The organism is Celeribacter baekdonensis (assembly GCF_900102315.1).
Lineage (GTDB): Bacteria > Pseudomonadota > Alphaproteobacteria > Rhodobacterales > Rhodobacteraceae > Celeribacter > Celeribacter baekdonensis.
Window position 1 is genome coordinate 224,895 of sequence record NZ_FNBL01000003.1, and the last position, 56,704, is coordinate 281,598.

The 56,704-nt window shown below is 58.8% G+C and carries 57 protein-coding genes and 1 pseudogene (2 of these 58 only partly in view); 26 read left to right on the forward strand and 32 right to left on the reverse strand.

From position 1 onward, the window contains the following. A protein-coding gene (locus tag BLT54_RS07605) for an ABC transporter ATP-binding protein (RefSeq protein ID WP_074643065.1) crosses the window boundary here: on the forward strand, positions 1-937 show its 3' portion. 95 nt of this gene lie to the left of the window's left edge; the window shows 937 of its 1,032 coding nt (coding positions 96-1,032); its start codon lies off the left edge, out of view; the stop codon is at positions 935-937. Between the two features lie 62 nt (positions 938-999). Here the strand turns inward: BLT54_RS07605 and BLT54_RS07610 are convergent, their stop codons facing one another. Continuing rightward, entirely contained in the window at positions 1,000-2,466 is a 1,467-nt protein-coding gene (locus BLT54_RS07610; protein WP_074643067.1) for a gamma-glutamyltransferase family protein, read from the reverse strand. A gap of 290 nt (positions 2,467-2,756) precedes the next feature. Between BLT54_RS07610 and BLT54_RS07615 the strand changes: the two genes are divergently transcribed. From BLT54_RS07615 to BLT54_RS07640, 6 genes are all read left to right on the forward strand, one after another. After that, the gene (locus BLT54_RS07615; protein ID WP_009572114.1) at positions 2,757-3,488 is read left to right on the forward strand and encodes an iron-containing redox enzyme family protein; all 732 of its coding nucleotides are present in this window, start codon (positions 2,757-2,759) and stop codon (positions 3,486-3,488) included. 52 nt (positions 3,489-3,540) lie between these two features. Further along, positions 3,541-3,834 carry a 2Fe-2S iron-sulfur cluster-binding protein gene (locus BLT54_RS07620; protein ID WP_074643073.1) on the forward strand — a complete coding sequence of 98 codons (294 nt, stop codon included), beginning with the start codon at positions 3,541-3,543 and terminating at the stop codon, positions 3,832-3,834. Between the two features lie 56 nt (positions 3,835-3,890). Next, positions 3,891-4,184: a ferredoxin gene (locus tag BLT54_RS07625; protein WP_074643076.1), complete on the forward strand. Its 294-nt coding sequence runs from the start codon at positions 3,891-3,893 to the stop codon at positions 4,182-4,184. A 61-nt stretch (positions 4,185-4,245) separates the two neighbouring features. Continuing rightward, positions 4,246-4,566, forward strand: coding sequence for a 2Fe-2S iron-sulfur cluster-binding protein (locus tag BLT54_RS07630; protein ID WP_074643078.1), 321 nt, complete (start codon positions 4,246-4,248; stop codon positions 4,564-4,566). Positions 4,567-4,593: 27 nt separating this feature from the next. Further along, positions 4,594-6,039, forward strand: a complete 1,446-nt coding sequence (locus BLT54_RS07635) for an aldehyde dehydrogenase family protein (RefSeq protein WP_074643079.1) — start codon at positions 4,594-4,596, stop codon at positions 6,037-6,039. Then, positions 6,040-6,789 (forward strand): sulfite exporter TauE/SafE family protein, encoded by a 750-nt coding sequence (locus tag BLT54_RS07640; RefSeq protein WP_083351742.1) that lies wholly within the window; start codon positions 6,040-6,042, stop codon positions 6,787-6,789. Between the two features lie 17 nt (positions 6,790-6,806). Here BLT54_RS07640 and BLT54_RS07645 read toward each other — a convergent pair whose 3' ends face one another. Continuing rightward, positions 6,807-7,460 carry a GntR family transcriptional regulator gene (locus tag BLT54_RS07645; RefSeq protein ID WP_074643080.1) on the reverse strand — a complete coding sequence of 218 codons (654 nt, stop codon included), beginning with the start codon at positions 7,458-7,460 and terminating at the stop codon, positions 6,807-6,809. A gap of 360 nt (positions 7,461-7,820) precedes the next feature. Here BLT54_RS07645 and BLT54_RS07650 point away from each other — a divergent pair, with 360 nt between their 5' ends. The 3 genes from BLT54_RS07650 to BLT54_RS07660 are packed head-to-tail and all read left to right on the forward strand — an operon-like array spanning position 7,821 to position 10,451. Further along, positions 7,821-8,300, forward strand: coding sequence for a GlcG/HbpS family heme-binding protein (locus tag BLT54_RS07650; protein ID WP_074643081.1), 480 nt, complete (start codon positions 7,821-7,823; stop codon positions 8,298-8,300). Positions 8,301-8,307: 7 nt separating this feature from the next. Further along, positions 8,308-9,357: a 2Fe-2S iron-sulfur cluster-binding protein gene (locus BLT54_RS07655; protein ID WP_083351743.1), complete on the forward strand. Its 1,050-nt coding sequence runs from the start codon at positions 8,308-8,310 to the stop codon at positions 9,355-9,357. Positions 9,358-9,407: 50 nt separating this feature from the next. Continuing rightward, positions 9,408-10,451: a DUF475 domain-containing protein gene (locus tag BLT54_RS07660; RefSeq protein ID WP_074643082.1), complete on the forward strand. Its 1,044-nt coding sequence runs from the start codon at positions 9,408-9,410 to the stop codon at positions 10,449-10,451. Positions 10,452-10,512: 61 nt separating this feature from the next. Here the strand turns inward: BLT54_RS07660 and BLT54_RS07665 are convergent, their stop codons facing one another. Then, positions 10,513-11,280 carry a carbon-nitrogen hydrolase family protein gene (locus BLT54_RS07665; RefSeq protein WP_074643083.1) on the reverse strand — a complete coding sequence of 256 codons (768 nt, stop codon included), beginning with the start codon at positions 11,278-11,280 and terminating at the stop codon, positions 10,513-10,515. 50 nt (positions 11,281-11,330) lie between these two features. Continuing rightward, the gene (locus tag BLT54_RS07670) at positions 11,331-12,017 is read right to left on the reverse strand and encodes a cysteine hydrolase family protein (RefSeq protein ID WP_074643084.1); all 687 of its coding nucleotides are present in this window, start codon (positions 12,015-12,017) and stop codon (positions 11,331-11,333) included. Between the two features lie 160 nt (positions 12,018-12,177). Here BLT54_RS07670 and BLT54_RS07675 point away from each other — a divergent pair, with 160 nt between their 5' ends. Genes BLT54_RS07675 through BLT54_RS07685 form a run of 3 tightly spaced genes read left to right on the forward strand, consistent with a single transcriptional unit; the run spans position 12,178 to position 14,790 of the window. Then, a complete protein-coding gene (locus tag BLT54_RS07675; RefSeq protein WP_074643085.1) occupies positions 12,178-13,182 on the forward strand; it encodes an ABC transporter substrate-binding protein in 1,005 nt (334 codons plus the stop codon). Next, positions 13,182-13,991, forward strand: coding sequence for an ABC transporter ATP-binding protein (locus BLT54_RS07680; RefSeq protein ID WP_074643086.1), 810 nt, complete (start codon positions 13,182-13,184; stop codon positions 13,989-13,991). Before BLT54_RS07675 ends, BLT54_RS07680 begins: the two co-directional genes overlap by 1 nt. Then, positions 13,984-14,790 (forward strand): ABC transporter permease, encoded by an 807-nt coding sequence (locus BLT54_RS07685; RefSeq protein ID WP_074643087.1) that lies wholly within the window; start codon positions 13,984-13,986, stop codon positions 14,788-14,790. The genes BLT54_RS07680 and BLT54_RS07685 overlap by 8 nt, the downstream gene beginning before the upstream one ends. Before the next feature lie 83 nt (positions 14,791-14,873). On the opposite strand, the gene BLT54_RS07690 is transcribed toward BLT54_RS07685, so the two are convergent. The 12 genes from BLT54_RS07690 to BLT54_RS07745 form a co-directional block, all read right to left on the reverse strand. Then, a complete protein-coding gene (locus tag BLT54_RS07690) occupies positions 14,874-15,710 on the reverse strand; it encodes an XdhC family protein (RefSeq protein ID WP_176832842.1) in 837 nt (278 codons plus the stop codon). 126 nt (positions 15,711-15,836) lie between these two features. Next, the gene (locus BLT54_RS07695; protein WP_074643088.1) at positions 15,837-18,203 is read right to left on the reverse strand and encodes a xanthine dehydrogenase family protein molybdopterin-binding subunit; all 2,367 of its coding nucleotides are present in this window, start codon (positions 18,201-18,203) and stop codon (positions 15,837-15,839) included. Beyond that, on the reverse strand, positions 18,200-18,685 hold the full coding sequence (locus BLT54_RS07700; RefSeq protein WP_074643094.1) for a (2Fe-2S)-binding protein: 486 nt from the start codon (positions 18,683-18,685) through the stop codon (positions 18,200-18,202). The genes BLT54_RS07695 and BLT54_RS07700 overlap by 4 nt, the downstream gene beginning before the upstream one ends. Then, the gene (locus BLT54_RS07705; protein ID WP_074643095.1) at positions 18,682-19,539 is read right to left on the reverse strand and encodes an FAD binding domain-containing protein; all 858 of its coding nucleotides are present in this window, start codon (positions 19,537-19,539) and stop codon (positions 18,682-18,684) included. The genes BLT54_RS07700 and BLT54_RS07705 overlap by 4 nt, the downstream gene beginning before the upstream one ends. A 68-nt stretch (positions 19,540-19,607) precedes the next feature. Beyond that, positions 19,608-20,618: an ABC transporter permease gene (locus tag BLT54_RS07710; protein WP_074643096.1), complete on the reverse strand. Its 1,011-nt coding sequence runs from the start codon at positions 20,616-20,618 to the stop codon at positions 19,608-19,610. Next, positions 20,615-22,111 carry a sugar ABC transporter ATP-binding protein gene (locus tag BLT54_RS07715; RefSeq protein ID WP_074643097.1) on the reverse strand — a complete coding sequence of 499 codons (1,497 nt, stop codon included), beginning with the start codon at positions 22,109-22,111 and terminating at the stop codon, positions 20,615-20,617. Before BLT54_RS07715 ends, BLT54_RS07710 begins: the two co-directional genes overlap by 4 nt. Before the next feature lie 67 nt (positions 22,112-22,178). Beyond that, complete coding sequence (torT, locus tag BLT54_RS07720) at positions 22,179-23,243, reverse strand: TMAO reductase system periplasmic protein TorT (protein ID WP_074643098.1); 1,065 nt, start codon at positions 23,241-23,243, stop codon at positions 22,179-22,181. A gap of 100 nt (positions 23,244-23,343) precedes the next feature. Beyond that, positions 23,344-24,327, reverse strand: coding sequence for a 5-oxoprolinase subunit C family protein (locus BLT54_RS07725; protein ID WP_074643099.1), 984 nt, complete (start codon positions 24,325-24,327; stop codon positions 23,344-23,346). Further along, entirely contained in the window at positions 24,317-25,192 is an 876-nt protein-coding gene (locus tag BLT54_RS07730) for a 5-oxoprolinase subunit B family protein (RefSeq protein ID WP_074643112.1), read from the reverse strand. Before BLT54_RS07730 ends, BLT54_RS07725 begins: the two co-directional genes overlap by 11 nt. Beyond that, entirely contained in the window at positions 25,189-26,565 is a 1,377-nt protein-coding gene (locus BLT54_RS07735) for an acetyl-CoA carboxylase biotin carboxylase subunit (protein ID WP_074643115.1), read from the reverse strand. Before BLT54_RS07735 ends, BLT54_RS07730 begins: the two co-directional genes overlap by 4 nt. A 4-nt stretch (positions 26,566-26,569) precedes the next feature. After that, positions 26,570-26,803 (reverse strand): acetyl-CoA carboxylase, encoded by a 234-nt coding sequence (locus tag BLT54_RS07740; protein ID WP_074643117.1) that lies wholly within the window; start codon positions 26,801-26,803, stop codon positions 26,570-26,572. Positions 26,804-26,835: 32 nt separating this feature from the next. Next, positions 26,836-27,615 (reverse strand): 5-oxoprolinase subunit PxpA, encoded by a 780-nt coding sequence (locus BLT54_RS07745; protein WP_074643122.1) that lies wholly within the window; start codon positions 27,613-27,615, stop codon positions 26,836-26,838. A gap of 295 nt (positions 27,616-27,910) precedes the next feature. Here BLT54_RS07745 and BLT54_RS07750 point away from each other — a divergent pair, with 295 nt between their 5' ends. Continuing rightward, complete coding sequence (locus BLT54_RS07750) at positions 27,911-28,828, forward strand: LysR family transcriptional regulator (RefSeq protein ID WP_074643123.1); 918 nt, start codon at positions 27,911-27,913, stop codon at positions 28,826-28,828. 55 nt (positions 28,829-28,883) lie between these two features. Here BLT54_RS07750 and BLT54_RS07755 read toward each other — a convergent pair whose 3' ends face one another. Genes BLT54_RS07755 through BLT54_RS07765 form a run of 3 tightly spaced genes read right to left on the reverse strand, consistent with a single transcriptional unit; the run spans position 28,884 to position 31,863 of the window. Next, complete coding sequence (locus BLT54_RS07755) at positions 28,884-30,050, reverse strand: M20 aminoacylase family protein (protein WP_074643126.1); 1,167 nt, start codon at positions 30,048-30,050, stop codon at positions 28,884-28,886. Positions 30,051-30,053: 3 nt separating this feature from the next. Then, a complete protein-coding gene (locus BLT54_RS07760) occupies positions 30,054-30,521 on the reverse strand; it encodes an L-2-amino-thiazoline-4-carboxylic acid hydrolase (RefSeq protein WP_074643129.1) in 468 nt (155 codons plus the stop codon). Positions 30,522-30,534: 13 nt separating this feature from the next. Continuing rightward, positions 30,535-31,863 (reverse strand): NAD(P)/FAD-dependent oxidoreductase, encoded by a 1,329-nt coding sequence (locus tag BLT54_RS07765; RefSeq protein ID WP_074643133.1) that lies wholly within the window; start codon positions 31,861-31,863, stop codon positions 30,535-30,537. Positions 31,864-31,980: 117 nt separating this feature from the next. Between BLT54_RS07765 and BLT54_RS07770 the strand changes: the two genes are divergently transcribed. Next, a complete protein-coding gene (locus BLT54_RS07770) occupies positions 31,981-32,454 on the forward strand; it encodes an Lrp/AsnC family transcriptional regulator (protein ID WP_074643135.1) in 474 nt (157 codons plus the stop codon). Positions 32,455-32,542: 88 nt separating this feature from the next. Here BLT54_RS07770 and BLT54_RS07775 read toward each other — a convergent pair whose 3' ends face one another. The 12 genes from BLT54_RS07775 to BLT54_RS07830 form a co-directional block, all read right to left on the reverse strand. Next, entirely contained in the window at positions 32,543-33,259 is a 717-nt protein-coding gene (locus tag BLT54_RS07775) for an ABC transporter ATP-binding protein (protein WP_083351746.1), read from the reverse strand. Beyond that, positions 33,256-34,014: an ABC transporter ATP-binding protein gene (locus BLT54_RS07780; protein ID WP_074643137.1), complete on the reverse strand. Its 759-nt coding sequence runs from the start codon at positions 34,012-34,014 to the stop codon at positions 33,256-33,258. Before BLT54_RS07780 ends, BLT54_RS07775 begins: the two co-directional genes overlap by 4 nt. Further along, positions 34,011-35,009 (reverse strand): branched-chain amino acid ABC transporter permease, encoded by a 999-nt coding sequence (locus BLT54_RS07785; protein WP_083351747.1) that lies wholly within the window; start codon positions 35,007-35,009, stop codon positions 34,011-34,013. Before BLT54_RS07785 ends, BLT54_RS07780 begins: the two co-directional genes overlap by 4 nt. Continuing rightward, on the reverse strand, positions 35,002-35,916 hold the full coding sequence (locus BLT54_RS07790; RefSeq protein ID WP_074643140.1) for a branched-chain amino acid ABC transporter permease: 915 nt from the start codon (positions 35,914-35,916) through the stop codon (positions 35,002-35,004). The genes BLT54_RS07785 and BLT54_RS07790 overlap by 8 nt, the downstream gene beginning before the upstream one ends. Before the next feature lie 66 nt (positions 35,917-35,982). Then, positions 35,983-37,095, reverse strand: coding sequence for an ABC transporter substrate-binding protein (locus BLT54_RS07795; protein WP_074643157.1), 1,113 nt, complete (start codon positions 37,093-37,095; stop codon positions 35,983-35,985). An 85-nt stretch (positions 37,096-37,180) separates the two neighbouring features. Further along, the gene (locus tag BLT54_RS07800; protein WP_009572151.1) at positions 37,181-37,681 is read right to left on the reverse strand and encodes an L-2-amino-thiazoline-4-carboxylic acid hydrolase; all 501 of its coding nucleotides are present in this window, start codon (positions 37,679-37,681) and stop codon (positions 37,181-37,183) included. Positions 37,682-37,735: 54 nt separating this feature from the next. Then, complete coding sequence (locus BLT54_RS07805; RefSeq protein WP_074643160.1) at positions 37,736-39,427, reverse strand: aminotransferase class V-fold PLP-dependent enzyme; 1,692 nt, start codon at positions 39,425-39,427, stop codon at positions 37,736-37,738. A 338-nt stretch (positions 39,428-39,765) separates the two neighbouring features. Beyond that, positions 39,766-40,761, reverse strand: a complete 996-nt coding sequence (locus BLT54_RS07810; RefSeq protein ID WP_074643163.1) for an endonuclease/exonuclease/phosphatase family protein — start codon at positions 40,759-40,761, stop codon at positions 39,766-39,768. Next, the gene (locus tag BLT54_RS07815; RefSeq protein ID WP_074643166.1) at positions 40,758-41,858 is read right to left on the reverse strand and encodes an ABC transporter ATP-binding protein; all 1,101 of its coding nucleotides are present in this window, start codon (positions 41,856-41,858) and stop codon (positions 40,758-40,760) included. Before BLT54_RS07815 ends, BLT54_RS07810 begins: the two co-directional genes overlap by 4 nt. 11 nt (positions 41,859-41,869) lie before the next feature. After that, positions 41,870-42,769 (reverse strand): ABC transporter permease subunit, encoded by a 900-nt coding sequence (locus BLT54_RS07820; protein WP_074643168.1) that lies wholly within the window; start codon positions 42,767-42,769, stop codon positions 41,870-41,872. 9 nt (positions 42,770-42,778) lie between these two features. After that, the gene (locus BLT54_RS07825) at positions 42,779-43,660 is read right to left on the reverse strand and encodes an ABC transporter permease subunit (RefSeq protein WP_074643172.1); all 882 of its coding nucleotides are present in this window, start codon (positions 43,658-43,660) and stop codon (positions 42,779-42,781) included. A gap of 73 nt (positions 43,661-43,733) precedes the next feature. Then, a complete protein-coding gene (locus BLT54_RS07830; RefSeq protein ID WP_074643175.1) occupies positions 43,734-45,050 on the reverse strand; it encodes an extracellular solute-binding protein in 1,317 nt (438 codons plus the stop codon). Between the two features lie 244 nt (positions 45,051-45,294). On the opposite strand from BLT54_RS07830, the gene BLT54_RS07835 reads away from it, so the two are divergent. From BLT54_RS07835 to BLT54_RS07845, 3 genes are all read left to right on the forward strand, one after another. Next, positions 45,295-46,311: a LacI family DNA-binding transcriptional regulator gene (locus BLT54_RS07835; protein WP_074643177.1), complete on the forward strand. Its 1,017-nt coding sequence runs from the start codon at positions 45,295-45,297 to the stop codon at positions 46,309-46,311. 228 nt (positions 46,312-46,539) lie between these two features. Further along, on the forward strand, positions 46,540-47,478 hold the full coding sequence (locus tag BLT54_RS07840; protein WP_074643180.1) for an isopenicillin N synthase family dioxygenase: 939 nt from the start codon (positions 46,540-46,542) through the stop codon (positions 47,476-47,478). 53 nt (positions 47,479-47,531) lie between these two features. Further along, positions 47,532-47,780, forward strand: a complete 249-nt coding sequence (locus BLT54_RS07845) for a sulfurtransferase TusA family protein (RefSeq protein ID WP_074643183.1) — start codon at positions 47,532-47,534, stop codon at positions 47,778-47,780. Here the strand turns inward: BLT54_RS07845 and mobA are convergent. After that, the gene (gene mobA / locus BLT54_RS07850; RefSeq protein ID WP_074643186.1) at positions 47,772-48,383 is read right to left on the reverse strand and encodes a molybdenum cofactor guanylyltransferase MobA; all 612 of its coding nucleotides are present in this window, start codon (positions 48,381-48,383) and stop codon (positions 47,772-47,774) included. The two genes, BLT54_RS07845 and mobA, sit on opposite strands and share 9 nt — an antisense overlap. A gap of 108 nt (positions 48,384-48,491) precedes the next feature. On the opposite strand from mobA, the gene BLT54_RS07855 reads away from it, so the two are divergent. From BLT54_RS07855 to BLT54_RS07890, 8 genes and pseudogenes are all read left to right on the forward strand, one after another. Then, positions 48,492-48,998 (forward strand): DUF2478 domain-containing protein, encoded by a 507-nt coding sequence (locus BLT54_RS07855; protein WP_074643188.1) that lies wholly within the window; start codon positions 48,492-48,494, stop codon positions 48,996-48,998. 103 nt (positions 48,999-49,101) lie between these two features. Continuing rightward, the gene (locus BLT54_RS07860) at positions 49,102-49,686 is read left to right on the forward strand and encodes an ANTAR domain-containing response regulator (RefSeq protein ID WP_009572163.1); all 585 of its coding nucleotides are present in this window, start codon (positions 49,102-49,104) and stop codon (positions 49,684-49,686) included. Next, a complete protein-coding gene (locus BLT54_RS07865) occupies positions 49,683-50,858 on the forward strand; it encodes a CmpA/NrtA family ABC transporter substrate-binding protein (protein ID WP_074643190.1) in 1,176 nt (391 codons plus the stop codon). The genes BLT54_RS07860 and BLT54_RS07865 overlap by 4 nt, the downstream gene beginning before the upstream one ends. 260 nt (positions 50,859-51,118) lie before the next feature. After that, positions 51,119-52,486, forward strand: coding sequence for a CmpA/NrtA family ABC transporter substrate-binding protein (locus BLT54_RS07870; protein ID WP_074643191.1), 1,368 nt, complete (start codon positions 51,119-51,121; stop codon positions 52,484-52,486). Positions 52,487-52,560: 74 nt separating this feature from the next. Further along, complete coding sequence (locus BLT54_RS07875; RefSeq protein WP_074643193.1) at positions 52,561-53,643, forward strand: ABC transporter permease; 1,083 nt, start codon at positions 52,561-52,563, stop codon at positions 53,641-53,643. Positions 53,644-53,648: 5 nt separating this feature from the next. After that, on the forward strand, positions 53,649-55,331 hold the full coding sequence (locus tag BLT54_RS07880) for an ABC transporter ATP-binding protein (protein WP_176832843.1): 1,683 nt from the start codon (positions 53,649-53,651) through the stop codon (positions 55,329-55,331). 46 nt (positions 55,332-55,377) lie between these two features. After that, positions 55,378-56,601 (forward strand): annotated as a pseudogene (locus tag BLT54_RS07885) (NAD(P)/FAD-dependent oxidoreductase); the annotation flags it as partial. Positions 56,602-56,654: 53 nt separating this feature from the next. Then, a protein-coding gene (locus tag BLT54_RS07890) for a nitrate reductase (protein ID WP_074643201.1) crosses the window boundary here: on the forward strand, positions 56,655-56,704 show its beginning. The gene runs 2,587 nt beyond the window's last position; only the first 50 of its 2,637 coding nucleotides appear in the window; its start codon is at positions 56,655-56,657; its stop codon lies off the right edge, out of view.

Below are 56,704 nucleotides of genomic sequence, written 5' to 3' on the forward strand. Positions count from 1 at the left end.
CCCGGGTGAAGGGCTTTGGGGGCCGCCGAAAAAGGTCCAGGCGCTCGACAATATCACCTTTGATCTGGCGCGCGGAAAGACGCTTGGCCTTGTGGGCGAGTCCGGTTCCGGCAAATCCACGCTGGGCCGTGCGATTTTGCGCCGCTTGCCTCTGTCGAACGGGCGGGTGTTTTTTGAGGGTAAGGATATCACGGCAGTCAAAGGCGAGGCGCTGCGGCGTCTGACCCGCAACATTCAACTGATTTTCCAAGACCCATACACCAGTCTCAATCCCCGGATGAAGGTGCTCGAACTCATTGCCGAGCCTTTGCTGGTGCATGGCCTTGTGTCCTCTATTGATGAGGCGCGCGATCAGGTGGTCGAACTGTTGCGCTTGGTGAACCTGCCCGTGGAGACCATCGACCGGTTTCCGCACAGCTTTTCCGGTGGTCAACGGCAACGTATCGGCATCGCGCGGGCACTGGCGCTCAAGCCACAACTCATCATCGCCGACGAACCTGTCTCGGCGCTTGATGTGTCGGTGCGCGCGCAGGTGGTGAACCTGATGCAGGATTTGCAACAGGAATTGGGACTGACCTATGTCTTCATCGCCCATGACCTGTCCGTGGTGCGCCATATTTCCCATGATATCGCGATCCTGCATCGCGGGCATATGGTGGAAATGGCTGGCCGAGACGCGATCTATGAGACGCCGGAACATCCCTATACCAAGGTGTTGTTGTCCGCTGTGCCGGAGCCTGACCCAAGCCATCGTCGCAACGGCGGGGTGAATGCACCCAAGACCGTGCCGACGCAGACTTTGTCCTTTGATGGGGTGGGGTGCCGGTATCGGACATGCTGTGACAAGGCCGGTGGGCATTGCCAACGCGAAGCGCCGCCTTTTGCCAAACATGAGGGGGGACATTGGGCCGCTTGTTGGCATGTCGGGATGACGTAAGATTGGTCTGATGGATCGTAAAAGGGGCGCCCATTGGAGCGCCCCTTTTGGTTTCTTGTGGTTTATCGCCCCAATTTGGTGCCGTCCTTACGTGGGTCCGACCCAGCGATCAGCCCGCCATCTGGCGCGCGCATGACGCATTGTGCCCCGCCAAAGTCACTGCGCCCGCCCAATTCGCCCGCGCCCGTCGCATCCTCAAACCCGGCCGCTTTGAGCGCTGCGGCAAAGGCTGGATCACTGCCCGGCTCAAGCGCGATGCGCGTGTCGCTTTCAAGTCGCCAGCGCGGCGCATTGATCGCCTCTTGCACGTCTTGCCCCCATGCCGCCAACCGCAGCATCAGCTGGATATGGCCCTGCGGCTGCATCAACCCGCCGACCACGCCAAAGACCGCATGAAACGCGCCATCCTTGAGCGCCGCCGCCGGGATGACGGTATGGTAGGGCCGCTTGCCGCCCGCCACGCCATTGACATGCCCCGGCGCGGAAAACCCATGGCCGCGGTTTTGCAGGCAAATGCCCAATTCCGGCACGCCGATACCCGAGCCAAACCGTTTGAACACGCTGCTCATCAAAGTGACGGCAAAGCCCTCGCGATCGACAATGGCGGTACACACGGTATTGCCGGACGGATCGGCGACGGTGTTTCGGGCGTATTTCATGCCGTCGCGGGCGGCTTTGACCACCTCGATCATGCTCATCGGGTCGTCCATCGGCAGGTCCAATGCGTCGAGCGCCTCAAGCGCCTTGAGCACGCCGATGCCATGGGTGTTGGGCGGGCATTCGAGCACGTCGATGCCTTTGAACATGCGCCGCACCGGAACATCAAAAAAGCCCTCATGCGTGGCGAGATCTTCGGCGGTCAAAAGCGCGCCGCGCGCCCGTGCGGCCCGTTCGATCGCCTTGGCAGCCGCACCTTTGTAAAACGCATCCGGGCCGTGGGTGGCGATGGCGTCTAAAATATCCGCAAGTGCCGTGTTGGCAAAACGGTCTCCGGCCTTTGGGATGTTCGCGCCGCGATATATCTGGTTCGACGCCGGGTCGTTTTGAATGACATGCGCGAAAATCGCCCATTCACGCGCGCAAATCGGTGCCACGTCAAAACCATCGCGCGCAAGCTCAATCGCGGGGGCGAGCAGATCGGCAAAGGGCAGGCGGCCAAAACGGGCGTGCAAATCGGCCCAGCCGCGCGCCAGACCGGGCGTGGTGACCGAATAGGGGTGGCGTTCGGGGATTTTTTGATTGGGAAATGCGGCGACGTGATCGGGTGTGAGCGCCATAGGGGCGCGCCCGGTGCCATTATAAGTCAGCGGTGCCTCATTGGGGGGCAACAGCATGGCAAGGCTGTCACCGCCCAGCCCGGTCGCCATCGGTTCCACCACACCAAGCACCGCATCCGCCGCAATCGCGGCATCTACGGCGGTGCCGCCGCGTGCGAGCATCTCCATGGCGGCAGCGGCAGCACGCGGATGTCCGGTGGCGACGGCTTCGGTCGCGCTTTTGAGGGCGGTCGGGGCGATGGCAATGGTCATGGTTGGGCGATGTCCTTGGTTTGGAGATTCTCTCTGACGCAATCTGACATATAAATTCAAAAAAGTATGTAATTTGTATTTTTAACGGTGAGTGTTATTTTTGCATAAAATTAAAAAACATATTAAAAACATGGTGATGATTGAATTTCAACTTTTTGGATCACCGTGAAATAAGCTGTAGACCTTAATTTTGGTATACAGTATGGTGACTGCAGGAGCCCAAAGACTCTTGCAATCTGCTGGTGTCGGCAGGGTCCCGCACAGATAAAAACCAACACGGAGAGACGGAAATGGGCCAGGTCCTGAATCCCGATGAACTACGCACAGCCCTCGAAACAGCCATCAAGGGCAACACCGCCAACGCATCCCCGTTCAGCCTTGCATGGGCGAGCGGAAAACTGTCGCGCGACCATCTCGCGCGCTGGTGTGAAAACCATTATCACTATGTCGGCCCCTTCGCCGAATACCTCGCTTATGTCTACGCGCGCCTGCCCGCAGAGTTCGAAGAAGCCAAAGATTTCATGCTTCAGAACATGTATGAGGAAGAGCTGGCGGCGGATCGTCACACCGATCTTTTGATCCGTTTTGGCGAAGCCTGTGGCACAAACCGCGCGCGCATTCTCAACCCTGACAACATGACCGCAACCACCCGCGCGCTTCAGGCGTGGTGCTACACCGTGGCGATGCGCGAGGATCCGATCGTTGCCATCGCGGGCCTTGTGGTGGGTCTCGAAAGCCAGGTGCCGTCGATCTACCGCAAGCAAACCCCGACATTGCGCGACACATACGGCTTCACTGACGAAGAGGTCGAATTCTTTGACCTGCACATCGTCTCTGACGAAATCCACGGCGAGCGCGGCTATCAGATCGTTCTGGAACATGCCCGCACCTATGAGCTTCAGCAGAAATGCCTAAAAATCTGTGAAATCGGGGCGCAGATGCGTCTGCTCTACACCACAGCGCTCTACAATGAGTATGTGGGCGCAGAAATCCCGCTCTCCGACCTGGGCCTCGCCGCCTGATCTGACCCTAGAGGGGTGGGTTTCAGCCCGCCTTTCCCAGCCGGAAAATCTCATGCCAAAAGTTATCTTGCACAAAGGCGGCGAGGTGTTTGAGGGCGACGTTGCCGCCAACACCAATCTCGTGGTCAGCGCCGGGATCCGTAAGTTTCCGTTTCCCAATCTGGCCTATAAATGCGGCATGGGCAAATGCTCGACCTGTACCTGTCGCATTCTGGCCGGGGCGGACCATTTGGAGCCGCCAAACTGGAAAGAGAAACGCCAACTTGGCGAGCGATTGGACGAGGGCTACCGCCTCGCATGTCAGCTCTGGGTCACCGAAGATATCGAACTCGCACAAGACGTCTAAGTCTTTGTATCGCCCCAAGGGGCGGTGCTTCCTTCATCCTTGCCGAGGGCTGTCTCATGTATGTCATTCTGACCACCAAACCCGATGAATTCCGCACTGTCATGGGCGATGGCGTCGTCTCCATCGAATCCTATGATTACATTTTTTATGGCCGCAAACGCGCCAATTTCACCATTGCCGAGATCGTCGATGCCGACCGCATCACCATCGTCGAAGACGAGCCGCCGCACATCGTCAACAAGGTGCCGTGCAAAATGTTCGAGTCCTTTGACACGATTGAAGAGGCGCGGGCGGAGCTGAATGTTCTGACCCATTTCGGCAGCATGGACATCGAGTTGCGCGCTGTGTGAGACCCGCCAAATCGTCTCCCCCGGTCGCCTGACCACATCATAAAATGCACAAAGACAGGCCATGGATAAGATCAACATCACCTTTATTCCCAACGACAACAAAACCATTTCTGTCGATGCGGGGAGCAATCTTTTGCGCGCCTCGCTGCGCGAAAAGGGCGGTATTCCGTTCAAATGCGGCGGCGGATTTTGCGGCACCTGTCGCTGCAAAGTGGTCGAGGGGTTGGAGCATACCGACGACGTGAAAGCCAAAGAGCGCAAACATCTCACCGACGAAGATGTGGCCAATGGGTTTCGCATGGCCTGCCAGACCTTCGTGCGTGGCGATGTGAAAGTGTCTTGGGGTGAAACCGCTTCAAAAGAAACGCAAAAGCGCGTCTGAACGGGTCGCGCGACAAAAGGGGCAAACATGTCTTATCTCAATTTTATTGGCGGGGACTGGGTTCCGGCCCTCTCTGGCGAGACGTTTGAAAACCGCAATCCCGCCGACCAAACCGACCTCATCGGCCTGTTCCCGAATGGCGGGATGGAGGATGTGGCCGCCGCCGTCGAAACCGTGTCTGCCGTGTGGCCGGCATGGGCCGCCAAAGGCCCGGAGGCGCGGGCGGATGTGCTGTATAAAGCCGCCGATATTATCTCATCGCGCATTGACGCCATCGCCGCGGAACTGACCCGCGAGGAGGGCAAGACCCTCACCGAGGCGCGCAATGAAACCAGCCGGATCGCCGCCAATTTTCGGTTTTATGCGGGGGAGGCGTTGCGTCTGAAGGGCGAAAGTTTCCCGATGCCTGAGGGGCAAATCGCATTGACGCTGCGCCAGCCTGTGGGGGTTGTCGCGGTGATCACGCCCTGGAATTTCCCGCTGTCGATGGCGGCGCGTAAAATCGCGCCTGCGCTCGCGGCGGGCAATGGGGTGATTTTCAAGCCCTCCGAAATGACCCCCTTGATGGGCCAGCGCCTTGTTGAGGTGTTGCTGGATGCGGGGCTGCCGAAAGGCCTGATTGCCCTCATTCATGGCCGTGGGGCCACCGTGGGCCAAGCGATCACATCGACGCCGGGGATCGACGCGCTGACCTTCACCGGGTCCTACGGGGTGGGGATGCAAATCGCCTCGGCTTTGACCACAGACACCCGCTGTCAGTTGGAGATGGGCGGCAAAAACGCCACTGTGGTGTTGGAAGATGCCGATCTTGATCGCGCGGTGGACATCATTCGGCGCGGCGCATTTGGCCTGACGGGTCAGGCCTGTACCGGCACGAGCCGCGTGCTTGTGGCGCGCAACCATTATGACGCGCTGGTCGAAAAACTGTCGGCGGCCGCCGCCGGGATCACCATCGGTGCGGGCACTCGCGAAGGCGTAAATATGGGGCCGCTGGCCACCAGTGCGCAGCTTGATAAGGTCAAAACCTATCTTGGCATTGCCACGCAAGAAGGCGGACGGATCACCACCGGCGGCTTGCCCGAGGCCTCTGCCGATCTGGCCAATGGCTTCTTTATCCGTCCAACCGTGATTGCCGACGTGCCTGCGGACAGCCGCCTGTTGCGCGACGAAATTTTCGCGCCTGTTGTGGCTGTGCATGCCGTGGATGGTGTTGATGAGGCGATCGAAATCGCTGATGATACCGAATATGGTCTGGCGATTTCCCTTGTCTCCAATGACATGGCGGCCATTCTCAAAATCGCCCAGAAAACTCAGCACGGTGTCGTCAAGGTCAACAGCCCGACCACGGGTGTGGCGCTCAACGCCCCTTTCGGCGGGTTCAAACATTCCTCCAACCAAAGCGCGAAAGAGCAAGGCGGGGCCAATGTGATGGATTTCTACAGCCGGATCAAAAGCGTCTATCTGGGGGGCTGAATGGAATTTGTCCACGATCTGATCGGCGGAAATCTTTTGACTCTGCATGTCTTGGGCATGGTGGCGATGGTCTTTGTCGCCGCCATTCTCCAAGGCGTGGGGGGCTTGGGCTTTGCCATGTTCTCGGCCCCGCTGTCGGCGCTGTTTTTCCCGGAATTGGCCCCCGGCCCGCTGCTGGTTTTGGGCGGATGCCTGTCGGTCATGGTGGTCCTGCGCGAACGCTCCGCGATTGATTACAAATCCGCCGGCATGATGATCACGGGCCGGGTGATTGGCAATTTCATCGCCGTGGCCGTGATGACACTATTGAGTGCGACAAGCTTTTACATTCTCTTCGCGGTGCTGATCTTATTGGGGGTGGCGTTGAGTTATAGTGGCCTGAGGATCGTTGCCAACTGGCGCACGTTGGGGGCGGCTGGGGTCATGTCGGGCATTATGGGCACGATCACCTCCTCGGGCGCGCCGCCCTATGCGATCGTCATGCAAAACGCGGCCCCCGCCACTTTGCGGGCGACGCTGAATTTCACCTTCTTTTTTGGGGCAACAACTTCGCTGTTGTTGCTGGCGTCCGTTGGACGCTTTGGCCTGCATCAACTGCTGTTGGGCCTGTTTTTGCTGCCTGCGCTGCTTTTGGGCTTCACTGTCTCAACACGCCTTGCGCGGCATGTGCCAAAAGGCGCGATCCGCCATGTGCTTTTGGGGCTGTCCGCCCTCAGCGCGGTCGGGCTTTTGCTGCGGGCGGCCTTTTGAGGTGGATCAGAGAGGGTTTAGGCCTCGTCTGTCGCCTCCGGCGTGTCGACCGAATTATACACATGGCGCGCCGCCAAAAGGGCTGCAAGTTCTTCGTCCCCGGCAATCACAGCGCGCAGAATGTCGGCATGTTCCTGCCAGCTCTTTGACACTTTCACCGGGTCATCTTGCTTAAACAGCATCGCGGTTTGGTCGCGCAGAGTGCGGATCAGGTCCTGAAGGGTCGCATTGCCCGACACCTGACCAAGTGCGGTGTGAAACGCGTCGTTATGGGCGCTGATCTGGCTAAAATCACCCTCTTCGATGGCGCTTTCACCCGCTGCAAGGACGCGTTGCAATTCGGCGATCCGCTCCGGGTCTTTGCGCTTGGCCGCGAGTTTGGCATTGAGCGATTCAAGCGTCGCGCGCACTTCGATCAATTCCATTTTTTGATCGGGTGCGGGCATCGAGACGGTCGCCCCGCGCCGGGGGATGATCTTGACCAGACCTTCGGCGGCCAGTTCCCGCAATGCCTCGCGCACGGGCATGCGCGACACGCCCATTTCCTCGGAAATCCGACCTTCCACAAGGCGGGCGCCGGTTTCGAATTCGGCGTTCAAAATCCGTTGGCGTAGCGCATCCTTGACCATTTTCGTCAATGGTGTGTGCGCGTCTCCCAAAGCCACTGTCATCTGTTGTCCTGCCGTTTCTTTTGTGGCGCGCGGTCGGGGTGGGCCGCGCGCGTTTCATAAAGTTGTATACCAGATAGCAAAGCGGCTTGCCAAGTCGTGAGGCGGCATGATCGGATCTTGGGTCTGTGCTTGGGATGATCGGCGAGAATCGCGATTTTCATCCGCAGGACAGAGGGGGTCCTGTCAGATCGCGCACTTGGTTTTGAAATTTATATTGTTTGGTATACTAAAATTGAAACGTGAGGGGCCATTTGAGGAATTTTTGGCTTATTGCGCTAGAAATAAGTTGCATAGAGGGGATATTTTTGAAAACAGTATACAAAATAAAAGTTACAATCGCACAACTCAAGAGATGATCCATTGAAAACTGTCCTCAGACTTCAGTCCGAAGAGGCGCGCGTGATGATCGCGGCTGCTGTTGAAAAATCCAAAGAAATCGGGGTGCTCGAAACAATTTGCATCGCGGATGACGGAGGATTCCCGATCCTGATCGAACGTATGGACGGCGCGCGCGTCACAGGCCCGCAAATCAGTTGGAATAAGGCCTTTACGGCGGCCACGCACAAACGCTCGACCCATCTGTTCAACAAGGCTCCCAACGGTCCGGCGCTGCCGGGGAATGAGGCCTTTGGTATCCAATTGTCTTTTGAGGGCAAGTTCGCGGTTTTCGTCGGCGGCTTTCCGATTGTTGTCGATGATGAGGTCGTTGGCGGTGTTGGCCTGTCGGGCGGCAATGGCGAACAGGACACAGCCGCTGGCGTTGCCGCGCTACAGGCCTTGTCTGATCTGCTGACCCCACAGGGCCATAAGGTGCTTGTCGCCGCCGACATCAAAAAGTGAGGCCACCATGACCATCATTCGCGCAGTTCACAAAGTCGAAGGGGGCACATCGGAAACCGAGGCCTTGCATGTGACCTTGGCCGAAACCGGCAAAACCTTTCCGGTCCAGCCGCATGAATCCGTTCTGGCGGCGGCATTGAACGCCGGGATTGAGTTGGCACATGAGTGCAAGACAGGGTTTTGTGGCTCTTGTCGGGTACGGGTTTTGGAAGGCGGTGTCGCCTATGCGGATGATCCCATTGGATTGAGCGATCAAGAGCGCGGCTGTGGTTTTGCGCTGGCCTGTCAGGCGCGGGCGCAAACCAACCTTGTGATCGAAGCGCCGTTGATGCCAACAGATCGCCCGGAACCGTCCCCCTTCATGGCTCAGGTTTTGGCCGTCGATCAGGTCTGCGGTGACATCACCCGGCTGCGCCTGTCCCCGGTTGGCGGCATGCCGGCGTTTCTTCCGGGTCAATATGTTGATGTGGTCACACAGAGCGGTGCGACACGGTCGTTTTCGATCGCTTCGGCTCCAGATGAAACCATGATCGAGTTGCATATCCGTACCATCCCCGGCGGGATGTTCACCGCTGGCATCGTCCCGGCGCTCAAATGCGGGGAGACGGTGGCTCTGCATGGACCGCACGGGCTGTTCCGCCTGCGTCTCGATGATTTTCGTCCCCTCGTTTTGGTTGCGACCGGCACGGGCATCGCGCCGCTGCGCGCCATGCTTGCGGCGATTAAGGACGATCCAGACTGTCCACCCGTCGCGCTCTATTGGGGGATGCGCGAGGAAAGCGAGCTGTATCTCGCCGATGAGATCGCCACGTTGGGCGCGGCGTTGGAGGATTTCACCTTTGTTCCGGTCCTGTCGCGGGCCACAGAAGGCTGGTCAGGGCGGCGGGGCTATGTTCAGGATGCGGTGATCGAAGATCTCCCCGATCTGTCAGAGCATGCGCTCTATCTGTGCGGCTCCCCGGCAATGATCGCCGCGGCGCGTGTGCGCGCTCTTGAAGCTGAGGCGAGCGTCAACCATATCTATGTGGACAGCTTTCACTTCGCACATAATCTGTAACCAGAGCCGCCTTTGCGCGCGCTCGCAAGACAGAGGGGGATCGAGGCACCATGTCCTCGTCCATATTCAAGTATTTTCGCTGGAGTTTTGCGGTCACCTTGATCGGTCTTGGGCTCTGTATCTGGCTCGGTTGGGCCTACACCGGGCAGCTCTCTGGCATGATCGCCTTTGTCACGATTGGGATTATCCTTTCGGTGCTCGAAATCTCGTTGAGCTTCGATAATGCCATCGTGAATGCCAATAAACTCAGAGATATGAGCGATGTCTGGCGGCGGCGCTTTCTCACATGGGGCATCCTGATTGCCGTCTTTGGCATGCGGATCATCTTTCCGCTGGCTGTTGTCTCTATCGCCGCCAAAATAGGCCCGATCGAGGCCATTCGCTTGGCCGCCACCGAGCCTTCCGAATATGCGCGTCTCATTGGGGCCGCGCATCTGTCGATCTCGGCCTTTGGCGGGACGTTTTTGATGATGGTGGCGTTGAACTATTTTATCGACCCTGACAAGGAGGTCGATTGGCTGCGCCCGCTCGAAAATCTTTTGCGGACATGGGCCTCCGTGCGCGGAGTGGCGATTGGTTTGGTGTTGCTCATTGTGTTGCTGATCTCAGGGTTTCTTGATCAGGCGGAACGCGGCTCATTTCTGGTCGCTGCGATTGCGGGACTGGTGGCCTTTATCGCGGTCGAAACGCTCGGGCATATTCTTGACCGCGGAGCGATGGCGGCGGCAGGCGGGTTTGGCGCGTTCATGTATCTCGAAGTGCTGGATGCCTCCTTTAGCTTTGACGGGGTGATCGGGGCCTTTGCCCTGACACAAAACCTGTTTCTCATTGCCATCGGTCTGGGCATCGGCGCGATGTATGTGCGCTCGATGACGATCATGTTGGTGGAAAAGGAAACGCTGACCGCGTTTCGCTATCTCGAACACGGGGCGTTTTACTCGGTGTTTGTGTTGTCTTGCGTGATGTTCGTGCAAAGCCTCGTGCATATCCCTGAGGTGATCACCGGGTTGGTCGGCGCGGGCTTTATCCTGCTCTCGCTTGTCTCTTCGCTGCGCTACAACAAGCGCCGTTCTCATCCGGCGGCGGCGGAATAGGTCGTATCTTTGGCGGTCTCTGTAAGGCGCTTATCGGCTTTCCCTGGCCCAAAGAAGTGCCTTACTTTATCGGGGCGGGGCGAAACTCAGTCCCCTGTATCGACAGGGCTTCTGGCGGATAGTCTGTGAGTTTCGGCAGATCAACGATCAAAAGCGTCTCGTCCATGCCCGCCCGCGCCAGCGCGCGCCCATCGGGTCCGGCAATCACCGATCCGCCGCCAAATTGTATCCCGTTTTCGGCACCGCAAGAGTTGGCATAGGCGACAAAGGCGCGGTTTTCATGGGCGCGGGTCGGGACCAGCACCTCCTGAACATGCTCATAGCCTGCGGGATTGGCGGTGGGGACAAAAAGGACCTCCGCCCCGGCGCGCGCGAGTGTTGCGGCATGGCCGGGGAATTCGATGTCATAACAGATCAATATCCCGCAGGTACGTCCCGCAAGTTGGAAGGTCGGGGACAGGTGATCTCCCGCCGTAAAACTCGCGCGCTCCATGTCCCCGAAAAGCTGAACTTTGCGGTAATGCGATAAAATCGCGCCATCTGCACCGATGCAGCTTGCGGCGTTATAGACTGTTGATCCTGACCGTTCGGCCCACCCAAACACCAACGCACATCCCGTGTCCGCCACCCGTGTCCGCAGATCATCCATCCAAGCGCCCGCGATCGGCTGGGCCTCGGCGTGATGTAAATCGGGCCGATTGTATCCGGGGAAAAACAATTCGGGCAGCACAAGCACATCCGCACCTTGGCGTGCCGCCGTGTGCAAAAGCGCCTCTGTCCGCTCAAATGAGTGGTCGGCTGGCGCGGATTGAAACAGCGCCAGTTTCATGTTGGACCATTTGTGCAAGGTGTCGTGGTCAAAATGCCCCTCTCTTTCGTTCAGCTATAGCGTTCAATCAATGTAGTCGTATCCGTCACATCGCCAAAGAACAGCGCGAAATTGATCAAGGCAAAGGCGTGTTCGTCATCGCGCAGGGACGCACAGGCATCATGCACCATGGTGGTCCGAAAGTTGAGCATCATTGCGTCCCGCGCGGTGGAATCACAACAGGCATTGGTCATGGTTCCTCCCACCAAAATGGCCTCAATACCCGCCGCGCGCAGCCTATGTTCCAAATCTCCGGCACCTTGGATCACCCCACTATAGCGGGTCTTTTCGACGATCATATCCTCGTCGCGCACATCGAGATTGGGCCAGATCTGCGAGCCTTTGGCCTCGCGATCCAACGCGGCACAGCGGGTTTCGAACCGCGCGGGAGTCAGCAAGGTTTGATGAAAATGCGGGATCTCGGCCAGCGCTTGTTCGGTGTAAAGCGTTCTGATCCAGATCACTGTCCCACCCGCTTGGCGTAGTGCCTTGGCCAGCCGGTTGATGTTGTCGACGATGGCGCGTGCATTGGGCACGCTGGCACCACTTTGCGGATCAAGAAAGTAGTTTTGCATGTCAACCACGACCAGAGCGGTCCGATCCGCGGGGAGGGAATCGTGTACATGCAAACGACCTTGGCGGGCCAGGATGCGCTCAGTCGCCCATCCAGGCATCTCAAATGGGTGAATTTTGCTCATATTGTGATCTCCATGGTCAGGGTGTGCGCAAATTTTATGCTCTTGTGGAGGTATTTTAGTGATCTTCTTTCAGTATATTGTATACTGCAATTCAAGTCGATAGGCCCAGATCACAACACTTTCGGCAAAAAATACAACACTCTCGTCAACAGGAGGTACTATGAAAATCGCACGCACTCTTTCCTTTATCGCTGGCATCACGGCGGCGACGCTGACGACCATGCCCACACCGGCTGCCGCCGAGGATGTGACAAAAATCTCCTTCATGGAGGTCATTCACTCGCTGTTTTATTCACCGCTCTATGTCGCGATCGGCAATGGCTATTTTGAGGAAGAGGGCATCGCCTTTGATCTGATCGCAGGTCAGGGCAGCGACAAGGTGACGGCCGCCTTACTGTCAAAATCCGTGGATATCGCGCTCGCCGGGCCGGAGACCACACTCTATGTCGAGACCGGAAAGTCACCTGAGAAAATTCGCATCATTGCCGGGCTGACGGCAACGGATGGCTCCTTTCTGATCGGGCATGATCCTGCGACAGGCGACTTTGATTGGGCCACATTGAAGGGCAAAAAAATCCTTGGTTGGCGCGAAGGGTCGTCTCCGGCGATGTTCCTGCGCGCGGCGCTTGAAAAGGCCGGTTTGAACCCGGACGAAGATGTTGAAATCATCACCAATGTTGCCATTCCTGCCCGGATGGGGGCCTTCATGTCGGGCGTTGCCGATTATGGCACCTTCTTTGAACCGGACGTGACCACGCTTGAGGCCAACGGTTTTTATGCCCAAACCAATGTCGGCCAGGCGGTTGGCAATATCGACTATACGGTCTTCATTGCCCGCCAAGCCTATATCGCCGAGCATCCAGAGGTGGTGGGCGGCTTTGTCAAAGCGATCGCCAAGGCCGAAGCCTGGATTGCCGAGGCCCCGGAGGCCGATGTGGCGCAGGTCTTGCAGCCCTATTTTCCCGGCGTGGGTTTGGACGAGCTGTCCCAAAGCGTACTGCGTCACCGTACGGCGGGCGTTTGGAAAACGTCACCCGCGGTTGCGCCTGAGGCGATTGACGCGCTTCAAGACATGCTGATGCATAATGGACTTCTCGCCGTTGAGACAAAAGTGGCTTTTGAAAACGTCGTAGATCCCAGCTTCTTTGCGCAGAGTGCGCAATAATGACGGGCGATACCACAGGGCGGCACCTCGCGGTGCCGCCCAAAATTGAATTTCGCAACGTCGACCTGCATTACTTTTCGACCAAGGGTGAAACCCACGCCGTGAGTGACATGAATTTCACCGTCAACAAAGGTGAATTCATCTCCATTGTTGGGCAATCCGGCTGTGGCAAATCGACGTTGCTGTCACTGCTGTGCGGATTGATGCAATCGACTTCGGGACAGGTGCTGATCGACGGAAAACCCGTCAAAGGCCCCTCGCCACAGGTGGGGTTTATGTTGCAACACGACAGCTTGTTTGAATGGCGCACCATTTTAGAGAACGCGCTGCTTGGACCGGAAATTCGTGGCATGGACATGCCCGCCGCACGGGCGCGGGCCGAGCGGATTTTGACGAATTACGGTCTTGGGCAGTTCTTGCATCACCGTCCAACGCAATTGTCGGGCGGGATGCGTCAACGCGCGGCGCTTGGGCGGACCATGTGTATGGAGCCGGATATCCTTTTGCTTGATGAGCCGTTTTCGGCGCTGGATTTTCAGACCCGCATGTCGATTTCCGAGGAGATCGGCGAGATCATCCGGCGCGAAGGCAAGACCGCGATCCTTGTCACCCATGACATCCCCGAAGCCATCGCCATGGCCGACCGGGTGATCGTTCTCAGTCCACGCCCCGGACGGCTCAAAAACATTCACGACATCACCTTCCCAAGTTTGGGCGAGGTGCGTCCCGGCTGCATGGCAGTGCGCGATGCGGAGGAGTTCAAAGACTATTTCCACACAATCTGGACGGAGATGGAATCCGATGGCTGACACGACCCCGAACGCGACCCCCAGCGTCGCCTATCAAAACTGGGCCGCACGTCAGGGCCGCGCCCGTCGCAAAGTGATCGTCGGGCGCCTGCTTTTGCTGTTGGGCTTTTTGGCCCTGTGGGAATATGCGCCGCGCAACGGCATGGTGAATCCGATGCTCACCAGTTACCCAAGCGCCGTTTGGGACGGGTTTTGGGACCTGATTGCGCAGGGCAAACTGGGGCTTCATATTGGCGTCACGCTGATGGAGGTGATGATCAGCTTTGCCATCGCCATGATCCTCGGCACGGCAATCGCCATCTGCCTGTGGTTGTCGCCGATGTTGGAGCGGGTGCTCGACCCCTTTTTGGTGGTGCTCAACGCCTTGCCAAAAATCGCCTTGGTGCCGATCTTTTACATCTGGTTGGGGCCGACCGGGTCGATCTATGCCGTGGCCATTGCCGTGGCTTTGTTCATCACGATCCTGATGCTCTACACCGGGTTCAACCAAAGCGATCCAAACAAGATCAAACTGGCGAAAACCCTTGGGGCAGGGCAGGTGCAAATCCTGACCAAGGTGATTTTGCCCGGCAATGTTCACACCTTCATGGCGACGTTGAAAGCCAATGTCGGCCTGAGCCTTGTGGGGGTGATTGTGGGGGAATTTCAGGCGTCCAAAGCCGGTCTTGGCTATTTGATCGTCTACGGCAGCCAGATTTTTCGCATGGATATGGTGATGGCGGCCATTGTGATCCTCAGTCTGATTTCCGTTGGCATCTATCTGATCGTGCAAAAAGCGGAAGCCATACTCACCCGTTGAAATATCTCACTGAACTGCACCATGGAGGGGCGCGGGGGCATGTTTCATCCCTCGCGTTCCCACTGACCCAAATTGTGTCTGTCCTAAGCCCGTTTGCTCAAGATCTCGGCCAGAACCGACACCGCGAGCGAAGACGCATTGCGCGCGGGTCCAAAGAGACCGATTGGACCATGAAGCCGCTCCATCGCGATCTGGTCTAACCCCGCAGTGGCGAGGCCTTGCCGCCGCCGGTGTTGTGTCTGTCTGCCGCCGAGACAGCCGACATAAAACGCCTCACTCAACAGCGCCTGCGTCAGCAGCGGCTCGTCATCCTCCGCACTATGGTGCAGAAACGCGATGGCGGTGTGGGCGTCGATCTCGCCCAACCCGTGCCGCCCATCCCGCCTTGCGATGTCCACATCCGCAGCCTGCGCCACCCGGATCAGCGCCTCCGCCTCAAGGCTCTCGCCCATGACGACGATCCGCACGGACGGGGTGAAATGGGTCACAAACCGCGCGTCATGCCATCCGGTCTGGGCGTTGCTCGGCTGGGCCATCAACCGCGCATTGTCTTTGTCATAGACCAGCGTCGCGGGGTGACGGCTTGCCAGCTGTGCCAAGACGGCGCGGATCGGTGCCCCGTCGCGCAGCACATGCACCAATAGGTCAAGCCCACCACCACAGGGCAGGGCGATGTCGAAAAACGGCGATCCCTTGCCAAAGCGTATCAGGCGATCCTGGCCGGTCTGAAGGGCGGACAAGGCCTCCGTCGCAACGGCGGCTTCAATGCACCCGCCCGAGACGTAGCCACAATACACGCCGTCTTCACGCACCGCCATGATCGTGCCTAAGCTGCGTGAGGCGCTGCCCTCGATCCCGACCAAAAGCACCAAGGCCGCGGCCTGACCCGCCTCCATCGCCTGTCGAAGAAAGTCCAACACATGCCTAGGGCGATCCGTTTTCTGCGGACAAAACGGCAGCCTGTCCGCGACCGAACCCGGTGTCGGCGCGAGGGGGTCGTCCTGTGGGCGGGGCACTGGTGCTTCCATGTTTCGCGCGCTCTCAGATCACTTTGAAAAGGCAATCGTATTCTCATGCCAATGGCGCGACAGATGCGACAGGTCGACACCTGAACTGAGACCGTCGATCAACCCCAACACCCGAGGCGCGGTCAGAGGCAGCGCGTTCACCGGGGTTCCGATGGCATTGGCCACAGCGCAGGCAAGGGTTGCACCCACGTTCAAAATTGGCACTTCGCCCGCGCCTTTCGTGCCCAAAGGCCCACAAGACGGCGCGCCCTCATAGAGGTGATAGTCGATCGGCAGGGTGTCGAGCGCGGTCGGAATGCGGTAGGAGGAAAAGCAGGTCTGATCAAACGCGCCCTCTGCATTGATCGTGATTTCCTCATGTAATGCGTAGCCAATGCCCTGCGTGACCCCACCCTGAATTTGACCATGGATCGCACGTGGATTCAGCGCCCGACCTACGTCTTGGATGACGCGGTAGGCGAGGATCTCGACCTTGCCGGTATCCGGGTCCACCGCCACGTCGCAATCATGGACGGCAAACACCGGAATATCTATCGCATCAATGAAATGCCCCGCGGCACATCCCGGCATCGCGGCAATGCCCGGCGCGGTAAACGCCCCGCTGCCAGAAACAGGTCCGTGTTCCAACTCTGCCTGTGCGATCACGGTTTGAATGGAGGTGCCAGAGCCGGGTCGGCCGCGGATTTCCACCCGGCCTTGGGTGAGCACCAAATCATCCTGCGGTGTTTGCAACATTTGGCTGGCGACCGCCAAAAGTTTGGACCGGACCTCGGCGCAGGCCTCTTGGCTGGCCGCGCCGATCGACACCGTCGTGCGCCCGCCGCCCACGCCCAGATCGCGCCCGGAGGCATCCGTATCCGCGGTTTTGACGATGACCGCATCCGGGTGAATGCCCAGATTGGCCGCCACGATTTGTGGCAAGGATTGCACCATCGTGCCCGACCCGATTTCGACGCCAGAGGTGACCAAAGTGGCGCTGCCATCGACGTTGAGATGGACCGTGGCGCTTGAAGGGCCGACAAAAATGAACCATGTGCCAACGGTGGTGGCGCGCCCGTAAAGCCGCCCATCGGGGCCTTTTTTCGCGCGCTCATGTGGCCCATAGGTGTCGATGGCCAAATCCAACATCGGCCGAAGAACATCGCCCTCAAACACCTGCCCCGTCGCGCCAATATCACCATGACCCACCACGTTGCGCCGCCGAAAGGTGAGCGGGTCCATGCCAATGGCTTTGCAGATTTCGTCAGTGTGACATTCAAGCGCAAAGGTGTTGTACACGCCGTTGCAGGCGCGAAAGGCCCCATTGGGGGGCGTGTTGGTATAGACCGCTTGGCTGGCGATTTTCACCGATCCAAGCCGGTAGTTGCCGCCCAGCGTATGCGCCGTCATTGTGGTGAGGAACACTTGCTCGCCGCCATAGGCACCGCAATCCATCAACACCGTGGCTTCGCGCCCGACAATGTCGCCCTCTGGTGTCACCGCAGACCGGATCAGGATGTCGGCGTTTTCGCGGCTCAAACAGGTCATTTGCTCTTCGCGGCGGGAGTTCACCAGCGACACTTTGCGCCCGGTCTTGCGCGCCAAAATGGCGGCGAACGGTTCCAGAGAACAATCGAATTTCAACCCAAACCCGCCGCCAACGGCGGGCACGGTGACATGCACCGCCGCTTCGGGCACGCCCAAAACCTTGGCCGTCACATGACGCACGGTCCATGGCACTTGGGTCGAGGTGTGAATGTGAAACCGCCCGTCGTCATAGGAGGCGACCACAGCACGCGGTTCAAACGGCACATGGCTTTGGCGTCCGACCCGATATGTGCCCTCCACAATGGTCACATCGTCTCGGGCAAAGGCCGCATCGGTGTCGCCGCGCACCACCGTGGCCTCCCACGCCACATTGCCGCCGCGTGCCGCGCCCTCGCGCAAAATCTCATATGTCGCCCAATCGGGGTGGATCAATGGCGCGTCTTTGGCCAGCGCCTCCGCCATGGTCAAAACAGGCGCTATTGGGTCGATCTCGACCAGAATGGCGGCGGCTGCGGCGCGCGCTTGGGCCACGGTGGTCGCGGCCACAACGGCCAGAGGTTCGCCATGATAGCGCACCACGTCTTTTGCAAACAGCGGATGGTCGGCGATGCCGATCCCATGCAGACCGGGCGCGTCCTCATGTGTTGCAATCGCCTTGACCCCCGGCATGGACAGCGCGGGGGTGACGTCGATTTTAACGATCCGTCCCGATGCGACCTCTGAACGGCGCGCGGCGGCGTGCAACGTGCCGTGGCCGCCGTCGTCGACGGTATAGCGGGTGCGTCCCAGAAGTTTGTCCTTTGCATCCCGCCGAGGCAGGTTCATCACAGCATTATTGGGAGGGTAGGGCAGTGTCATGGGCACACCTCGTCCGCTGATCCAAAACCGTCTGCGCCAAGCGAGATGAGCGCATCTATAATGCGTTCGTAGCCGGTGCAGCGGCAGATGTTTCCGGTCATGGCCGATTTGAGTTCGGCGCGCGTGGGCGACGGATTTTCCGCCATGAAATGCGTCATCGAAAGCACCATGCCGGGGAAACACATGCCGCATTGCACGACATCGTATTCCAAAAACGCCTTTTGAACCGCAGTCAGGGTCTCAATGTTGGACACCCCTTCGATCGTGGTGATCTCAGCCCCGGCAAGGCTCCCGACGGGCAGCAGGCAGGACACTTTCGGTACGCCGTCGATTTGAACCGTACAGGCGCCACAAAAGCCTTCGCCACAGACATCCTTGGTCCCGGTGAGGTGTAGATCTTCGCGCAGGACCTCAAGCAAGGATCGGCGCGGATCGCCGTGATAGGGAACCGGGTCGCCATTGATCATCAAAGTCAGCATCATCGCCCGGCTCCTTGTTCTGTCCGTGACATGTCAGAGAAGGCCCGTGCCACCAAAGCGGGCAACACCCGCAGGCGATACCAACCTTGGCCATCCACCGCGTCACGGCCCACAAAGTCCTGTGAGGCGCGCAAGGCGGCGTGGGTGCGGATGCTGTCGGACGTCATCGTTTGCCCTTCGCAAAGCGCTTCCAAAGCCCGCCAGCGTCGTGCGCGTTTTTCCACAGAGCCCACAGCAATCCGCAAATCTCGTAGTGCGCCGTCGGGGGTTATCACCGCCGAAAGGCTGACCACCGCAAGCGGATAGTCCCCGGCTTGTCGTTGCATCAAACGGACATGGGCCGAGCGCGCTGCCGTGCGGGGCACGGTGACACGCAGGAGGATATGGGGCCGGTCGACAGGGGTGTTGAGGTAGTCCTCAAGCGACAGGGTCTGGCGGCCCGAGGAGGTTTCAAGGTCCACCTCTGCGTTCAGTGCCAGAAGGGCCGGGGCCAAATCGGCAGAGTAAAAATCCCGCGTACACAGGTTGCCACCCAAAGTGGCCATGCGGCGGATGGCGGGGGTCGCGGATTTGCCCGCCGCCGTGGCGAGCGCCGCCAGATCGGGCGCGCCTGTTATAGCGTCGCAGAGGTCCTGATGGGTCACCATAGAGCCTGCAACCAGCGTCTGGGCATCCAGTGAGATGTCGGTGAGGTCTGGTATATTTGCCAGCGACACAAAGGTCCGGTCGCGCGCCTCGCGCATGACCCATGTGCCGCCGGCCATCACGGTTGCCGTCTCTCCCAAACGTGTCAGGATGTCGAGCGCCTGCGAAACGCGGGTCACTGAGATCAGGCCGTCCTGTGATATCACCATCATCTCCATCGCCTTTTTAAGAGGGACCATCAAAGGGAGCGCGGGCCTGCGGCGGCCCGCACGAAGGGGTCTCAGCGACCGCGCATGATCATCCGGTAGCGCATCTGATCAAAGATCACCGCGAGGATCAAAAGTCCGCCCAAAAGCACCATCTGCATGTAGGAACTGATCTGGGCGAGGTTCATGCCGTTTTGCACCATGACGATGAAAAACGCGCCCAGAACCACTGTCTGCACCTTGCCGATCCCGCCTCTGAGCGAGACGCCCGCGATGACACAGGCGGCGATGGATTCAAGCGCCATTGAGCCGCCTAAATTGGCCTCGCCGCTTTCCACCCGCGCGGTCAGCAACAGCCCGGTCAGCGACGCGATCAGCGAACAGAGAATGTACGACACCATCAAAGTGCGCTTGGTGTTGATGGCCGACAGATGCGCGGCCTTGATATTGCCGCCGACGGCATAAATCTGTGTGCCCAAAGGCGTGCGCGACATCACCAGCCACATCACCACGATACAGATCGCGGCGATAAACACCGGGACCGGCACGCCGAACCATTTGCCAAAGCCAAACGTGTCGCCAAAGGCAAAGGGCAGGCCAGACACTGGCACGCCCCCGGTGAGAAACAGCGCAAGACCGGCCCCGACAGAGGAGACACCCAGCGTCATGATAAAGGGCGAGACCTCGAAATAAGCCACACCGACGCCATTGACGAGACCCACCATCAGGGCGGTGAACCCCCCCGCCGCGATCCCGATCACAATCGCCAACCAGATCGCATCGGGCATCACGCCCGCCGCCCATGTCATCGACACGGCGGAGACCACAGAAGTCAGCGCAATCGCGGTGCCAACCGACAAATCAAACCCGCCAGAGACCAAAACCAACATCTGTCCCAAGGAGACCAAAACCAGATAGACCGATTGCCGCGCCACATTGACGAGGTTTTGCCCGGTCAGGAATTTCGCGGACATCAACGAGAAAACCACCAAAGCGATGGCCAAAAAGAACGGCAAGACGCCGACCCGCAAAAACAGTTTGCGCAGAACGCCGGATGTGTCAGCAGATGTGGGTGCAGTTGTCATAGGGTCGGTTCACTTTCAACAAAGAAGTGTTTCAAAACAGTGTCCTCGGTGGCATCAGCCCGCGCCAATTCGGCGGTGACATGGCCATGTGCAAAAACGAGGAGACGGTGAGACAGGTTGATCGCTTCGGGCAGATCGGAGGAGATTACGACCACGGCCTTGCCCGCCTCCGCCAGCGATTTGATCTTGAGATAAAGCGCGGCGCGGGTGCCCATATCGACGCCCACGGTCGGCTCATCAAAGATGTAAACATCGGCGTCCTGGCCAAAGGCCTTGCCAAACAACACCTTTTGTTGGTTGCCGCCCGAAAGCTGCGAGACATATTTGGCGCGATAATCATGGGGCAGTTCGACCCGATCCGCGATCTCGGCGACCCGTTCGCGCACCACGCGCCAGTTGATCCATCCGCGCTTGGAGGCGGTGCCCGAGGTCACCACATTCAGCCCGAGATTGTCATGGGAGGTCTTGGCCAGATCGAGTCCTTCGGCCTTGCGATCCGGCGAGAGGTAATACAGCCCACGGCGGATGATCTCGCGGGTCGAAAGATGGGTGATGTCCTGGCCTTTGAGGATGACGGTGCCCGTTTGATGCGCGGTCAGCCCCATCATGGCGCGGAAAAACCGCGATTTGCCACAGCCAACCAGCCCCGCCACACCCAAAACCTCACCCGCCCTCAGGCTCAGGCTGCTGGGGGCCACGCCGGGGGTCGAAAGCCCTTTGATTTCAAGAACGACCGCGCCGGGCGTGGTCGCAATCACCGGATAAATCTCCGCAATCGCGCGCCCGGTCATCATCTCGACCAAATGCGCCTCATCGGTATCCGTCATCGCGACCGTGCCGATTTTGGCACCATCGCGCAGGACCGTGACCCGATCCGCGATGCGGGCAAATTCCTGCATCCGGTGGGAGATATAAACGATGCCAACGCCCTTGGCCTTTTGCTGTTTGATAAAGGCAAAGAGGTGATCGACCTCGCGGTCCGTCAGAGAGGCGGTCGGTTCATCCAAGATCAAGACCTTGAGATCGCCGTGAAACGCCTTGGCAATTTCGACCATCTGTTGCTGCGCACGCGACAGGGAGGTGACCTGCGCGGTGGGCGAAAGCGCAAAGCCCAAAGTGTCGAAAATCTCTTGTGCGCGCCTGCGCATTTCGCCGTGATCAATCAAAAATCCGGCACGTGGTTCTTGGCCCAGAAACATGTTTTCGGCCACGGTCAGTGTCGGGATCAGCGAAAATTCCTGAAACACGGTATAGACGCCATGGGATTTGGCGCGCGCCACCGTGTCGAAATTCATCGCATGACCGTCAAGGTAAATCGTGCCCTCGGAGGGCGATGTGGCACCCGCGAGCATGGAAATCAGTGTCGATTTCCCCGCGCCATTTTCGCCAAACAACACATGAACCTCGCCTGCATTCAGGTCAAAATCCACCGCATTGAGGGCGCGCACGCCGGGGTAGTCCTTGGTCAATCCGTGGGTGGAGAGTAGGGGCATGGTCAGCCTCCAAATAGTGATGTGGACCGGGACACATCTGCCCCGGCCCGAGATCAGAGATCAGCCGTTATTCGACGGAGAACACCGGGCGGAACCCATCCGGCGGCAAGATCGCGTCGCGCGCGACCGAGCCGATCGTGTCGCCATCGACGACAAAGATTTTCGGCCCCACATGTTTGATGTACTCCTTGCCTTCGATGAGGCGCACGGCCTGATCCACGGCAATCCGGCCCTGAATGACCATCGAATCCGCCGGGGCGGCGGCGATCATGCCGCGTTGGATGCCGGTGTAGACGCCGGGGGTCATGTAAAACGCCAAAAGACCGATTTCATCGCTGAGGCCGCGTTCGCGCAACAGACCCTGTGCGGCTTCGGCGGTGACCGCCGTGCCCGCGAGGTATTTGACCTCGGGGTTGGATTGCAAAACGTCTTCGACCAGCTTGAGCTGTGCCTCTTTGCCGGTGTCGCCATAGCGCGGTTCCAACACTTCAACAGCGGAGCCTTCGATGGCGGTCATAAAGCCGGTGTTGGCGGCCTCAACCCAACCGGCACCGGCCGGTCCGGGGAACCAACCGACCTGAACCGGGTCGGTGCCCGCGGGGTGTTTGTCCGCCAGATATTTGCCGGTTTCAAAGCCCATCGTGTAGAAAGACACCAAGGATTTGGCGGAAATGTCCGGCGAGGACACACCGTTGATCACGTCGATCACCGGGATGCCTTTGGCAGCCACTTCGGAGATGACGCTGTTGAGACCGTCATAGGAAATCGCCCCGATGATCACCGCATCCGCCCCTGAGGCGACGCAATCTTCGATCTGGCTGACCTGTTTTGACAGTTCGGTATAGCCGCCCGCCTCAACAAGGTTCATTTTGACGCCAAGGCGTTTGGCTTCTTCGGCCACGCCGTAATCGACACCCAGCCAATAGGCGTCTTTCATATGCGGGAAAGACACGCAGATGTTGTAGGCTTCATCGGCTTTTTCAAGCGCTTCATAGGTCACCGGGGTGGCGGTGCCATCGGTGGAAAAGGCGGGGGTCACCTCTTCGGCCTCATAGGGATACCACGCATCGGCAAGCGCCGGGGTGGTGAGCATGGCGGCAAAGGCCACGCTGGTCAAAAGGGCATGTTTCATGGATCTGACTCCTTGTTGGGTCCATCAGTTGGAGATGCGGTCATTGCCGCGTTTTTATTATGAGAGATGGGAGCGGGCGCTCCCTGTCGGCATCAGGCCCCTATGCGAGGGCCTGACGGATGTCTGCGAGCATGGCTTTGCGCGCGGCGCGTGCCGCCAGCGCTTCGTCCATCTCGACACGTTTGAAGGTGACGGGGGTGTTGGGTTGCAATTGACCGATCAGATCCATATCCGCCGAAATCACCGCACCCAGGGTAAAATAGCCACCGCCCGAGACCGCATCGCGGTGCAACACGATGGGTTCCAAGCCGCCGGGCACCTGAATGGAGCCATAGGAATAGCAGCCATCCACGATGTTTGAGGGATCGGAGCCTGCGCCAAAGGGTTGCGGACGATCGACAAATTCCATCGGAGTGCCACCGCGGAACCGATAGCCCATGCGGTCGGCCTCAGGGGCGACCACCCATGCGTCATCGAAAAACGCCTTTTGGCTTTTCTCGGTCAGACGGTGCCAATAGAGCCCGGTCAACACCCGCAATACGGCGGGGGTGCCGGGGCGGCGGCGGAGCGCCAGGGGAACAGAGCGCCCCTCCGCCACCACCGCGCCAGTTCCAACCGGGATCACGTCCCCGGCGGCCACGGCGCGCCCTTCGAAACCACCCAAGGCCCCGATGGGATAGGTGGACCGCGACCCAAGCGCGGGCTCGGTCGCGATGCCGCCGGAGACGGCGATGTACATCCGCGCACCGGCTTTGAGAAAGCCAAAGGACAGAACCTGACCGGGCTTGACGGTGAAGGCAGTCCATGTCTCGCGCGGGTCCCCGTCAAGCATCATCGGGATGTCCGCGCCGGTGACGGCGACGCTCATCCCTGCGCCAATTTCGGGGCCAAATTTGATCTCCGGCCCCATGAACACGGCTTCCAATCCCGCCGCGCCCTCGTCATTGCCGACCAAAAGGTTCGCAGCCCGCAGCGCCAGACGATCCATCGCACCGCCTTCGGGAATGCCAAGGTGAAAATAGCCGGGGCGGCCAAGGTCCTGAACACTGGTTGCAAGTCCCGGTTTGATGATCTCAAGCGTCATTGAGGGCCTCCATCAGCTTGGCGTTGAATCCGGTCATGTCGGCGTTGAACGCGTCGAGATCAAATTTGACCTCGGCGATGCGCGGCGCATAGGTGCCCGCCTCGACCTCCTTGACGATGCGGTCGTAGTCTGTGCGATCAATCGGTTTCCATTTGACGATGTCGCCGGGGCGGAAAAACACCATGAAATCGCTCAGGTAGCTGGTCTTTTGCTCCGGGTCATAAATCGGCATCGGTGTGATCCCGAACATCTGATAACCACCGGCACCACGCACCGAATAGATACAGGCAAAGCAGCCACCATGACCGACGGTCAGTTTCGGCGTATCTGTGCGGGGCCGCAGGTATTTTGGCACCTCAAGCTGTTTGTCGCGCTCGACCAGTTGATAGAGAAACGGCAGTCCCGACACAAAGCCCACCATCGAGACGAACCAAGGCTGGGAATGATGCGCCTCGATAAAGGCGGCGACACTGTCATAGCCGTTGATCTTGGCGGCATATTCCAAATCCGATCCGTTCGGGTCTTGGTGGCGTTCGCGGAACCGCATCAGGGTTTCATGGGTCCAAGGGTCTTCATAAAACACCGGAATTTCAATGATCCGGGTCTCAAGGCGTTTCTCTTGCGCCTCTGCCTCGTGTTCCAATTCCTTGATCTTGGCCATCATGGCGTCGGGGGCGATGACATCGGGGTCAAACCGCACCTCAAAGGAGGCATTCGCCGGGCAAATCTCGGTCACGCCGGGGATATTCGCGGCGCGCACCAGTTTGCTTAAGGACAGGCAGATAAAGAAGGCATCCAGAGACATTTCATCGTCGATCTCGACATAGATATGTTCGTCCCCGCCATAGCTGTAACGCGTTTTCATGCGGCGTCTCCTTTGGTTGCGGTCAAATGTCCAGCGGCCAGCCACGGTTCCAACCATTGAGTGTGAAACGCGCCTTTGCGCACCTCTGGGTCGGCGGCCAGCGCTAGGTGCAGCGGCACCGTGGTTTTCGTCCCGCCGATTTCCAACTCGGTGAGGGCGGTGACCAATTTATCAATCGCCGCGTCGCGGGTCGGGGCATGGACAATCACCTTGCCCAACAGCGAGTCGTAGAACGGTGGGATTTGGTAGCCTTCGGAGAGGAAGTGATCAAAGCGCACGCCATCGCCCGTGGGTTCGACCAGTTTTGACACCACACCGGGCCATGGCATGAATTGCAGGAACGGATCTTCGGCACAGATGCGCACCTCGATGGCATGGCCTGAACGGGTGATCTGATCTTGGGTCATCGACAGTTTGGCCCCGCCGCAGACCTTGATCATTTCTGCCACAAGATCGACGCCGGTGAGCATTTCGGTGACCGGATGTTCGACCTGAATGCGGGTGTTCATTTCGATGAAATAAAACGCGTTGGTCGCCTCGTCATAGAGATACTCAAGCGTGCCTGCGCCGCGATAGTTGACCGCCTTGGCCAGCGCCACGGCAGAGGCGCAAAGAGCTTCGCGGGTCGGCGCGTCCAGACAGGCGGCCCCCGCTTCTTCCCAGACCTTTTGCCGACGTCGTTGCAGTGAACATTCGCGTTCAAAACAATGCACCGCCGTGTCGCCGTCACCCAAGATTTGCACCTCGATGTGGCGCGGTGACAGGATCGCGCGTTCGATATAGAGGCCCCCGTCGCCAAAGGCGGCTTCGGCTTCGGCCTTGGCTTGGGGGGCGAGGGCTTTGAGTTCCGCCTCATTGGTGGCGATGCGAATGCCGCGCCCGCCGCCGCCCGCTGCGGCTTTGATCATCACCGGATAACCGATCTCGGCGGCCACTTTCAGTGCGTCCTCGACGTCAATTCGCCCTTCTGAGCCGGGCACCACCGGCACACCGGCGGCCAAAGCGGCCTGACGCGCCGCGACCTTGTCGCCCATCCGTTCGATCGTGTCCGCCGTGGGACCGACGAAAATCAACCCGGCGGCTTCGACAGCGCGGGCAAAGCGCGGGCTCTCAGATAAAAAGCCATAGCCGGGATGGATCGCATCCGCACCCGTATCCTTGGCGGCTTTCAGCACCGCCTCGATGTTGAGATAGCTGTCTTTCGAGGGCGCAGGGCCGATACAGACGGCCTCGTCGGCCAGTTTGACCGCCAACATATCGGTGTCGGCTTCGGAATGGGCCTGGATCGCGTGGATGCCCAACGCTTGGGCGGCGCGCACGATCCGCACGGCAATCTCGCCCCGGTTGGCAATGAAAAGACGTTCAATAGCCATCAGATCACGCAAGCTCCGCAAGCACGGCACCGGCAGTCACCGGCGCGGCATCGTCGATCATGTATTTGACAAAGGTGCCCTCAATTTCGGAGGTCACAGCGATAAAGGTTTTCATCACTTCGACCAGACCGATGGTGTCGCCAATGGCCACCGCATCGCCGGGGGATTTGAACACCGGCTCCTCGGGGGAGGGCTTGTGATAAAACGTGCCGGGGAGGGGGGATTGAATGTTGCTCATGATCGTTTCCCTGTTGGTTTAGCTCTGTTGGCTTAGGCGGTTTCAAGCACGGCGGAGGCCGGTGCGATATGGATGCCGTTTTCGGTCAGAGTGGCGCGGATGGCGCGTCCGATGTCCAGAGCGCCCGGCGTATCGGAATGAAAACAAATCGACTCGAACGCGATGTCGATGTCTTTGCCCTCAACCGTGGTCACTTTGCCCTCAAGACAGGCGCGCAGACATTTTTGCGCAATGGCATCCGGGTCGGGGCGGCCAACGCGACGGGTGAAAACAATCGCGCCGTCAGTGCCATAATCGCGGTCGGCATAGAATTCGCGCACCACAGGATGACCCAACCGTTTGGCGACCTCATAGGTCTTGGACACACCCATGCAATAGATCAAAAGATCGCCGCTGATCGCGCCAAGGCTTTCGATCATGTGGCGTGACAGATCTTCGTTGCGCGCGGCCTCCATGTAAAGTGCGCCATGGGGTTTGACGTGCTGAAGGCGGATGCCGTGACGGCGGCCAAATTCGCGCACTGCGCCGACTTGGTAAATAATGTCGTTGACCAGTTCTTCGTGCGTGGTCTGGATGAAGCGGCGGCCAAAGCCCTGAAGGTCGCGATAGCCGGGATGCGCGCCAAGCCCGACGCCGTAGACCTGCGCCAATTTGATCACCCGGTCCATGGAGTTCGGATCACCGGCGTGAAACCCTGCGGCGATATTGGCCGAAGAGATCAGCGCCATCAGATCTTCGTCGGGCGCTTCGCCCAAGACCCAATGGCCAAAGCCCTCACCCATGTCGCAATTTAAATCGATGATCTTCTGCATGACTGGTCCTTGTTCTCTGTGGAACCAGCATTTTCCAAATTGAGTCTGTTTGTAAAATTCAGAATTCAACTACAACATTATCGAATTTTCCAAATTCAAAATTTCAATTCAGATCAGATTTTGCGCGAATTTGGGCAAAATAGGCAATTTTGAAACGGCTGCCACAGTCGTTATTCTTTTTTAGAGATAATGCTCGGATTAAAAATTGAATTTCCGAATTTACGGCACAACCTCTATACACTGTCATCGAAACGCCACGCCAAGGCGTTCGGAAAATCCGAAGAGGACGGTCCTGATGAATCTGCGCCAATTGAAATATTTCCTCGCCACCGCCGAATTGGGTCAGGTCAGCCGTGCCGCCAGTGAATTGTCGATCTCGCAATCCTCGATCACCACGGCGATCCGCGAGTTGGAACAGGAAATGGACACCATCCTGTTTGTGCGCACGGCGCATGGGATGGAACCGACCGCATCTGGGCGCGAACTTGTGGGGGCGGCGCGTGATGTGTTGGAAAAGGTCAATATCGCCCGCAACATCGGCCAAGGTCGATCCGAGATTGAAGGCACCATCAACATTGCCGCGACCTATACGGTGATCGGCTATTTCCTGCCGTTTCACCTGGATCGTCTGACCCACAGATTCCCAAAACTCGACATCCGCATCAGCGAGCTGAACCGCGAAAGCATCGAAGAGGGGTTGATGACCAATCGCTTTGACATGGCGGTTTTGCTGACTTCGAACACCGCCAATCCCGAACTTGAGACCGAAACCTTGCTGCGCTCGCACCGCCGCCTTTGGGTGCCGCAAAACCATCCGCTGCACCAACAGGGCCGCGCGACATTCGAAGACATCGCGAAAGAGGATTACATCATGTTGACCGTCGATGAGGCGGCCAATACGTCGATGAAATATTGGGGGCCGACCGGGCTGACGCCCAACATCAAACTGCGCACCTCATCGACCGAAGCGGTGCGTTCCATGGTCGCCAATGGCCAAGGCATCACCATTCTCTCGGATATGGTTTATCGGCCTTGGTCGTTGGAGGGGCGGCGGATTGGCACGGTCGCCACAGACCGCGAAATCCCGTCGATGGATGTGGGGCTGGCGTGGCGGCGCACACAGGAGATGAGCGAGCCTGTTCGGGTGTTTTACGACTATTTCATGGATGCGTTCCTGTCACCGCAAATGTCGCAACTCGCCGGACGCAGTTAAGGGCGGCGGCCCGTCAGAGCCGCCACCCGATCCGCGCGGTGAAAGGCGTGACGCTTTAGGCCGACAGACGTTGCCGCACCAGCGTGACCCAATAGGAACTGCCCCAGCCGATCACATCGTCGTTAAAATTATAGGCCGGGTGATGCAGATTGGCCGACGGTCCATTGCCGATATTGATCATGCAACCCGGCACTTTGTTCAGCATAAAGGCGAAATCTTCACCCCCCAAAGTGGGCGTCATATCCAGCGTCACATTCTCCACACCTGCCACCGCGCGCGCGGCTTCGGCGGCAAATTCGGTCTCTTGCGCATGGTTCACCAGCACCGGATAGCTGCGTTTATACTCCAGCGTCCCAACACAGCCATGTCCGGCGGCGATATTGGACACGATCTCGCCCACGCGGCGTTCGACATGATCACGCAGCGCCTCATTCATCGTGCGGACCGTGCCTTTGATGGTGATCTCCTGCGGGATGACGTTATGGGCATGGCCGCCCTCAATCGCGCACAATGAGACGACATGGGCGTCAAACGGGTCGACGGAGCGCGCGCTCATGCCGTGAATCGCCTGAATGATCCCGGCGAGCGCTGGAAACGGATCAATGCTTGTGTGCGGTTCGGCAGCATGCCCGCCTTTGCCGGTGATGGTGATGGTCAGGATGTCCACGGCGGCCATATTCGGCCCCGGCGCGGTGGTGAATTTTCCCACATCCAGCCCCGGCATATTGTGCATGCCGTAGACCTCATCACAGGGCCAGCGCTCAAACAACCCGTCTTCGATCATCGCCTGCGCGCCCGCGCCGCCCTCTTCGGCAGGTTGGAAAATCACGATCACCGTGCCGTCAAAGGCCCGCGTTTCTGCCAGATGTTTCGCCGCGCCCAGCAACATGGTCGAATGGCCGTCATGACCACAGGCGTGCATTTTTCCCGGCACTTTCGAGGCATAGGCCAGCCCGGTTTCTTCCAGAATTGGCAGCGCATCCATATCGGCGCGCAGGCCAATCATCCGCCCGGAGATATTGGTTTTGCCGTGGATCACACCGACCACGCCGGTCTGGCCCAGCCCCTCGACGACCTCATCCACTCCGGCTGCACGCAGGGCCTCGGCCACTTTCGCGGCGGTGCGATGGACCTCGTACAAAAGCTCGGGGTTTTCATGTAAATCATGGCGAAAAGCGATCAAACCTTCGATCTCGCGCGCCACCCAATTTTCAATCGCCATATTTTATCCTCTCAACATTTTATATCGAAAATCACAATGGCTCGCGCCTTTCATGATCGTCTGTGTCCGGGTCAATTCGATCTCCGGGTTGTAGCCGACGCAAAAATCGCCATCGCGATTGCAGGACAGTAAATGCCCAATGTCGCCCAGGCCCATCTCCTGATACATTTCCGCATAGCGACAGCGCGTGACGTTAAAGGCCATCTGATCCGGCTCGGTCACCAACACATCCATCTCAAGCGCGTCTTCTTTGGTCCAGTTTGGCAGAATATCGGCGAAATCCGACAGGTTCGGTGCATGGCCCAGATCTTCGGCCAAGGCTTTGCCCTGTTCAATTGCCGAGCGCGAACAGGTCGCGCCAATCACCGCTTCCGCCTCGGCGCGGCCAGAGCGTTCGGTGATCACGTCGAGCACATGTTTCAGGATCATCGCCTCAATGCGGCGGCGTTCGAGGATGGGGAGGTCTTTCATAGCGTCACCTTTCTCATAGTTTCGGCTCCTGACGGTCTTTGCGTTGCAACCATGTCAGATAGAGCGGTGCAACCCGGCGACCAATGGCATGAAACGGCAGCGGATGCGGCTCGGTGACAGGAAGGGCCAGCCCGCGCTCATCCTCGCCATCCACAGCCCGCGCGATCTCGCGTCCCAACGCATTGCCAAGCGCCACGCCGCGCCCGTTGCATCCAATCCACGTCCAGCCATTCGGGCCGAGTTTATGGACCCGCGGAAAGCGATCCCAATTCATTGACAGATAGCCGGACCAGACATGGGTCATTTTCGGCGGCGCAAGCTGCGGGAAACTGTCGGCCAGATTGGCGGCGACCTTGCGTGCGATCCGGGCCTGAACGTCGCCACCGCCCAGAATGGCCCCGCCGGTGATCAACCGATTGCGCGCATCATAGCGGAAAAACCGCAAATCGCCACGCGTGTCAGACACCGCCTGACGCCCCGGCAAAAGCGTGGCGCGCAAATTGTCCGAGAGCGGTTCGGTGGACATTTGCCACGAATGCACGGGGATGATGGACCGCGCCAACCGCCGCGCCAGTCCGGGGGCCAAGATGCCAGTGTAGGCATTGGTGGCAAGGATCAGCGCGCGGGCTTTCACCGTGCTTTTGACTGTACTATTGACTGTGCCCTGCGCGGTTTTGACGACCCACTCAGACCCGGTGTGAGCATAGCTCTCCACGCGGGTTTGTTCATAAAGTGTGCCGCCATGGCGCTCTACCGCCCCGGCCAATCCGCGCGCCAAAGCCAGCGGGTTGATATGCCCGCCCGAAGGCGCCAACATCCCGCCGTACCAATGATCCGTGCCCATCAATGCGGTGGTGGCGGCGCGATCAAGGTATTGGACCTCAAGCCCAAAGCGCGTCCAGGCTTCCACCCGCTTTTGGCTCAGCTTTGTGCGTCCGGGCGAGTGCGCCGGTTGAAACCACCCGGTTTGCTCCGCTTCGGCCTCAATCCCCTCATCGCGGATTTTATCAAACAACATCCCCGCCGAGGCCCCGATGAGTTCGGCAAATTTGCGCCCTGTCTCGCCAAAGCGCGCCACCCACATATCGGGTTCGGCGGCGGTCAGCGTTGGGATCACCTGACCGTTGTTGCGCCCCGACGCGCCCCAGCCCACGGCCTGACCTTCGAGCACCACAACATCGCGCCCGGCCTTGGCCAGATGTAGGGCTGCGGAGAGGCCGGAAAAGCCGCCGCCGATGATCACGGTGTCGGTTTCAATCGGACCCGTCAGGGGCGCAGTGGGCGGGCGTTTGGGGGCGGTGTCGGCCCAAAGCGAGGGCGGGAAGGAAACGGGGCTTTGCATTTCGGGTCTTTCGGTGGTGTGATGGGTAAATTCTACGGAATGGGCGTTTTGGCGAATGGATTTCTATGGTTTGCGTAAACACGGGTATGTATTCAGAGGTAAACGAGGCGAGGCGATATGAGCGACACAAGTTTTGATGAGATCGACCAGCGCATTCTCGACATTTTGCAGGTGGACAGCGACCTGCCGATTGCCGAGGTGGCGGATCGGGTGGGGCTGAGCCCGACGCCGATTTGGCGGCGCATCAAACGTATGGAGGCGGCGGGGTTGATCCGGGGCCGGGTTGCCTTGGTCGATCAAAAACTGGCCAATGTGCCGATGACGATTTTCATCGGCGTGACCGCGCCGCGTCATGCGATGGAATGGTTCACCCAATTTCGCGCGCTGATCGAAGACATCCCGGAGGTGGTCGAGGCTTATCGCCTCACCGGGGCGACGGATTACATCATGAAGGTCGTGGTGCCCGATATTGCCACCTATGACGTGGTCTATCAGCGGATGATCGAGGAGGTGGAATTTTCGACGGTGAACTCGTCGATCTCGATGGAGGAGTTGAAATTCACCACCGCCGTTCCGACCAAATATCTGTGATTTGGGCGTTCGGGGCAGGGGCCCAGACAGGGGCCCAGACTGGGGGCCAGACAGGGGCGTGTTCAGCCCCTGCCGATATGGGATGTGTTCACGCCGTCTCATGGACGTGACCGCCCAAATAGGCCTCAGCCACACGCGGATCATTGGCCAATGCCGAGGCATCGCCTTCGATCACGATTTTGCCGTGTTCAATCACCGAAGCCGTGTCTGAAATCCGCAACGCGGCTTTGACGTTTTGCTCGACCAAAAGCACGGCGTAGCCTTCGGCGCGGATTTTCGACACCAGCTCGCAGATGAACCCAACCAAACGCGGGGCGAGACCCAGAGAGGGTTCGTCCAACAGCAACACTTTGGGTTTGCGCATCAAGGCGCGCCCGATGCAGAGCATCTGTTGCTCGCCACCCGACATCGACCCGGCCTGTTGTTTCAGCCGCTCTTCGAGGCGCGGGAACAGGGCCAACACGTGATCCAATTCCTGCCGCCCCAAAGGTCCGGCCCCGATCACAAGGTTTTCCAACACGGTCATGTTGGAAAAAATCTGCCGCCCTTCCGGGGCCTGCATGATGCCACGTTCGACGATTTCATGGCTTTTAAGTTTGGAAATGTCTTCGCCCTGCAAAAGGATTTCCCCGCCCGTGGCGTGATAAATCCCGGAGATACAGCGCATGAGGGAGGTTTTGCCCACCCCGTTGGCACCCAGCACAGATACGATGCCTTGCTCCGGCACAGTGACCGAAATGTCGTGCAAGATGTCCTGAATGCCGATTTTGAGCGACAGGTTTTTGATCTCAAGAATGTTGCTCATCCCTCATCTCCCCCAAGGTAGGCTTCTAACACGCCGGGGTCCTGGCGCACCACGGCGGGCACGTCATCGGCGATTTTGCGGCCCGAGGCGAGCACCACAAGACGTTCACAAATGCCCATGACCAGTCCCATATCGTGTTCCACCAACATGATGGTCAGCCCTTCTTTGTTCAGCCCGGTGATGAATTGCGCCAGTTCCGTGGTTTCGGAATCGTTCATCCCCGCGGCCGGTTCGTCCAGGATCAAAAGCTCCGGTTTCATCGCCAAGGCCCGCGCGATCTCAAGGTATTTGCGCTTGCCATAGCTGAGGTTGGCGGCGAGATCATCAGCGTGATCGGCCAGACCCACCCGTTCCAACATCTCATAGCTGCGCTCAGAGATCTCTTTTGCCCGCGCCTTGCCACCGAAGAGCGACGACATTGGACCGACGCCAATCATCCCAAGGGCCCCGACAGAGATATTGTCGAACACCGTCATGTTCGGAAACACCCGCAGGTTTTGAAAGGTGCGCGACATGCCTTTGTGGGCGATCTTATGCGCCGACAATCCGGTGATGACCTCGCCTTTAAACCGCACCTCGCCCGAGGAGGGCGGCGTGAAGCCGGAGATCAGGTTGAACAGCGTGGTTTTCCCCGCGCCATTCGGTCCGATCAGGCCAAACAATTCGCCTTGATTGACCTGTGTGGTGACATCATCGACCGCTTTGAGACCGCCAAAGGCGCGGGTCAGATGGTCGAGTTCCAGAATGGGCGTCATTTCCAACCGATGCCTTTCTCGCCTTTTTGGGCGGCCCAGCCTTGGCCAAGGACACGGCGGGCAAAGTTGAGGGCAGAGACTTCGCCAAACAGACCTTTGGGTAAGAACAGGATGGCGGAGAACATCAGCACACCGACGATGATGTTGCGAATATCCCCGACCGAGCGCAGGGCTTCGGGCAGAAGGATCAGCAACAGCGCACCGATCAAAACCCCCGGAAGACTGCCCAAACCGCCGACCACAACCATGGTCAGGATCAGGATGGATTGCGAAAAGTGGAAGTCATTGGGCGAGATGTAGCCCGTGGTATAGGCCCAGAGCGCACCGGCGATGCCGGCGAAAAAGGCAGAGATCACAAAGGCCTGGATTTTCATCACGGTGACATTGATGCCCATGGCCGAGGCGCATTGATCATCCTCGCGCAAGGAGCGCAACGCATTGCCGTAATAGGAATGGCTGAGCCGGTTGAGCACGAGGATAGACACGGCAACGACCCCCGCGACGACATAGTAGATGCCCAGATCACTGTCGATCTCAAGGCCAAACAGGTTGATGCCAGAGAACAACATCACACCATTCGGCCCGTTGGTCAGACCAACCCAGTTGAGAAACACCAGATAAAGCATCTGACCAATGCCCAGCGTGGCGACGGCGAAATAGATCGACATCAGGCGCATGGTGGGCAAGGCGACCAAAAAGGCGATGGCGGCGGCGGACAGGCCCGCAAGCGGCAAACCAAGGGTGAAGCCGATCCCATGATTGGCCCCCAAAATCGCCGCCACATAGGCACCGACCCCGTAAAGCGCCGCATGACCCAAGTGCAGCAATCCAGCCACCCCGGTGACAAGGTGAAGCGAGGCCGCGAGCAACATGAAAATCGCGGCGATGGTGGCGATCTGATAGTAATAGCCTTTGTCAAACCCCATGAGCAGCGCCGGGATCAGGATAAAGGCCAACACGAGCAGGCCGAGTTTGATGAGGAGCGATTTAGACACGTTCCCTCCTTGCGCCAAAAAGGCCTTGCGGGAAAAAGATCAGGGTCAACAAAAGGAAGGCATAGGCCACCATGTCGGACCAAACGGAGGGCATGAAACTGGTCGAAAGACTTTCCGAGAGGCCCAAAATGATCGCAGAGATCACAGCGCCCGGCACGGAGGACAGCCCGCCCATGACCATGGCAACAAAGGCCTTGATCCCCGGCGTGAAGCCCATCGACGGGAAAATCGCGCCGTAATACAGGCCCACCAAGATGCCCGCGAGCGCGCCCATGGCGGAGCCGATGACAAATGTGATGATGATGGTGCGGTCGGTGTTGATGCCGCAATATTTCGCGCCCAACGCGTTGTTGGACACGGCGCGGATCGACAGGCCGATGGGGCTTTTTTTGAGCAACCATTGCAAACCGCCCAGCATCACCAAAGTGACGCCCAAGATGATCAGATCACCGTTGACGATGGTGATCGGGCCGATGTGGATCGGTTTGTTGATCAGATAGGCCAGATCAACGGTTTGGAATTGCGAGCCAAAGATCATCTCCATCGCTTCGCGGGCGATGATCGACATGGCGAGCGAGGACATCAGCGTGGCCTCCCGCATGGCGCGTGATTTCAACGAGGCCTCATCCGAGAAGCGGCGGAACGGGCGAAACGCCAAACGTTCAAGGCCAAATCCGGCCAAGGCACCGGCCGCCAATGCGATAAACAGCACCACCAAAAGCGGCGGTCCAAAGGCCGAAATCGCCATCAACCCGGCAAAGGCGCCGATGGTGTAGACCTCGCCATGGGCGAAGTTGACCACATTCAACACGCCAAAGATCAGCGTAAATCCGATGGCCATAAGCGCGTAGATCATGCCCAAGGACAGACCGATGGCCAATTGTTGCAGGATATAAGGATCGAGCACGTCGTCCCCCTTTTGCTATGGTCCCCGCCCGTTCAGCCCAGAGGCCGTGCGGACGGGGAGAAGGGTTTATTCGACTTCGACAAACATGCCGCCCACGACGGAAGCTTTGGTCAGCTCCTTAAGCGGTTCGCCGTTTTCATCGAATGTGGTGTTGCCGGTGACGCCGGGGAAATCAGTCGTGGCGGCCACAGCATCGCGCAGGCTGTCGCGGGTGAGATCCGGGTAGGCTTTGACCACGGCGGCCAACATGATGTTCACCGCGTCATAGGCCTGTGCCGGGAATTGGCCGGGGGCGTGATCATGGGTTTTGTCCCATTCGGTGACGAATTCTTGAACATTCGCATCCATCCGCGTCGGCAAGAAGGTCGCGGTCAACAACAGCCCTTCGGCGGCGTCGCCCGCCAATTCGATCAACTGGTCATTATAGGCCGCCGAGGTCGAATAGACCGGGATTGCGGCGTCAAGCTGTGCCATTTGTTTCAGGAACTGCGCGCCGTCTTCATAAAAGAACCCGGTGTAGACCGCGTCAGGTGCCTGATCTTCGAGCTTGGTGATGATGGAACGGAAATCGGCCAGACCACGGTTGAAGAATTCGGTGTAAACCACTTCGCCACCGGCGGCTTCAAACGGCTCGACAAAGCCTTTCGCCACGGATTGACCCCAATCGGTCTGCTCCGCGATCACCGCGACTTTTTTGATGCCTTTGTCCATCATCCATTGGGCGTTCACCGCGCCCTCTTGGTCTTGGGTGGTGATGTTGCGGAACTGCCATTTGGAGATTTTGGCAAAATCCGGGTGCGACGCGGTTTGCGACAATTGCACCATTCCGGCTTTTTTATACACCTGAGCCGCCGCCATTGACACGGTCGAGGTGAAATCGCCCAAAACGCCGACGATCTCTTTGTCATCGACAAATTTACGCGCGATGGTCACGCCCTCTTTGGCGTCAGAGCGCGAATCCTCATAGATGATTTCGACCGGAACAGGCAGCGCGCCCGAGGCGTTGAATTTGGTCAATGCGATCTCTGCCGCATCTTTGAAATCCTGACCATATTGCGCGGTGTTGCCGGTGAGCGGCAGTTGGTAACCGAGTTTAACACTGTCTTGGGCAAAGGCTGCGACCGGGGTCAATGCGGTGGCAGCAGCAAGCAAAAGTGCCGTTCTGCGTGTGAGTTTCATGGTGAGTTCCTCTGTTGGTCGGAAGGGTGTTTGAGTGTGAAAGAGCCCGGTTGATCCGGGTCTGAGGGTGTGAACTTTGGCGGGCTTATTCCACCGCCACGGGGCCGGGTTCCACGATCAGGCGGCAACATCCGGTTTGGCCGGGTTTCCAGGTTTCGCCCTTAAAGGTAAACCCTGCCGCGCCAAACATGCCCGCGTCAATCGCGCCCGCCGCACGGCAGAGCATCTCAAGCTCTTCGCCCTCGCGCCCGGCGGCTTCCCAATTGTCTTTGAGTGGGCAGCGGTGAAACTGAATCTCCATCCCCTCAGCGTCGCATTTGCGCAGCTCAGGCGCAAACAGGTGATCGCGGCAGGGGATGCCAGCCAGAAACTGTTCGGTCAGCGCTTCGATATTGGCGGGGCCATGCGGTTTGAGCTTTTGCCCCATTTCGGCGCCAAGGCGGTAGGTGGCTTCGCCCATCAATTCGATGGTCTTTTCCGGGCCAAATTCTTCGCGCAGCACATCGAACATGTGCATGTAGAATTTCGCGCGCATCGCGTAAGCGCCGGACAGTTGTTCCAGAGTGATTTCGGGGGCGTCGGTCATGTCGGTCTCCTGTGGTCCATTTATATCGGCGCGCCGCACGGGCGTGTTTGGCGGTCAAGTCGGGGGATGAGACACCACATCCTGTGGCATCCAAAACCCCCGCAGAGCTTCGCAATTCGGCTCAAAGACGGGGCTGTGTTTCAAAGCGGGACGGTCCCGCGCAGCGGCAAGCTCGGCGGCGAGCGTAAGAAACATGTCCCGTTGCGCAAAGGGTTGGCGTTTGGTTGGGGTGTCGATCCTCCAGAAGCCTTTGAGTGTGGCGGGGGTGTTGGCCGCACCGTTTTTGTGCCGCCACAGCCCCTGAGCCACATCCACATCATAGTCCGAAAGGAAGCGCAATCCATTGTTACATATAAACAAAATCGAAGATATGATGTAGTCAACCGTCTGCGCGTCAAAGAAGTAGTTGAACCCCAGCCGCACCCAACCGGGCCGCATCAGGCTTTTGCCCTGCGCAATCGCGGCCTCATAGGCGGTGGCGGTGTCTTGCGGGATATGCAGCAATTCATGGCCATAGGGCCCGGCACAAGAACAGCCACCCCGCGCCTGAATGCCAAACAGATCGTTGAGCAGAGCCACGACATAACCATAATGCAGCATTCGCCCTTCACACGAGATGTTGAAGGACAAAACCCCAAGCCGATCCGTGTCCAGTGGCCCAAGAAGACTCAGACCCGGCGCGGTGGAGAGGCGGGCAAAGGCCTCGCGCATCATCGCGCGTTCGCGCCGTTCGATCTCGGTTGATCCCACCGCTTCTTTCAGCGCCATGACGGCCCCCGCGCGGATGTCCCCGACGATACCCGGCGTGCCCGCCTCTTCGCGCCGCTCGATGTCGCGCACATAGGTGTGGTGACCTGCGGTGACATAGCTCACCGTGCCGCCACCTGTTACACCGGGGCGAGTGGAGGTGAACAGCGCCTTATCCGCCACCAAAACGCCAGAGGCACCGGGGCCACCAATGAATTTATGCGAGGAATAGAAAATCGCGTCGATCCGCGCATCCGGGTCCGTGGCGTCAAGGGTCAAAGACATGTCGACATAGGGAGCCGCAGCGGCAAAATCACAGACGAAGCGCGCGCCATGTCGGTGCAGCAGCGTCGCGATGGCTTTCAGATCGGAGCGCACGCCGGTCACATTGGAAGCGGCGGAGAAGGCACCGATTTTAAGGACCTCTTCCGGGTGGGCCTTCAGGCGTTCGGCCAGATGGGCGAGGTCGATTTGGCCCAAAGTATCCAAGCCGATCCGCTCAATCACCGCGCCGGTTTCGCGCCACGGCAGATCGTTTGAGTGGTGCTCATAGGGGCCGACAAAAACCACCGGAGCGTCGCCCGCGCGCACTTTGGCCTCAATGTCCATGCCGCGCACCAGCCGATCCACCGCCGCCGTCGCGCCATTGCCGGTGAAGATCACCACATGGTCGTTGGTTGCGCCAAGCGCATCGGCGATGATGCGCCGCGCCTCTTCGCGCAGGGCCGTGGTTTCGCGCCCGGTATAGGAGGTCTCGGTGTGGGTGTTGCCATACACCGGCAGGGCGATGTCCGTGATGGCCGCTTCGATCATGCCAAGCGAACGCCCCGAGGCGATGAAATCGGCATAGACCAAAGGGCGTGGGCCATAGGGGCCGGGGATGGCTTGACCCTCGCCGATGACGCTATCGCGGATTCGCGTGATCAAATCCTCTTTGGCATCGAGGTCAAAGGCGACCTCTGTCTCAGGATGTATCGGAGTTGCCGCAGGGTGGACCATCGTCAAAAGTTCCTCGCATGATCTTCATGTGCCACCGGGGCCTGCGTTGATGTCGGGCATGCCGGTGATTTGAGGAAAAAGTGACACCTATTCGTCATATTGAGCAATAGGTTTCTAGTATTAGTCATAAGAAAGCAAAATAAATCTAATATATGTAATTTTTGAGGGGGGACGGAGCGGGAAACGTTCAAAAATGGCGATTTCGGAGAAAAATTTTCGACAGTTTCAATCTGTTGAAGAAAGCCCCACGTTTCCGATGCCTGTTTTAACGGCAAAATGAAAACGAGGAGGCGCAGGCCTCCCCGTCTAAATCGTTCTTAAACCGCATAAAAACTGGGCTAAATGGCGATGCGGCACCAGACGCAATCATGATCTGCCAGAGGCCGACCTGTGGCGTCGAGAGAGGTGAGAATCCCTTTGTCCCGGCTCACCAGATCGCGGCCCGCAAGCCAATCGAGCTTCATCACCCGCTCCGGGTGCGGCGTGATCAGGGAGGGGCGCGTGGTCATGCCCTCGGCGGTGAACTCCCAACTGTAGCCCCGCTCTTGGCCAAGGGCAAAAAGCGTCTCTTTGCGCCAATCGAATTCTGGCGGCATGTGATTGCCGGTGTTGAGATCGCCACCGATGAGCACGGGCATATTCGGCGCAAAATCCTCTACCGCCTTGAGCAAAATCTCAAATTGCGCGTGTCGATGCGCGGGGCCCGCGTTGCTTTCCAGATGGGTGGAAACGACACAGATCGGCCCGCGTTCCGTCGGCACAATCGCGGCCAGTGCCATCCGCCCGCCCAAACGTGGTTGATCCGGGTCGGCGCCGCTGTCGGTGCTGAACCAATGGCCGTGATCATCGAGCCGGATCAACGTCACCGCCTCAAAGGGCACAGAAGACAGGATCGCGTTGCCATGCCAACCGAGTGCATTGACATCATCGGTGCAATAGGCCCGTTCAGTCGCGCCGCCCAAATCCAGCTCGTGAAACTCCACGCCAAAAGCGTAGACCATGCCCAAAGCCTTGGCCATCTCAGCCGTGGTGTGGCGCTGGCCGGTGCGGGCCATGCCGTGATCAACCTCTGAGAGCAGCACCACATCGGGGGCCACCGCACCCAGATGCGCAGCGGTGTCAGCGGGGAAGAGGCAACGTTCGACATTCCATGCCGCAACGGTGATCTCGGCGGGCAGGGTGGTGCGGGCGGTTTGGCCGCCCAATTGCACCGCGTTCATCGCCATGACCTCGGCCATCAGCGCGCGGTGCGCCTCGGCGGTGCGCGGGGCGGCCAAAAGGGTGGCGCGTTGTTCGGAGGTGACGGGTGGGAGTCTGTCCAACAGCGAAATCACGCGTCACTCTCCACCGTGGTGTTGAGAGGGGCCTGCAGCGCGCCCTTATGCCGCGCATCCATCCGTTTGCCCGTGTCCGGGTGAAACAGGCACAGATGCGACGGATCGCAGGACAGGCGCAGCGGGCCGGATTTGGCGGTGATCTCTTTGGCCAGATGCACGGTCAACTGTTGCCCGTCGACGCGCCCATGCAGCAAGCGATGCGCGCCCAACTCCTCGACCAGATCGACCTCCATCGCAATCGGGCCTTTCGCGTCGATGAACAAATCTTCAGGGCGTAGGCCAAGCGTGACCGGACCGCGATGATCCACCGTCATTGGCACGTCAAGCCCGGCGAAAGACAGGATGCCATCTGACAATTCGCCCGCAACAAGGTTCATCGGCGGTGCGCCCATGAAAGAGGCGACAAAGGTCGAGGCCGGGTTGTGGTAAATCTCGGAGGGCGTGCCGATTTGTTCGATGCGGCCCCCGTTCAACACGATGATGCGATCGGCCATGGTCATGGCTTCGACCTGATCATGGGTGACATAGATCGAGGTGACACCAAGGCGACGTTGCAGGGCCTTGATCTCGATCCGCATCTGGTTGCGCAGCTTGGCGTCCAGGTTCGAAAGCGGTTCGTCAAACAGAAACAGGGCCGGATCGCGCACGATGGCGCGGCCCATGGCGACACGTTGACGTTGCCCGCCCGACAACTGGCTGGGCTTACGGTCGAGATAGTCATCTAAGTTGAGCATCGCAGAGGCTTCGGCCACTTTCGCCGCGATCACGTCATTGGGCGTTTTGCGGTTTTTCAGGCCATAGGCGATGTTTTTGCGCACGCTCATATGCGGGTAGAGCGCATAGTTTTGAAACACCATGGCGATGTCGCGATCCGCCGGATCGACGTCATTGACGATGCGCTCACCGATGGACAGCGTCCCTTCGGTGATGTCCTCAAGCCCGGCGATCATTCGCAACAAGGTGGATTTGCCACAGCCCGAGGGGCCGACGAGGACAACGAATTCGCCATCTTCGATGTGGAAAGAGGAAGGGGTCACGGCCTCTGCGCCGTTCGGGTAGATTTTGCGGACAGAGTCCAAGCTAACCTGAGCCATTGTTGTAGTCCTTATTTATCGGATTCCGTGAGGCCCTTGACGAACCAGCTCTGGAAGAAAATGACGACGAGCACGGGCGGCAGAATGGCGATCAGTGCCAACATATTGGCCCGGCCATATTCGGGGATGTTGTTGCCTTCGAGCGTCTGCACGATCTGTTTGATGCCGCGCACGAGGGTGTACATGTTCTCATCCGTGGTGATCATGGTGGGCCAGAGGTATTGGTTCCAGCCGTAGACAAACATGATGATGAACATCGCCGCGATCATGGTCTGTGAGAGCGGCACAAGGATGTCGATGAAGAATTTGATCGGCCCCGCCCCATCAATCCGCGCCGCTTCGATCAATTCTTCGGGCACGGAGCGAAAGAATTGCCGAAAGAAAAACGTGGCCGTGGCCGAGGCGATCAGTGGGATGATCAGGCCTTGGTAGGTGTTCATCATGCCAAGCTGTTGCACGATTTCATAGGAGGGCAGGATGCGGACCTCCAAAGGCAACAACAGCGTGGTGAAGATCAACCAAAACGCCAGCGTGGCAAAGCGCAGCCGGAAATAGACGATCGCATAGGCGGCCATCATGCCGATCACGATCTTGCCCACGGCAAAACCAATGCCCAAGATCAACGAGTTTTTCAGCATGTTCATCCCGGTGTTTTGACCGGAAAAGCCCGAGGCCTCGAACATCGCTTTGCGAAAGTTGTCATCCAACTCGGTGCCGATGGTCAGCGTTGGGCCGAATTTCATCGTCTCAAGGTCCGGCGTGGTCACGGTTTGCAACATGATCAACAGTGGCAACAGCATAAGCAGAGAGCCAAAGATCAGGATGGCGTGATCAACCACAGTCTCAAGTTTGAACCACGAACGTTTGCGCGTCTGCGCGATGGCATGGGCGTGGGCGGAAATGTCAGTCATGTCAGTTCCTCAAGTGTAATGAATGCGCCGCTCAATCAGGCGGAACTGAAAGACGGTGAGGGCAAGGACGAGGATCATCAGGATCACCGATTGCGCCGAGGAACCGCCAAGATCATTGCCGCGGAAACCATCGACAAAGACCTTGTACACCAGCGTCATCGGGTTGTTGCCCGGCTCACCCTTGTTGATCGTGTCGATCACACCAAAGGTCTCAAACAGCGAATAGGTGATGTTGGTGATCAACAGGAAAAACCCGGTCGGCGCGAGCAGTGGAAAGGTGATGTCCCAAAACCGGCGGGTGCCAGAGCGGTTGTCCAAAAGCGCGGCTTCGCGCACCGAACGCGGGATGGATTGCAGGCCGGAGAGGAAAAAGATGAAATTGACCGGCACTTGTTTCCAAACTGAGACCACGGTCATGGCAAAGGCTGTGTCAAAATAATTGACGCCAAGTGTGAAGTCCCAGCCAAAGAATTTGAACAACTCTGACAGCGGCCCCCAGGTTTGGTTGAACATCAAAAGCCCGATGAAGCCCGCGACAGGGGGCGCAACCGCATAGACCCACATCAACAGCGTGCGATAGGTTTTCGCCCCGCGCAGAACCTTATCGGCCTTGACCGCAAACAACAGCGCCAGAGCGAGCGAGAAAAACGTCACCAACACCGTGAAGAGCACGGTGAATTTCGCCACTTTGAGATATTCGACGGAGGCTGCGAGGTGAGTGTAATTCTCAAGCCCAACAAAGGTCTGACCAAAGCCAAACGGGTCTTGCAGGTAGAACGAAGAGGTCACGGCGTGCAAAGCCGGCCAATAGAAAAAGATCGCGATGATCAACAGTTGCGGCAAAAGCAACAGGATCGGCAACCATTTGGTGGAGAATCCAGCGCGTTTCATGAGGGAGGGCCTTTATGAGAAAGCCTGACGGCCGCAGCGGATGCGGCCGTCAGTGTGGTGTCAAAGCAAAGGCTTAGCCTTGGGTTTTTGCGAAACGAGCGAGAAGTTCGTTACCTTCTTTTTCGATCGTGGCCATTGCGTCCTCGACCGTGGTCTCACCCGAAAGGATGCGGCTGAATTCGCGGTTTTCGACGTCACGGATTTGAACGTAGAAGCCCATGCGATAGCCTTTGGTGTTTTCACCGGAGGTCAGCATCAACTGTTTGATGCCGGTTTCAGCGGCCGGGAAACGGTCGTAATGGCCGTCTGCTTTGGCCATTTCGTAGGCCGCAGTGGTGATCGGCACATAGCCGGTTTCACGGTGCCACATATACTGAACCTCAGGCGAGGTCAGGTAACGGAAGAACTCAGCCGTGGCTTTGTTTTCCTCGGCGGATTTGCCGGACATGGCAAAGAGGGACGCGCCGCCGATGAAGGTTTGGTAACCCTCTTCGGTGATGGAGGACCAGAACGGCAGGTTGGTGGCGGAGAATTCAAACGGAAGGTCTTTTTTCATCAACCCGCCGAAGGAGCCAGAAGAGCCGATCCAAAGGCCAACTTTACCCTGTTCGAACTGCGCTTGGTTGTCGTTCCAGCCGGTGCCGTAAAAGCCAAAGTAACCGTCATCAAGCCACTGCTTGACATGGGTCCAATGCATTTTGAATTCGTCGGTGTTGACGAGGATTTTGGTGCCTTCTGCGCCATCGTAGCCGTTGTCATTCGTGGCGAACGGCAGGTTGTGACGGCTAAAGAAGTTCTCGGCAAATTCCCACGGCAGGTGCGATTGCACGAGCGGCACGTAACCGGCGGCTTTCAGGGCCGGGGCGGTGACGGTTTCGAACTCTTCATAGGTTACAGGAGCTTCAACGCCCGCCGCTTCAAGTGCCTGTTCGTTGAAATACATGATCGGCGAGGAGGAGTTGAACGGCATGCCGATCATTTTGCCCGCGTTGTCGGCGTAGAAGTAACGCACACCAGAGATGTAGTCTTCGATGTTGAAATCCACACCATTCTCGGACAGCAGATCCTGAACCGGAACAGTCGCGCCTTTTGCCCCGATCACGGTGGCGGAGCCTGCGTCAAACACCTGAAGGATGTTCGGCTGTTCACCGGCGCGGAACGCCGCGATGCCCGACGTCAGGGTCTCTTCGTAAGAGCCTTTGAACACGGGGGTGATTTTGTACTCATCTTGCGAGGCATTGAACCCAGAAGCGATTTCATTGACGGTTTCGCCAAGATCGCCACCCATCGCGTGCCACCACGTGATTTCGGTTTCGGCAAAGGCAGCAGAGCCCAACAGGGTGAACGCGGTTGCGGCCCCTAGGAATTTCGATGTTGTCTTGATGGTCATGTCACATCTCCGGTGTCTGTTTGAAACGCGCCGCACCCCTGTCAGGCGCTCACGCAGAAAAGGTCCGTCCTCCCTCACGGGAGAAACGCGCAAGAAACGTGCAGGCCCCGGCTGTCCATCAGCGATGTCCGCCAGGGTCTGCATGTCTATGCACACGCGTTCAGATACCCGGCGGATGTAATGGGAATGTGAAAGATTTTTATCATTCTTGACAACATATGACCCAAAGCCCGAGAGAAAGCCCGTGGATCAAGACAAGCTCATATCACCCAAGCGTCATCGCCGTGTGACAGCCCAAGACGTGGCCGACGCGGCGGGCGTGTCGCGTTCTGCGGTCTCGCGCGCCTTTACCGAGGGTGCCTATCTGGACGAGGAAAAACGCCAGCGCGTGCGCGCCGCTGCGCTCGACCTTGGCTATCGGCCAAATGCGCTGGCCGCGGGGCTTCAGGGGGGGCGCTCGCATCTGGTTGCGATTTTCGTGGGCGATATGCGCAACGCCTATGACACCGAAGTCGTCACCCGTCTTGTCGGCGCATTGAACGCCATTCAAAAATGGCCGATCCTGATTGATGGTGGCGGGCTTTCGTCGGTCAAAGAGGCGATGGGCGAGGTGCTGCGCTATCCTTTGGATGCGTTGATCCTGCGCTCCGGCTCCATGGACCCCGCGATCGCCAGAGAATGCACCAAGCTGCACATCCCGGTGATCTCGTCGGGGCGCGTCCTCTATCATCCGCAAATCGACAATGTCTGTTGTCGCAATCAAGAGGGAAGCCAGGCCGCCGCCCAGCTTTTGTTGGACCGTGGCCGTGTGCGGTTTGGCTATATCGCCGGGCCTGCGGGCTATAGCTCTTCAAGCGCGCGTCAAGACGGTATGACCCGCGCTTTGGCCGCCGCCGGGTTGACGCCTGTCGCTGTGGAACAGGGCGATTTCACCGTCGAAGGGGGGCTCGCCGCGGCTGAGCGCCTGTTTGAGCGCGCCCGCCTCGATGCGCTACTTTGCGCCAATGATGCCATGGCCATCGGTGCGCTGGGCGCCGCGCGCGCGCGTGGAATCGACGTCCCGAATGATCTATCCATCGTTGGGTTTGATGATATTTCCATGGCGCGCTGGCCGGGGATCAACCTGACAACCGTCTGCAACCCGATCGACATTTACGCCGATAAAGTCGTCGAATTGCTGGCCGCACGTCTGGCCGATCCCGAAAAGCCCAGTGACGTGGCCTATATCGACACACATCTGGTTTTGCGCGGGACTCATTAGGTCGCAGCCTCTGTTGCGGCCCTCTGGCCCGGATCACATCCGCCATAATTTTGACCCCCAGACCCCAAAACCGCCCGGAGAATGACCAAAAGCGCCTGTCGGCGGATTTCCCCCATAGGTTGTGGTCTTTGTGCGGCACAGCTCAGCATATCCTGATCTCAATCGACGCGATCCGCCTGTAGATCGTCCTGGGGAGGAGGATACAGGCCTTATTTGAAAGAGAGAGATATGATTTCAGTCTTGGATTTCCGGGCATTTTCGTCGGGGCAAGATCCGGTCGGGTTTACGACAGCACTGGGGGAGGCCTGTCGCGACAGTGGCGTTTTCTTTCTCACACATCACGGCATTCCGCGCGGGCTTTTGACGGATGTGGGCGAGGTGGCCGATACGTTTTTTGCCCTGCCAACGCAGGACAAAACCCCCCTCGACATTCGCCATTCCAACACCAATCGCGGCTGGGCGGGATATGGCGTCGAAGTGATGGCGGATCGCCCCGATGTGCCTTTGTACAAGGAAAGCTTTAGCATCGGCTTGGACCTTCAACCCCATGATCCGCGTGTGCTGGCACATGAGCCGTTCCGCGCGCCAAACGCGTGGCCCGCGCTTGATCAGTTTCGCGATGTGATGTTGGATTATTACAAGGAAATGTTGGCGCTGGGGCGGCTTTTGATGCGCGCGGTCGAACGTGATCTCGATCTGCACGCCGATTTTTTCCAGCCGCATTTCACCGAACCCATGGCCACCCTGCGCCTGTCGCATTACCCGGCCAATCCGTGGGACATCGCCGCCACAGACGCCGTGGGCGGTCCGGCGCAGCATGATTACGGCGCGCTGACGATGGTGCTGACCGATGGCTCCGCCGGGATTCAGGTTCAGGACAGGGCGGGCAACTGGGTCGATGTGCCGGACATGCCGGACAGTTTGTTGGTGTTGGTCGGGGATTGCCTGATGCGGTGGTCCAATGATCAATACCGCTCTGCACCGCATCGGATTTTGCCGCCCGCCGCGCCACGCCGTTTGGCGGCCTTTTACCTTGATCCCAACCCCGAGAGCCTGATCACCCCGCTGCCCGGCACGGGTGCAGCGCATTACGCGCCAATCCGCGCGGCGGAGTATTTGCGGGCGCGTTTGGACGAGATTTATCTTTCGGCGGTCGTGGCCCAGTAAGGTCGGATTGAGACGGGCTGGACAGGGGCATGGGCGGCCAGTAAGGCTGCATTATGACCCATATTTTTGATCACGACCTTGATGCCATCGACCTGTTGTGCCCGCTGCCCGTGCTCAAAGCGCGCAAGCGGCTTTTGGCGATGGCACCGGGCGAGATCTTGCGCCTGCGGGCCTCTGATCCGGCGGCGGTGATCGACGTGCCGCATTTTTGCGCCGAGGCGGGGCATGAATTTGTGTCGATGTCGGACGAGGGTGGGGTGCAGAGCTATCTGATCCGCTGTGGCGCGCACGCTTTACGGTGACGCCAAGAGGGCTTCGGCGCGGGCAAGGTCCGTTTCCGTGTTGATGTTGAAAAACGCGTCCTGCGCCCCGGAGTTTTCAAACACCACCGGCACGACGCCTTTGCTCTCTGCAAACTGCCGCATCCGCCGTTGATCGTGCCTCAACGCCACCCGAAGATCATCGCGCAGCGCCACAGGCCAAAGCGCGAAGGTCGGATGCCAAAACCGCCGCTCCTCTGCCTCGGTCACGGCCATGCCAAAGCCTTCGGGCACAGAGTTCGCCTGCAGCCGGTCCACAAGGTCGGTGGGAAAAAACGGCGTGTCGGTGGCCACGGTCACAATCGCCTCAAAGCCCATGCGCGCGGCCCAGTCCAACCCGGCCAAAACCCCCGCCAAAGGCCCCTGCGACTCTGTGCTGCCATCGGCGAACACCGGATAGCCAAAATCGGCAAAGCGGCTCAGATCGCCATTGGCGCTGATCGCGAGCGTAGCGCATTGCGGCGAAAGCCGCGCGATCACCCGTTCGATCAAAGGCAGCCCGCCAAGCCGCATCATGCCCTTGTCCTGCCCGCCCATCCGGGTCGCTTGCCCCCCCGCAAGGATCACCCCGGCGATCTGCGTCATCTTTGACCTCACTGTGTGCTTTCCTCTCTGGCGTTCCGTCTGTATGTCCAGATACCATCCAATCAAGGCTCGCGGACTGCAAGGGCCAGACAGATCAAGGGCTGGTCCATGTTGGGATATGTGATGATGGCGGGGCGCGGCGAGACCGATGCGGTGCTATGCGCCCTGGCCGATCGGTTGTCGTCCGAAGGCCGCAGCCTTGCGGGCGCGGTGCAACTCAACCGTGAGCGTCCCGGCGCAAGCAAATGCCATATGGAACTGAAGCTCTTGCCCTCAGGTGAGTGTCGGTCGATCACGCAAGCCTTGGGCGAGATGTCGCAAGGCTGCCGTTTGGACGCAGAGGGGCTTGAATTGGCCGTGGCACAGGCGGAACGGGCCTTGGACGCGGGGGCGGAGCTTGTCGTGATCAACAAATTCGGCAAACAGGAAGTGGCGGGCCGGGGCTTTCGTGCGCTGATCGCTGAGGCACTGCATCGCGGCGTCCCGGTGATCCTTGGGGTCAATGAGAAAAACCTCCACGGCTTTGTTGCCTTTGCCGGCGAGGTCGCCGAACCACTTGCGCCTGATCTGACGGTGCTGTTGGAGTGGTGCCATGCAAAGCTGCATGTTGATTAAAAAATGTGCGCATAAGCTTAATTTTTGACATATTGCCAAAGGGCGATGCGCGCCCCGCGCGGGAATCGTTTACTTTATGGGCCGATCGCCGCGATCTGAGGCCATGAGCGCCCCCCTATCCATCATCGTCGTCGAAACCGACCGCACCCGCGCGCAGCTGATCGTGGACAGCCTGCGCCAAGCGGGCGACTTCGACATTTATATCATCGCCGAAGTCACGGGGCTGGCGCGCCAAATTCAGGCCCGCAACCCGGATATCGTGCTGATCGACATCGAAAACCCGTCTCGTGACACGATGGAAGAGCTGACCTTGGCCTCCGGCCCTCTGGATCGCCCGGTGGCGATGTTTGTGGATCGTTCGGATGAGGGCCTGTCTGCCGCTGCGATCGAGGCGGGGGTCTCCGCCTATATCGTCGATGGGTTACATTCAAACCGGGTCAAACCGATTTTGGACGCCGCCATCGCCCGGTTTCGGATGTTTCAACGGATGCGCACGGAATTGGCCGAAACCAAAAAGGCGCTCGAAGAACGCAAGGTCATTGACCGCGCCAAGGGCATGTTGATGCGCGCGAAAGGCATCGGCGAAGACGAAGCCTATGCGCTTTTGCGTAAAACCGCGATGGACCAAGGACGCCGCGTGGCCGATGTGGCGCAGGCTTTGGTGACGGCGGCGGGGCTTTTGGCATGAGGGCGGTGACGGTTTCGGTCGGGTTCATACCGCTCGTCGATGCAGCCCCTTTGATTGTGGCGCAGGAAATGGGATTTGCCGCCGAGGAGGGCATCAACCTTGCCCTCAAACCCGCGCCCTCCTGGTCCTCGCTGCGCGATATGTTGTCTTTTGGTCAGGTCGAGGCGGCGCATATGCTGTCGCCCATTCCGGTGGCCACGGCGCTGGGTCTGGGCGGGGCGGGGGCGAAACTGTCGGCCGTCTCAGTGCTGTCGGTGAATGGCAACGTGATCGGCGTGTCCAATGCTTTGGCCGCGCGGCTGCACGATCAGGGCCATGATTTCGGCTTTAACGACGCCTATAAGGCAGGCACCGCCTTGATCGGAGCCGCCAAGGGCCGGTTGCGGATCGGCGTGCCATTTCCGTTTTCGATGCATGCCGAACTTTTATATTACTGGCTCTCGGCGCTGGGTCTTCCTGCGCCGCAATCGGTCGATATCCACACCGTGCCGCCGCCTTTGATGGCCGATGCGATGGAGGCAGGCGACATTGACGCGTTTTGCGTTGGCGAACCTTGGGGCTCGCAGGCGGTGGATACTGGCGTGGGGCAGCTTTTGTTGCCGGGATCGGCAATCTGGTCCTGTGCGCCCGAAAAGGTCTTGGCGGTGCGCTCAGACTGGGCCGAACAGGAAAGCGCCTTGATGGGCCGGTTGATCCGGGCCGTGTGGCGCGCGGGGCGTTGGTTGGGCGAACCGGACAGCCGGATGTTGACCTCCGAACTTTTGAGCCGCCCCGAATATCTTGATCTGCCCTCGGATATGCTGGAGCGCGCCTTGATGGGGCGTTTGGTGATCGGACCTGCGGGCGAAGAGCGCCATGTCGACGGGTTTGTCGAATTCTTCAAAGGGGCTGCGACTTTCCCATGGCGGTCGCAGGCCGAATGGATCGGAATGCAGTTGGCCACCCGGATGGGGCTGGATCAGGCGATGGCGCGCAACGTGGCCGGTGGGGTGTTTCGCTCGGATATTCACTGTCAGGCGCTTGCGGGGACGACGGCGGATTTGCCGGGGGCCTCCTCAAAAGTTGAGGGCGGATTGGAAGCGCCCATGGCGGTGGCCTCTGAGGCGGGGCACTTGATCCTTGGTCAAAATCGGTTCTTTGATGGGCGCGTTTTTGATCCAAAAGGGGATTGATGCGCAAATAATGGGCAAATTTATGCGATTGCAGCATTTTTTGATCCGCACGACCCGAGGCCTTTTGCATATGCAGCGTGATTCCACGCATAGATAAGACATCGAAGGCAACGATGCCGCGATACGAAATTTCCATCCCGATGATCGGGATGACTGAGCAAAGCCGCTCGACAATCGTCCCCTCCTCCCGGGCGATTTGTCGGCGGCTTTTTTTTATTTTTCGCCTCCAACAGGGCATGCACTGACTAAGGGACACACAGATGAAACACCTTCTTCTCGGCCTCGCGGCCACCACGGCGCTCGCCACTCCCGGCTGGGCTGAGATGCTTGATCTCGAAAAAGATCAATTGACCTTTGGTTTTATCAAGCTGACCGATATGGCACCCTTGGCCGTGGCCTATGAACAGGGTTTTTTCGATGACGAAGGCCTGTTTGTGACGCTGGAAGCCCAAGCCAACTGGAAAGTGCTTTTGGACGGCGTGATCGACGGCACCTTGGATGGCGCGCATATGTTGGCGGGGCAACCCTTGGCCGCGACCATGGGCTATGGCACCGAAGCGCATATCATCACGCCATTTTCGATGGACCTGAACGGCAACGGCATCACGGTCTCAAACGACGTTTGGGCAGAGATGAAGCCGAACATCCCATTGGATGCGGAGGGCAAGGTGCAGCACCCGATTTCCGCCTCGGCTCTGGCTCCGGTGGTTGAAAGATTCCGCTCCGAAGGCAAGCCCTTTAACATGGGCATGGTTTTTCCGGTCTCCACCCACAACTACGAGCTGCGCTACTGGTTGGCAGCGGGCGGGTTGCATCCGGGGTTCTATTCCCCCGACAACATCACCGGCCAGATTGGCGCGGATGTGTTTCTCTCTGTCACGCCGCCGCCGCAGATGCCGGCCACGTTGGAAGCGGGCACCATCAACGGCTATTGCGTCGGTGAACCGTGGAACCAACAGGCCGTGTTCAAAGGCATCGGCGTGCCGGTTGTGACCGATTACGAGCTGTGGAAAAACAACCCGGAAAAGGTCTTTGGCATCACCGCTGAGTTTGCCGAAGAGAACCCGAACACCACCAAAGCGGTTGTCAAAGCGTTGATCCGCGCCGCGATGTGGTTGGACGAAAACGACAACGCCAACCGCGCAGAGGCCGTCAAAATCCTGTCACGCCCGGATTATGTCGGCGCCGACGAAGAGGTGATTGCCGCCTCGATGACCGGCACATTTGAATATGAAAAGGGTGACAAACGCTCTGTGCCCGATTTCAACGTGTTCTTCCGCTACAACGCCACATATCCGTTCTACTCGGACGCCGTGTGGTATCTGACCCAAATGCGCCGTTGGGGGCAAATCTCTGAGGCCAAGCCGGACAGTTGGTACGATGAGGTCGCCAAATCCGTCTACAAGCCGGAGATTTATTTGGAGGCTGCAAAGCTTTTGGTCGAAGAAGGTTTGGCCGATGCGGCCGACTTCCCGTGGGACAGCGATGGCTACAAAACACCGACCCCGGCCGAAGATGTCATTGACGGCATCGGCTATGACGGCCGCGCGCCCAACGCCTATCTCGACAGCCTGCCGATCGGCCTGAAAGGCGAACAGATCGTCGTCGGCACCGAAGTCAAAGGCTGACCCATACCTCCCCTCGGGCGCGCTTTCGGGTGCGCCCATTTTTCCGACCCTGATTTTCCCGCGAGGACCCTGCAATGACCGCCATAGATCCGCACGCTCTGGACGCACAGGCCAAAGCGGCCCGCCGTGCGAAACTGTTCACCCGTATCAACAAGGCCGACACTTGGTTTCAGGTCTTGGGTCTGAGTTGGATGACCCCGATTTTGAAAGCCATTGCGGGTGATAACCCAAAGGTGCAGGTCAAAGAGATTTGGAAACTCCTGGGTGTGCCCGTGTTGTCCATCCTGTGTTTTCTGATGCTCTGGGGCACATTGGCGCCGAAAGTGCAAACCTCCTTGGGCGCGATCCCCGGTCCCGCCGCCGTCTGGGAAGAGGCGGTGAACCTGCATCATGATGCGATGGCCAAGGCCGAAAAGAAGGCCGCGTTTGAAGAGCGCGTGGACAAACGCAATGCGCGGCTGATCGAACAGGGCAAGGCCGACGAGGTCAAAGACATCGCCTACACCGGCTCGCCGTCCTATTACACGCAAATCTGGACCTCGATCAAAACCGTGTTTTTCGGCTTTCTGATCGGCTCGGCCATTGCCATTCCTTTGGGGATTTTCGCGGGCCTGTCGCCCTATGCCAATGCTGCGATCAATCCTTTGGTGCAGATTTTCAAACCGGTGTCGCCGCTCGCGTGGCTGCCGATTGTGACGATGATCGTCTCCGCGCTTTATACCAACAATGACGGAATGTTCGCGAAATCCTTCCTTGTCTCCGCCATCACCGTGACGCTCTGTTCGCTTTGGCCAACCCTGATCAACACATCGCTGGGGGTCGCCTCCATCGACAAGGACCTGATTTCCGTCTCCAAAGTGCTCAAAATGAACACCTATTCCAAAGTCACCAAATTGGTGCTGCCCTCGGCTTTGCCGCTGATCTTTACCGGGCTGCGTCTCTCTTTGGGTGTGGGCTGGATGGTGTTGATCGCCGCTGAAATGCTGGCGCAGAACCCCGGCCTTGGCAAATTCGTCTGGGATGAGTTCCAAAACGGCTCCTCGCAATCTCTGGCCAAAATCATCGTCGCGGTGCTGACCATCGGCATCATCGGCTTTCTGTTGGATCGGGTGATGTTTGCGCTGCAATCCCTTTTCACCTTCTCGAACAACCGGTGAACGACATGAGCATTCTCACATTCGACAACGTGTCCAAAGGCTTCGGTCAGGGCCTCACACGCACCGAGGTGTTGAAGGGGATCAACCTTGACGTCAAAGAGGGCGAGTTCCTTGTGCTCTTGGGCTTTTCCGGTTCGGGCAAGACCACGCTGATCAATCTGATGGCCGGGCTTGAGACGCCGTCGGCGGGCACCGTGTCCTTTAAGGGCAAGCCGATCACCGGGCCGGGGCCAGAGCGCGGCTTGATTTTTCAAAGCTATTCTTTGATGCCCTGGCTGACAGTGGCGGGCAATGTGCGCTTGGCGGTGGATACGATCTTTCCGGGTCTGTCCAATGCCGAGAAAGAGGCCAAGGTCGATCACTATGTCGCCATGGTCGGTCTGTCACATGCCGCCGCGCGCCGTCCTGCCGAATTGTCGGGCGGGATGCGTCAACGCGTCAATGTCGCCCGCGCCTTGGCGATGAACCCCGAGGTTCTGTTGCTTGATGAGCCGCTCTCGGCACTTGATGCGCTCACCCGCGCCAATCTGGCCGATGAGATCGAACATATCTGGGAGGCGGATCAAAAGACCTGTGTGCTGATCACCAATGACGTGGATGAGGCCATTCTTTTGGCCGACCGGATCATCGCGCTCAATCCTGACGGGACGCTGGGCGAGGAGTTTCCGGTGACCATCCCGCGCCCGCGCGACCGGATTGCGATGAATACGGATGACGGGTTTAAAAAGCTGCGCGCGAGCGTGACCAAATATCTGATGGATGTCGGGATCGAAAGCAAAGCCGAGGGCACCAAGGTCCTGCCCAATGTCATGCCGATCCATTCCGTGCCTGCCGCTGTCGCCAAGGCGCAAGAGGGGATGATCGAAGACCGCTTCCTCGATTTCTCGCAAATCCATAAAATCTATCCAACCCCCAAAGGTCCGCTGACCGTGGTTGAAAATTTCGATCTGAAAGTGAACCGGGGCGAGTTCATTTCGATCATCGGCCATTCCGGCTGTGGCAAATCCACGGTCCTGACCATGGCGGCGGGGCTCAATGACATCTCCAAAGGCGTGATCAAACTCGACGGCTATGAAGTCCGGGGCGCTGACCCCGAACGCGCCGTGGTGTTTCAATCGCCAAACCTCTTTCCATGGCTCACCGCCAAGGAAAACGTCGCCATCGGTGTCGACAAGGTCTATCCGAAAGCCTCGCAAGCCGAGCGTCAGGACGTGATCGAATATTACCTTGAACGGGTCGGTCTGGCCGATGCGATGGACAAAGAGGCCGCGTCGATGTCGAACGGCATGAAACAACGCGTCGGCATCGCCCGCGCCTTTGCCCTGTCGCCGAAACTGCTGTTGTTGGATGAACCGTTCGGCATGCTCGACAGCCTCACGCGCTGGGAGTTGCAGGAGGTGTTGATGGAGGTCTGGGAGCGCACCAAAGTCACCGCGATCTGTGTCACCCATGACGTCGATGAGGCGATTTTGCTCTCGGACCGGGTGGTGATGATGACCAACGGCCCACAGGCGACCATCGGCAAAATCACCGACGTCAAACTGCCCCGCCCGCGCACCCGCAAGGCGTTGTTGGCGCACCCGGATTATTACCACTACCGGCAAGAGGTGCTCGATTTCCTTGAAGAATACGAACATGGAGCCAAGCCCAAATCCATACCGACCCCAAAAGCCGTCGCGGCGGAGTGATCTCGATGGACGATCCGAACATTTTTCTCGTCGGGGGTGGCCTCTGATGCCGCAGCGGCTTGTCATCATCGGGGCGGGGATGGCCTCTGGGCGGATGTTGGAGCATCTGTTTGCGCAGGCCCCAGAGGCCTTTGAGGTCACCCTGTTCAATGCCGAGCCGCGCGGCACTTATAATCGCCTGATGCTCTCGCCCGTTTTGGCCGGAGAGCTGAGCTATGCCGAGATCGTCACCCATGACGACGCATGGTACGCCCGCCATAACGTGACCTGTCGCTTTGGCGAATGGGTCACCGCGATTGACCGCGACGGCAAGCGGGTGATCGGCACCAAGGGCGCTGTGCCCTATGACCGTTTGGTCATCGCCACTGGCTCGACCCCCTATATCCCGCCTTTGCCCGGTCATGACCTGCCCGGTGTGATCGCTTACCGTGATGTCGAAGACACCGACCGGATGATCGGGTTGGGCGCGGGGGACAAGGCCGTGGTGATCGGTGGTGGGCTTTTGGGGCTTGAGGCGGCCGCTGGAATGGCGGCGCGCGGGGTTGAGGTCACCGTGGTGCATCGGGCGGGTCATTTGATGAACCGCCAACTCGATGCGCCTGCTGCCGATCTGTTGCAACAGGCGCTTGAGGCGCGCGGCATCACCGTTGTCTGCAACGCCCAATCGCAAGAGATTCTGGCCGATAACAAAGGACAAGCGCGGGCGCTGCGGCTGGCCGATGGCTCTGAATTCCCTTGTGATCTGGTGCTGATGGCCGTGGGGATTGTGCCCTCTGTCGGCCTTGCGCGCGCGGCGGGGTTGACGGTCGGGCAGGGGGTTTGTGTCGATGATCAACTCGCCACCTCTGATCCATCCATCTATGCGCTGGGCGAATGTGTCGAACACCGAGGCGCGGTCTTTGGTCTTGTCGCACCGCTGTTTGATCAGGCCAAAGTGCTGGCCCAAACCCTGCGCGATCTGCCCGGCAGTTTTGTCAACAAAGACGTCTCCGCCAAGTTGAAAGTCACCGGATGTGATCTTTTTTCCGCGGGCGATTTTTCCGAGGCGGAGGGGCGCGACAGCATCACCTTTTCCGATCTGCGCGCGGGTGTTTACAAGCGTTTGGTGATTGAAAATAACCGTCTGATCGGCGCGGTGATTTATGGCGACACCCAAGATGGCGGCTGGTTTTTCAACCTGATCCGCAATGGTGCCGATGTGTCTGCGCTGCGCGACACATTGATTTTTGGCCCGGCCTATCAAGGCGCGCCCAAACCCGAATCTGTTGCCACAGCACAGGATCATGCGCCGATTGAAGCCCCCGTTTTGATGGAGATTTCGGCATGAAACGCCCCAAATCCGCCTGTTCTCTGCGCTCGACCTGCCCCTATTG

Coding starts and splice junctions, on each gene's coding strand:
- BLT54_RS07695 (WP_074643088.1), bottom strand. CDS start 18,203: ATGACACTGCCCTACCCTCCCAATAATGCTGTGATGAACCTGCCTCGG.
- BLT54_RS07855 (WP_074643188.1), top strand. CDS start 48,492: ATGTTGGGATATGTGATGATGGCGGGGCGCGGCGAGACCGATGCGGTG.
- BLT54_RS07705 (WP_074643095.1), bottom strand. CDS start 19,539: ATGATGGTGATATCACAGGACGGCCTGATCTCAGTGACCCGCGTTTCG.
- BLT54_RS07815 (WP_074643166.1), bottom strand. CDS start 41,858: ATGGCTCAGGTTAGCTTGGACTCTGTCCGCAAAATCTACCCGAACGGC.
- BLT54_RS07675 (WP_074643085.1), top strand. CDS start 12,178: ATGAAAATCGCACGCACTCTTTCCTTTATCGCTGGCATCACGGCGGCG.
- BLT54_RS07760 (WP_074643129.1), bottom strand. CDS start 30,521: ATGAAAGACCTCCCCATCCTCGAACGCCGCCGCATTGAGGCGATGATC.
- BLT54_RS07775 (WP_083351746.1), bottom strand. CDS start 33,259: ATGAGCAACATTCTTGAGATCAAAAACCTGTCGCTCAAAATCGGCATT.
- BLT54_RS07795 (WP_074643157.1), bottom strand. CDS start 37,095: ATGAAACTCACACGCAGAACGGCACTTTTGCTTGCTGCTGCCACCGCA.
- BLT54_RS07635 (WP_074643079.1), top strand. CDS start 4,594: ATGTCTTATCTCAATTTTATTGGCGGGGACTGGGTTCCGGCCCTCTCT.
- BLT54_RS07780 (WP_074643137.1), bottom strand. CDS start 34,014: ATGACGCCCATTCTGGAACTCGACCATCTGACCCGCGCCTTTGGCGGT.
- BLT54_RS07865 (WP_074643190.1), top strand. CDS start 49,683: ATGAGGGCGGTGACGGTTTCGGTCGGGTTCATACCGCTCGTCGATGCA.
- BLT54_RS07870 (WP_074643191.1), top strand. CDS start 51,119: ATGAAACACCTTCTTCTCGGCCTCGCGGCCACCACGGCGCTCGCCACT.
- BLT54_RS07830 (WP_074643175.1), bottom strand. CDS start 45,050: ATGACCATCAAGACAACATCGAAATTCCTAGGGGCCGCAACCGCGTTC.
- mobA (WP_074643186.1), bottom strand. CDS start 48,383: ATGACGCAGATCGCCGGGGTGATCCTTGCGGGGGGGCAAGCGACCCGG.
- BLT54_RS07845 (WP_074643183.1), top strand. CDS start 47,532: ATGACCCATATTTTTGATCACGACCTTGATGCCATCGACCTGTTGTGC.
- BLT54_RS07755 (WP_074643126.1), bottom strand. CDS start 30,050: ATGGCGATTGAAAATTGGGTGGCGCGCGAGATCGAAGGTTTGATCGCT.
- BLT54_RS07710 (WP_074643096.1), bottom strand. CDS start 20,618: ATGACAACTGCACCCACATCTGCTGACACATCCGGCGTTCTGCGCAAA.
- BLT54_RS07625 (WP_074643076.1), top strand. CDS start 3,891: ATGTATGTCATTCTGACCACCAAACCCGATGAATTCCGCACTGTCATG.
- BLT54_RS07875 (WP_074643193.1), top strand. CDS start 52,561: ATGACCGCCATAGATCCGCACGCTCTGGACGCACAGGCCAAAGCGGCC.
- BLT54_RS07610 (WP_074643067.1), bottom strand. CDS start 2,466: ATGACCATTGCCATCGCCCCGACCGCCCTCAAAAGCGCGACCGAAGCC.
- BLT54_RS07805 (WP_074643160.1), bottom strand. CDS start 39,427: ATGGTCCACCCTGCGGCAACTCCGATACATCCTGAGACAGAGGTCGCC.
- BLT54_RS07665 (WP_074643083.1), bottom strand. CDS start 11,280: ATGAAACTGGCGCTGTTTCAATCCGCGCCAGCCGACCACTCATTTGAG.
- BLT54_RS07825 (WP_074643172.1), bottom strand. CDS start 43,660: ATGAAACGCGCTGGATTCTCCACCAAATGGTTGCCGATCCTGTTGCTT.
- torT (WP_074643098.1), bottom strand. CDS start 23,243: ATGAAACATGCCCTTTTGACCAGCGTGGCCTTTGCCGCCATGCTCACC.
- BLT54_RS07800 (WP_009572151.1), bottom strand. CDS start 37,681: ATGACCGACGCCCCCGAAATCACTCTGGAACAACTGTCCGGCGCTTAC.
- BLT54_RS07735 (WP_074643115.1), bottom strand. CDS start 26,565: ATGGCTATTGAACGTCTTTTCATTGCCAACCGGGGCGAGATTGCCGTG.
- BLT54_RS07670 (WP_074643084.1), bottom strand. CDS start 12,017: ATGAGCAAAATTCACCCATTTGAGATGCCTGGATGGGCGACTGAGCGC.
- BLT54_RS07630 (WP_074643078.1), top strand. CDS start 4,246: ATGGATAAGATCAACATCACCTTTATTCCCAACGACAACAAAACCATT.
- BLT54_RS07750 (WP_074643123.1), top strand. CDS start 27,911: ATGAATCTGCGCCAATTGAAATATTTCCTCGCCACCGCCGAATTGGGT.
- BLT54_RS07685 (WP_074643087.1), top strand. CDS start 13,984: ATGGCTGACACGACCCCGAACGCGACCCCCAGCGTCGCCTATCAAAAC.
- BLT54_RS07860 (WP_009572163.1), top strand. CDS start 49,102: ATGAGCGCCCCCCTATCCATCATCGTCGTCGAAACCGACCGCACCCGC.
- BLT54_RS07880 (WP_176832843.1), top strand. CDS start 53,649: ATGAGCATTCTCACATTCGACAACGTGTCCAAAGGCTTCGGTCAGGGC.
- BLT54_RS07660 (WP_074643082.1), top strand. CDS start 9,408: ATGTCCTCGTCCATATTCAAGTATTTTCGCTGGAGTTTTGCGGTCACC.
- BLT54_RS07820 (WP_074643168.1), bottom strand. CDS start 42,769: ATGACTGACATTTCCGCCCACGCCCATGCCATCGCGCAGACGCGCAAA.
- BLT54_RS07840 (WP_074643180.1), top strand. CDS start 46,540: ATGATTTCAGTCTTGGATTTCCGGGCATTTTCGTCGGGGCAAGATCCG.
- BLT54_RS07725 (WP_074643099.1), bottom strand. CDS start 24,327: ATGACGCTTGAGATCATCAAACCGGGACTTGCAACCAGTGTTCAGGAC.
- BLT54_RS07765 (WP_074643133.1), bottom strand. CDS start 31,863: ATGCAAAGCCCCGTTTCCTTCCCGCCCTCGCTTTGGGCCGACACCGCC.
- BLT54_RS07655 (WP_083351743.1), top strand. CDS start 8,308: ATGACCATCATTCGCGCAGTTCACAAAGTCGAAGGGGGCACATCGGAA.
- BLT54_RS07620 (WP_074643073.1), top strand. CDS start 3,541: ATGCCAAAAGTTATCTTGCACAAAGGCGGCGAGGTGTTTGAGGGCGAC.
- BLT54_RS07640 (WP_083351742.1), top strand. CDS start 6,040: ATGGAATTTGTCCACGATCTGATCGGCGGAAATCTTTTGACTCTGCAT.
- BLT54_RS07730 (WP_074643112.1), bottom strand. CDS start 25,192: ATGAAAACGCGTTACAGCTATGGCGGGGACGAACATATCTATGTCGAG.
- BLT54_RS07645 (WP_074643080.1), bottom strand. CDS start 7,460: ATGACAGTGGCTTTGGGAGACGCGCACACACCATTGACGAAAATGGTC.
- BLT54_RS07745 (WP_074643122.1), bottom strand. CDS start 27,615: ATGCAGAAGATCATCGATTTAAATTGCGACATGGGTGAGGGCTTTGGC.
- BLT54_RS07770 (WP_074643135.1), top strand. CDS start 31,981: ATGAGCGACACAAGTTTTGATGAGATCGACCAGCGCATTCTCGACATT.
- BLT54_RS07680 (WP_074643086.1), top strand. CDS start 13,182: ATGACGGGCGATACCACAGGGCGGCACCTCGCGGTGCCGCCCAAAATT.
- BLT54_RS07700 (WP_074643094.1), bottom strand. CDS start 18,685: ATGATGCTGACTTTGATGATCAATGGCGACCCGGTTCCCTATCACGGC.
- BLT54_RS07715 (WP_074643097.1), bottom strand. CDS start 22,111: ATGCCCCTACTCTCCACCCACGGATTGACCAAGGACTACCCCGGCGTG.
- BLT54_RS07615 (WP_009572114.1), top strand. CDS start 2,757: ATGGGCCAGGTCCTGAATCCCGATGAACTACGCACAGCCCTCGAAACA.
- BLT54_RS07740 (WP_074643117.1), bottom strand. CDS start 26,803: ATGAGCAACATTCAATCCCCCCTCCCCGGCACGTTTTATCACAAGCCC.